We start from the raw sequence: 40,390 nt of genomic DNA, 5'->3' as shown, positions 1-40,390 counted from the left end.
GCACCACCCACTGGCTGCCACCCATCCGACAACACCGCAGACCGAGTCAGCACCACCGAACCTCCACCCACCGTGGACGACTACCCACACCCTGCGAGAACGGTGATCCGAACACAGCCAAACCAGCACCACCCACCGTCTGCCCACCACAGCCCGACAACGCGCTGAACGAGCCAGCACCGCGCAGCGACGACCAGCAAGCACCACCACCGGGGGCCTTCAGCGTGCCCGCTCCGCGACACCAGGCGCGAGCCCCCTCCCGGGACGGCGGTCCGAGCACAGGCCGAATCGGCGCCTTCAGGCCCCCTCAGCCTGCGCGGGCGGTGGTCAAGCGCAGCCGAACTGGCACCACCCACTGACTCACCCCGGCCCGACAAGGCCACAGATCAGGCCTGCGCCGCACGTCGACGTCCAGCACCTCATCGTGCCCGCCCCGCGGCACCAGGCCGTGAACGCAGCCGAATCGGCGACGCCCGCAGGCCGACCCGCACCAGCGGGTCAGGTTCCTGCGGGGACGAGACCACCAAAGCGGGTGACCGGCACCGGAGAGATGACCTCTGCCGGCCGCGAACACCCGGGAAACGCCGAACCGGCGCCAGTGCGGGGCACTGGCGCCGGTTCGGATTGTTTGTCTGGGGCTCGACTCAGCCGCGAACGACCTTGCCCGCCTTGAGGCAGGAAGTGCACACGTTCAGGCGCTTGCGCTGGGAGATGCCCAGCCTGGCGTGCACGGTCTGGATGTTCGGGTTCCACCGACGGTTGGTTCGGCGGTTCGAGTGCGAGACCGACTTGCCGAAGCCTGGCCCCTTGCCACAGACGTCGCACACGGCAGCCACGTCGAACTCCTTCAGGTTGCGGGTGCCCGACGGCCGTGAGGCCAGGCGGGCGCACGTACTAGAACCCAGGCGGGGCCCAGGCGTCTGCACAGAGTAGCCCGTGCCGGTCAGCCGCTCCAAACCGGGTGCCCCGGCTACCCTCGCTGGCACGGACGGACGGCTGGAGGCCCGGTTGCTGGAGGCACTCGACGCGGGGGCGGTGCGGCGCTGGGCGGCGGCGGGGGTGCGGGCGCTGGACGCCCACCGGGCCGACATCGACCGGATCAACGTCTACCCCGTCGCCGACGGGGACACCGGGTCCAACCTGCTCGGCACGGCGCGGGCCGCGCTGGAGGCGCTGCTGCGCGCGCCGTCGGCGGAGCGGGCCGACGCGGGCGGGGCGGTCGGGGCGTTGGCGGCCGGGGCGCTGACCGGGGCGCGCGGGAACTCCGGGGTGATCCTGTCGCAGTTCCTGCGCGGGTTCGCCGAGGCGGTGCGCGGCAGACCCGCCCTCGACGGGCCGCTGCTGGGGGCGGCCCTGCGCGGCGGCGCGGAGCGGGCCACGCGGGCCATGGCCGAGCCGGTGCCGGGGACGATGATCACCGTGGCGCGGGCGGCCGCCGACGCCGCGGCGGCGGGTGGGTCGCTGCGCGAGGTGGCCGCGGCGAGCGTGCGGGCGGCGGTGACGGCGCTGGAGCACACGCCGAGGCAGTTGCGGGTGCTGGCCGACGCCGGGGTGGTCGACGCGGGCGGGCGCGGGGTGGTGGTGCTGCTGGAGGCGCTGCTGGCCGTGGTCGAGGAGCGCGAGCCGGACCTGCGGCCGGAGCCGACCACCGCGCCCAGGCGGGCCAACCCGCACGTCGCCGACCGGGAGGCCGGGTCGGACCTGTTCGCCTACGAGGTGATGTACCTGCTCGACGGGGTCGAGGAGGCCGCGGCCACCCGGCTGCGCGACGTGCTGGTGGGGCTGGGCGACTCGGTGTCGGTCGTCGGGGACGGCGCCGGGCTGTGGACCGTGCACGTGCACTGCAACGACGTCGGCGCGGCCATCGAGGCCGGGGTCGAGGTCGGCGGTCCGCGGCGGATCAGGGTGGCCCGGTTCGCCGACGCCGCCCCGGACGGCGGCGAGCGGTTCACCAGGGGCCGGGCCGTGGTGGCCCCGGTGCGCGGCGACGGCCTGGCCGAGCTGCTCATCGCCGAGGGGGTGTCGGTGCTGCGGGTCGACGACGGGCATGAGCCGACCCCGTACGAGCTGTTGCAGGTGATCACCGGGACCGGGGCCGCGCACGTCACCGTGCTGCCCGGCCACGCGGTGCTGATGGAGCTGGCCGACGAGGCGGCGATCCGCGCGGTCGCGGGCGGGCAGGACGTGGTCGTGGTGCCGTGCGCGTCGCCGGTGCAGGCGCTGGCCGCGATCGCCGTGCACGACCCGCGCAGGCGCGCCGGGGACGACGTGGTGGCCATGACCGAGGCCGCGGCGGCGACCAGGCGCGGGGAGGTGCGGGTGGCGGTGGAGGACGCGATCACCTGGATCGGCCCGTGCCGCGCGGGCGACGTGCTCGGCCTGGCCGACGGCGAGGTGGTGCTGGTCGAGCCGGGTCCGCCGGGGCCGGGGACGGTCACCAGGGCGGCGTGCGGGGTGGCCGCGCGGATGCTGGCCGCGGGCGGGGAGCTGGTGACTGCGCTGCTCGGCCGCGACGCCCCGGACGATCTGGAGGAGGCGCTGGCCGCGCACCTGCGCGCCGAGCGGCCCGACGCCGGCCTGGTCGTCTACCGGGGCGGGCAGACCGACACGGCGCTGGTCCTCGGACTGGAGTGAGAGCGTGTCGGACGGGCTCGACATAATCGGCCGCGCACCGACACGGGTATGGGAGGCGACACGGCGATGACGGCCCTGGGCGAGCGGCTGGACCGGGTGGTGGGCAAGAAGTCGGCCGACGCGCTGGCCTCGGCGTTCAGCCTGGAGAGCGCCGGGGACCTGCTGCGCCACTACCCCCGCCGCTACGCCGAGCGCGGACAGCTCACCGACATCGCGGGCCTGGAGGTCGGCGAGCACGTGACGGTGATGGCCAAGGTGGTGTCGGTGAACCGGCGGCAGATGCGCACCAAGCGCGGCAGCATCGTCGAGATCAAGCTGACCGACGGCAAGCGCGAGCTGGAGTGCGCGTTCTTCAACCAGCCGTGGCACATGGACAAGCTCAAGCCGGGCACCAGCGCCCTGTTCGCGGGCAAGGTGACCGCGTTCCGGCAGAAGCTGCAACTGGCCAACCCGGACTACCAGCTCCTCGACGCCGACCCCGACGACCCGGCCGCCGCGCCGCCGGTCGAGGAGTTCGCGGGCGGGCTGATCCCGGTCTACCCGTCCTCGGCGAAGATCCAGTCCTGGCAGATCGCGCAGTGCGTGCAGCAGGCGCTGGCGATGCTCGACGAGATCGAGGACCCGTTCCCCGAGCCGCTGCGCAAGCGCTTGAACGTCACCGCGTACGACACCGCGGTGCGGTCGATCCACCGCCCGGCGGAGTGGGCCGACCTGGAGACCGCCCGCACCCGCCTCAAGTGGGACGAGGCGCTGTCGCTGCAGCTCACCCTGGCCAAGCGGCGGTCGGCGGCGGGCGCGCGGCCCGCGCCCGCCTGCCCGCCCAAGCCCGGCGGTCTGCTCGACGCGTTCGACCGGCGGCTGCCGTTCACCCTGACCGCGGGCCAGGTCGAGGTGGGCGAGGCCGTCGCCGCCGACCTGGCGGGCACGGTGCCGATGAACCGGCTGCTGCAGGGCGAGGTCGGCTCCGGCAAGACGATCGTGGCACTGCGGGCGATGCTGCAGGTGGTCGACTCCGGCAGGCAGGCCGCGCTGCTGGCCCCGACCGAGGTCCTGGCCGCCCAGCACGCCCGGTCGCTGGCGGAGATGCTGGGCGACCTGGCGGGCGGCGGGCAGCTCGGCGGCGCGGAGAACGCCACGGCGCTGACGCTGCTGACCGGCTCGCTGTCGACGGCGCAGCGCAGGCAGGCCATGTTGGACGCGGCCAGCGGCGCGGCGGGCATCGTCGTCGGCACGCACGCGCTGATCCAGGACAAGGTGGCCTTCGCCGACCTGGGGTTCGTCGTGGTCGACGAGCAGCACCGCTTCGGCGTCGAGCAGCGCGACGCCCTGCGCGCCAGGGCGGGCGAGCTGACCCCGCACGTGCTGGTGATGACCGCGACGCCGATCCCGCGCACGGTCGCGATGACCGTCTACGGCGACCTGGAGACCTCGGCGCTGCGCGAGCTGCCCGCCGGCCGGTCGCCGATCTCGACGACCGTGGTGCCGGTCGCGGAGAAGCCCGCGTGGCTGGGCCGGGTGTGGCAGCGGGTGCGCGAGGAGGTCGAGTCCGGGCACCAGGCCTACGTCGTCTGCCCGCGCATCGGCGACGAGGACACCCCGCCCTCGGACAACGGCTCCGACCGCCGCCCCCCGCTCGCGGTCGCCGACGTCGCCCCGGGCCTGGCCGCCGACGAGCTCAAGGGCCTGCGCGTCGACGTCCTGCACGGGCGGATGGCGCCGGAGGACAAGGACCGGGTGATGCGCGCGTTCGCCGCGGGCGAGGTCGACGTGCTGGTGGCCACCACGGTCGTCGAGGTCGGCGTGAACGTCCCCAACGCCACCGCCATGGTCATCCTCGACGCGGACCGCTTCGGCGTCAGCCAGCTCCACCAGCTCCGCGGCCGGGTGGGCCGGGGATCGGCGCCGGGCGTGTGCCTGCTGGTCACCGAGGTCCCCGGCGGCACCTCGACCAGAGAGCGGCTCGACGCCGTCTCCTCCACATTGGACGGTTTCGAGCTGGCCCGGCTCGACTTGGAACTGCGCCGCGAGGGCGACATCCTCGGCTCGTCGCAGTCCGGCGCCAAGTCCGGCCTGAAGATGCTGTCGCTGCTGCGCGACGAGGCGATCATCGCCGACGCGCGGGTGGTGGCCCAGGCGCTGATCGGCGAGGACCCGGACCTGGACGCCTACCCCGGCCTGGCGGGCATGGTCGCCCAGGTCGTCCGCGAGGACAAGGCCGAGTACCTGGAGAAGGCGTAGTGCCCCGCAACCGCAGGCCCCGCGACAGCGACGAGAAGCGCGGCGAGATCGTCACCGCCGCCCGCGCGCTGTTCGCGGCCCGCGGCTACGAGGCGGTGTCCATGCAGCGCATCGCCGCCGACTCCGGCGTCGCCGCCAACACGATCTACTGGTACTTCCCCGGCAAGGACGACCTGTTCATCGCCGTCTTGGACCAGGTCTTGGCCGAGGCGAGCACACGGGCCCTGAGCGAGGGTCAGAAGCCGCTTGCCGACCAGCTGCTGGACATCGTGTCGGAGCTGGACCAGGTCAACCGGTTGGTGGCCTCGGTGCACGCGAGGGTGGCGTACTCGGACCGCGTCCGCGAGTGGCACGACGGGTTCCACGCGGGCAGTGAGGCGTTGCTGCGCGCGCGGCTCGCCGAGCTCGGTGTGCCGGAGGAGCGGCTGGACCCAGTGGTGCGCATCGGGGTCTTCACGATCGAGGGGCTGCTGACGCACACCCCGGACGCGGAGCAGCGGCGGGGTGTGGTCGCTGCATACGTCCAGAGCGCGGAGAGTCTCGCGGGGGTCAGGCGAAGCTCTTAGCGAGGAACTCTGTCTGGTCGGCCACGGCCTGCTCGAACGCCTCGCCGATGTAGATGTCGAAGTGGTCCAGGTCGTAGCGCCGCACCTGGACGTGGGCGTGTCCCTCGGCGTAGCGGCGGGTGGCGGCGGCGGGAGCGGCGGAGTCGCGGTCGCACACGCTCAGGAGCACCGGAGCGGTGATCCGGCCGAGGTCGGCGCCGGGCCGGTAGAACGGCAGCCGCAGGACGAGCCGGGCGGCGAGGGCGTTGGCCGCGGCGAAGCTGCCCCCGGGACCGTTGAGGACGCCCCAGATCGAGTCGCGCCCGATCGGGGTGGCGGCGGGGTCGAACCCGTCGGCCCCGCTGAGCCGCATTCCCGGTGGCAGCGCGCGCCGCAGCGGCCCCAGCCTGCGAACGGCCGCACTGGTGCGTCGCGAGAGGACGGTTCCCTCCGGCACCAGCCGCGCGGCCCCCGCCATCGCCCCGCGCGCCACCAGGAACGCGGGCATCCACCACACCCCCGCCATGGGCATCAGCAGCGGACGCGCACCGAACCGCGCCCGCACGGCGTCAACGACGGCGGCCACCCCCAACCAGAGCGCGCTCACCGGGCCGCTGCGGATGCGGGAGAGCAGGGACGCCGGGCCGCTGGTGAACGGGCACTGCGCCACCACCGCCGCCACACCGTGGTCCTGGGCGGCGGTGGAGAGGGCGTGCCCGCCGCCGAAAGAGGTGCCCCAGACGGCGATCCGCGCGGAGTCGACCCCGGGCAGCGACCGCCCGAACGCCAACGCCGCCCGCCAGTCCGCGAGCTGCGCGCCGATGTCGAGCATCTGCCGAGGCTCGCCACCACTGGCGCCGAGGTAGCGGTAGTCGAAGACCAGAACAGCCCACCCCTGCTCCGCGAACCGCTCAGCGAACGCGTCGAGCCGCCACTCCCGCACCGCCCCCAGCCCGTGCGCCATGACCACCAGCGGCACCGGCCCCTCGACACCCACGGGCCGGTAGAGCCAAGCGGCGCACCGCGTCCCATCCGAGTCGAAGTCCACGTCCGCGCGGTCCCACGTGCCGCCCATAGCCGCCTCCACACTGTCTTGATCGCTGTTCAAGAAGAACGGTAGAGGGTTTCTTGAACGTCAGTCAAGAAGAGGTGAGGGGATCGCGTCCGCGACACGGCGGCTGGGTGGTCGTGTCAGCGAGATCGCTGTCACAACCGCCTCGAAGGTGTCGAAGGACTCGTGGTCGCAGCGCCCGGTGGAGAGCGCCGAACAAGCGCCGCGGGCCGCGCGGACCAATTCGTGGAACAGGTCGACGCGGGCGGGACCCTGCTGGGCGTCAGGGACGTCCAGCAGTGTTCCCACCGCGCCGGTCAGATCGGCCAGCAGGGCCGTGGCCAGGCGTAGTGCCTCGTGCTCGGAATGCATGCCGCGACGCCAGGAGTCGCAGGACCGCGCGCCTTGCCACGGCGGCAAGGTCACTCCGGTGGGTTAGCGGAGGCCCGCGCGGTGGGCCATTCCGCGCAGCTCACGGCCGACGGCGTCGTTGGGCGCCTTGGTGACCAGTTCGGCGAGGACGGCCCTGGTGAACGGGTGCCGGTGGACCCGCGCGGGGCTGATCCGCTCCGCTTCGCGGAGCGCGCGCACGGCGTCCGCGCGGCGGCCGCGGACGCGGGTGAGGGCTCGGCCCCGGTCGGCCCAGTAGGCGGCGCGGCGTTGCGGGGAGGGGATGGCGTTCGGGGACACGGTGTCGGACAGGCGCGCGGCGGCGGCGTGGTCGCCGAGTTCCAGCGCGACGGCCATCCGCCACACGGCGACGTTGCTGACCCCGAACCCGAAGTGCAGGGCATTGCCCTCGCCGACCCGCGCGGCCAGGTCGGCGGCCTCGTCGAGGGCGGCGTGCCCGTCTCCGGTGCGGGTCGCCGCGGCCAGCAGCGAGTCGGTGAACACGAGCATCCCGGTGGCCTGGACCTCGACGGGAGTGCGGGTCGGGCGCGGGGCGGCGGCCAGCGCGCCCGCGGCCAGGTCGAGTGCGCCGGCCGCGAGCAGGCCGTGCGCGACGCCGAACGCGGCGACCTGGGCGGTCACGGGGTCGTCGAGGGTGTCGGCCGCGCGCTGGGCCAGCACGGCCGCCTGCCACCCCAGGTCGAGCGGGGAACCCACGTCGCGCAGCCAGGCCTGCGTGCCCTGGACGTGCAGCAGGGCGAGCAGGCGCCGCACCCGCCGGGTGTCCCGCCCGGCGGCCTCGGTGGCGTGCGCGTCGCGGATGAGGGCGGGCAGCCCCGCGCCGACGACCTCGTGCCCGCACCGCTGCTGGGCGGTCAACACCCCGTCCACCCGCTCGGCGAGCACGTCGACGGGCAGCACCTGTCCGCCTGCCGCACCCACGCCCACCGCGAGCAGGGCGCGCCGCACGTCGTCCACCGCGGCCTCGGACCCGTCGGGGTCCGGTCCCGACGCCGCCTCGTCCGCCAACTCGGCGGGCGACACCTCGAGGGCGTTGGCGAGCGCGATGATCAGGGATCGCCGGTCGAGGGCGCGCTGGCCGCGCTCGAGCTTGGACAGGTGCCCCTCGCTGATCCCCGCCAGCCCAGCGACCACGGCGAGCGACTTGCCGCGCGCGTGCCGGATACCGCGGATGCCGCGGCCGATGTCGGACACGGGCACCTCCCCGTTCGGGCAGTGACGCGACATCCAGGCTACGCGTCGCCCGGGGGCGCGAGTGCTAGGGAAGCCGCCAGTCCACCGCCTCGCCGCCCTGTTCGATCAGCAGTTCGTTTGCCCGGCTGAAGGGCTTGGAGCCGAAGAAGCCCGCGTGCGCGGACAGCGGGCTGGGGTGGGCCGACTCGATGGCGGGGACGGTGCCGAGCATGGGCTTGAGGTTGCGGGCGTTGCGGCCCCACAGGATCGCCACCAGCGGGCCGCCGCGGGCGGCGAGGGCCTTGATGGCCTGTTCGGTGACCGGCTCCCAGCCCTTGTTCTGGTGGGAGTTGGCCTTGCCGGGCTGGACGGTCAGGGCCCTGTTGAGCAGGAGGACGCCGTGTTCGGCCCAGGGGGTCAGGTCGCCGTTGGCGGGCTTGGGGTGGCCCAGGTCCTCTTGGTACTCCTTGTAGATGTTGATCAGGCTCTTGGGGATCGGGCGGACGTCGGGGGCGACGGAGAAGGACAGGCCCACGGCGTGGCCGGGGGTGGGGTAGGGGTCCTGGCCGACGATGAGCACGCGGACGTCGGCGAAGGGCTGCTGGAAGGCGCGCAGGACGTTCTCCCCCGCGGGCAGGTAGCGGCGCCCCTCGGCGATCTCCGTGCGGAGGAACTCGCCCATGGTGGCGATCTGGTCTGCGACGGGGGCGAGGGCCTGGGCCCACCCCGCCTCGACGATCTCGGAAAGCGGTTTCGGCACGGCGGTGGAGCCTACCGGTGCGGGGGCCCGGCCTCGGCGGGGCCGGTCGCGGGCAGATTCTTGCCCAGGTAGACCGATTCGGGCTCGTCGGCGTAGTAGCCGAACGACTCGACCGGGACGTAGCCTGCGGACTCGTAGAGGGCGATGGCCTCGGGCTGCTTGGTGCCGGTCTCCAGCACCAGGGTGTGGCGCGCGGCGGCGGCCGCGGTGCGCTCCAGTTCGGCCAGCACGGCGCGCGCCAGGCCGCGGCCGCGCGCGGCCGGGCTGACGTACATGCGCTTGATCTCCGCCTCGTGCCCGCCGCGCGCCCGCCACCCGCCCGTGGCCACGGGCGCCCCGTCGAGGTAGGCGACGAGGAACAGGCCGCGCGGCGGGGCGAACTGGGCCGGGTCGACCGGGGTGAGGTCGACGCCGCCGTAGCGGACCACGTACTCCCGCCGCACCTCGGCGATCAGCCGGGCCGAGTCGGGGTGGTCGTAGGACAGGTGTTCCAAGCGGTGCACATCCCATTGTGGACCACGCGGCGCGCGCCTCAGCGCCAGTGCTGCCAGCCCACCGCGCCCTGGTAGGCCTTCCCGTCGACGGTGACGCCCTCGCCCCGGCCGACGGTGCCGATGGTGTGCCAGCCCTTGGGCACCGAGTGCGGGCCGGGGAACGTGGCGGCCAGCGCGTGGTCCTCGCCGCCGGTCAGCACCCAGTGCCTGGGGTCGCCGCCGAGCGCGGAGGCGACGTCGACCAGCCGCTGGTGCACCTGGACCAGGTCGGTGCGCACGTCGATGGCGACCGAGGAGGCGGCGCCGATGTGGCCGAGGTCGGCGAGCAGGCCGTCGGAGACGTCGATCATCGCGGTGGCCCCGGCCTCGGCCGCGTCGACGCCCGCGGCGTAGGGCGGCTCGGGGGCGCGGTGCGCGGCGACGACGTTGACCGGGGAGCGGAAACCGCGGCGCAGCACGGCGAGCCCGGCGGCGCTCCAGCCCAGGTTGCCCGCCACCGCGACGACGTCGCCGGGCATGGCCCCGCCCCGGAGCACCGGGGCCCGGCCGCCCAGGTCGCCCAGCGCGGTGATGGATATCACCACGGCAGGCCCGGAGGTGGTGTCGCCGCCGACGACCCCGGCACGGCCGCGGCCCGCCTCGGCGAAGATCCCGGCGAAGATGCCGTCGATGACCGGGACCTTCGTCGTCGGCGGGCAGGCCAGACCGACGAGCACGGCGGTGGGCGAGGCGCCCATCGCGGCGATGTCGGCGAGGTTGGCGGCGACGGCCTTGTGCCCCACGTGCACGGGGTCGGACCAGTCGAAGCGGAAGTGCACGCCCTCCACCAGCACGTCGGTGCACGCGACCACCCGGCCGTCGCCCGCGACCACCACCGCGGCGTCGTCGCCCGGCCCGAGCAGGGTGGTGGCGGGCTGGCGCCTGCCACCGACCACCCGCTCGATGAGCCCGAACTCGCCGAGTTCGGCGACCGTCTCCGGCTCAGGTCCCACCCGTTCCTCCGATCACCGACAGTTGGACAACCCACCAACGGATCCCCCACCGAGACGCGAGACTGGGGTACGTTGCTGGACACGTTCCTACCTCTTGGGGACACCTAGCCGCGAAGGGGCGCGCCGTGGTCCACGCATACATCCTGATCCAGACCGAGGTGGGCAAGGCCGCGGAGGTGGCGGGGGAGATCGCCGGGCTGCCCGGCGTGACGACCGCGGAGGATGTCACCGGGCCCTACGACGTGATCGTGCGCGCCGAGGCCGACAACGTCGACCTGCTCGGGCAGCTCGTCGTCGCCAACATCCAGAACGTCGACGGCATCACGCGCACCCTGACCTGCCCGGTGGTCCACCTCTGAGCCGTGGTCAACTGATCGGGTGACAGAGGACGCCACCACGACCGAGCCCGCCGCCGGACGCCAGCCGCCCCCGGGCCTGTCCACCCGGGCGATCGCCGTCGCCGCCGTCCTGGGCGTGCTCCTGGCCGTGGGCATCGTCGTGGCCGGGCAGCTCCTCGGCGGCGCGAGCGACACCCCCGCCCAGTCCCCAGCGCCGACCCCGCGCACCGGCCCGCTGGGCCTGGTCCCGGTCGACTCCCCCGACGCCGCCTCCGCCTCGTGCTCGGCGCTGGTCGGCGCCCTGCCCGAGGCCCTGCCCAACAACGGCGGGGCGCTCGACCGGCTCCCGCTGGCCGACCCGGCCCCGGTCGGCGCCGCCGCCTGGGGCGACCGGGTCGGTGAGCCGGTGGTGCTGCGGTGCGGGCTGGCCAAGCCCGCCGAGCTGACCCCGACGTCGCAGCTGCGGGTCGTGTCGGGCGTGCAGTGGCTGCCCGTCGAGGGAACGGGCGCGGCGACCTGGTTCGCGGTCGACCGACCGGTGTTCGTCGCGCTGACGCTGCCGGACGGCCTGGGGACCGGACCGCTGCAGAAGGTGTCCGAAGTGGTGGGTCAGGCCCTGCCCGCGCAGCCGGTCCGCCCCTAGGGCGTGCTCCTGGCGGTCAGCGCAGGCCGGTGCCCCGCGTCAGGGCCGTCTCGACCAGGGTGCTGAGCAGGGACGGGTAGTCGACGCCCGTCGTCGCCCACATCTTCGGGTAGGCGGAGGTGGGGGTGAAGCCGGGCATGGTGTTGACCTCGTTGACGGTCAACCCGCCGTCCTGGCCGACGAAGAAGTCGACCCGCGCGAGGCCCTGGCAGTCCAGGGCGCGGAAGGCTTCGACAGCCATCGCCCGCAACCGCTCGGTGACGTCGTCGTCGAGCTTGGCCGGGATGTCCAGCTCCGCCACGGCGTCGACGTACTTGGCGTCGAAGTCGTACCAGTCGACCGAGTCGTCGGTGAGGCGGACCTCGGCCGGGACCGAGGCCTCGACGCGGCCGTCGGGGAACTCCAGGACGCCGCACTCGACCTCGCGGCCGACGACGGCGGCCTCGATGAGGACCTTGGGGTCGATGGCGCGGGCGGCGGCGACGGCGGCGGGCAGGTCGTCCCAGGAGGTGACGCGGCTGATGCCGGTAGACGAGCCCGCGCGCGACGGCTTGACGAACACCGGCAGGCCCAGGTGGTCGCGCTCGGCGTCGGTGAGGGTCAGCGCGCCGCGGCGCAGCTCCACGAAGCGGCCGACGGGCAGGCCCGCCGCGGCCAGGAGCCGCTTGGTGAAGCCCTTGTCCATCGCCACCGCCGAGGCCAGCACGCCCGGTCCCACGTAGGCGACGCCGACCATCTCGAGCAGGCCCTGGATGGTGCCGTCCTCGCCGTAGGCGCCGTGCAGCAGCGGGAACACCACGTCCACGCCGCTGACGACCTCGCCCTCGCGGCCGGGCTCGAGCACCACCAGGCCGACCGAGGTCGGGTCGGCGGGCAGGGTCAGCGCGGTGCCCTCGGTGATCGTGGGCAGCGCGCGGTCGGTGATGCGCAGCGCCGAGGGGTCCTCCGGGCCCAGCACCCACGAGCCCTCGCGGGTGATGCCGACGGCCACGACCTCGTAGGCCGACGGGTCGAGGTTGGCCAGCACCCCGGCCGCCGACAGGCAGGAGACGGCGTGCTCGGTGCTGCGCCCGCCGAACACGACGGCGACGCGGATCTTCGGACTGGCCATGGCCGGGACACTACCGGGGGGCGGTGAGCAGCTCGGCCAGCACCGGCAGGGCCGCGGCGAGCTGCTCGCGCGAGCACGCGGCGTAGCCGAGCGCGATGCCCGACCAGACCTGCCTGCCCTGGTGGTGGCGGCCGAGACCGTCGAGCACCAGGCCCAGCGGCCGGGCCGCGTCGATCACCGCGCGCTCGGCGGCCGGGTCCGGCAGCGGGACGACGATGTGCGCGCCCGCGTCGTCGCCGAGCAGGTCCAGCCCGGCCCCGCGCAGCGCCTTGACGATCATGTCGCGGCGCTCGGAGAGCTCCCGGCGCAGCCTGCGCAGGTGCCTGCCCAGGTCGCCGTTGCGGGCCAGCTCGACCACGACGAGCTGACCCGCGGCGGCCGGGCTGGTGCCGGTCTCGTCGCGGTGCTCGAGCACCGAGGTGACCACCTGCGGCGGCGCGACCATCCACCCGGCGCCCAGGGTCGGGCTGAGGATCTTGCTGGTGGTGCCCAGGTGCACCACGACGTCCGGGGCGAGCGCGGCCAGCAGCGGCAGCGGCGCCACGTCGTAGCGCAGCTCGCCGTCGTAGTCGTCCTCGACGACCAGCCAGCCCGCGCGGCGGGCCCGCTCGACCAGCTCCACCCGCCGCCCCGCCGACATCCGCCTGCCCAGCGGGTACTGGTGCGCGGGCGAGCAGTAGACGGCGCGGGCGCCCGCGGGCACGGCGTCGGGCAGCGGCCCGTCGGCGTCGATGGGCAGGCTGACCACGCGCATCCCGGCGGCCCGGAACGCGGCGACGGCGCGCTGGTAGCCGGGGTCCTCCACCGCGACCGTGTCGCCGCGGCGCAGCACGGACGCGGCGATCTCGCCGACGGCGGCGGTGGTGCCGCCGGTGGCCAGCACCGACTCGCCGCGCCCGCCCTCGTCGAACTCGCCGCTGACCCGCAGACCGCGGTGGCGCAGCAGGTGCTCGGCCACGGCCGCCCGGTAGGCCGGGACGCCCGCGCGCTCGGGGCGGCTGAGCGGGGCCCGGTCCGCGGCCCCGCGCCAGGCCCGCCGCCACGCGGCCCGGTCGATCCCGCCGACCCAGGGCGCGCCCGGCCGCAGGTCGACGGCGGGACCGGTGACCGAGGCGGCGCGCGGCGGCCGGGGGCGGGCGCGCGGGGCGCCGGGCGGGGCGGTGGTGACGTAGGTGCCCGAGCCGTGCCTGCCCGCGATCCAGCCCTCGGCGTGCAACTGCTCGTAGGCGGCGGCGGTGACGGTGCGGCTGACCGCGAGCTGGGTGGCCAGCGCCCGGGTCGAGGGCAGCCGGTCGCCCGCGCGCAGCCTGCCGTCGGCGGCGAAGGCGCGCAGCTCCTCGGCGAGCTGCACCGCCAGCGGGGTGGCCGAACCGCGGTCCAGCTTCACCGGCAGGGCGGGGCTGTCTGCCACGAGTGGCCTCCTGAAATCACTTGGCTTTGGCTCTACAAGCATGCCACCTGACCCCGGAGACTGGACGGGTGAACACCCCACCCACCCCGCCGCTGTCCGCGACCGACCGCTCGACGATCCGCAGGGGCCGCAAGCGCGCCGTGACCGAGCGGGACGCGCTGTGGTCGGTGCTCGACGCGGGGCTCGTGTGCCACCTGTCCACGGTCGTCGACGGCGCGCCGCTGGTGCTGCCCACCGGGTACGGCCGCGCCGGGGACACGATGTTCGTCCACGGCTCCACCGGCGCGCTGAGCCTGCGCACGGCCGCGGCGGGGATCGAGGTGTGCGTCGCGGTGACCGTCCTCGACGGCCTGGTCTACGCCCGCTCCGTGTTCCACCACTCGATGAACTACCGCTCGGCGGTCGTGCACGGCACGGCCGTGGCGGTGACCGGCGCGGACGCCAAGGCCGAGGCCCTGCGGGTCATCACCGAGCACCTGACCCCGGGCTCCTGGGACCACGCCCGCCCGCCGAACGGGCGCGAGCTGGCGAAGACGGCCGTGCTCTCGATCGACCTGGCGGAGGCGGCGGTGAAGATCCGCGCGGGCGGGCCGGGCGACGACCCCGACGACGTCGCCGCCGACACCGCGTGGGCCGGGCACGTGCCGCTGGCGCTGACCCGCGGCACGCCCGTTCCCGCTGCCGACCTGCCGGGGACCTGGTCGGTCCCCGGCCACGTCGCCACCGGTCAGAGCGGCTCAGGTCCGGTCACGGGGTCCAGGCGGTAGCGGCCGAGCACGGGCCTCGACGACCGGTAGACGTGGATGCTGATGGCGGGGTCCGGGCCCGGGTTGTGCACGGTGTGGACGTACCCGGGGGCGAACACCCGGGACTGGCCCGCCACCAGGGTGTGCAGCGCCTGGCGGGGGTGGCCCCGGTGGGCCACCTGCTCGGCGAGGGTGCCGGACACGACGGTGAACGCGCCGGTGGTGTCGGAGTGGTCGTGCAGACCGGTGGTCTGGCCGGGGAGCCAGGCCATCAGCCAGACCTCCTGGTCGGCGGTGCGCTCGACCAGGGTCGCGTAGCGCTCTTCTGGGTCGTACCGCAGCTTCGAGCGCCAGCGGTCGCGGTCGGCGGCGACGGCCAGCGCGACCCGCACGGGGTGGCTGACGAGCGCGTCGAGCGCGGTGGTGGACGGGACGGTGTTCGCGGGAACGTCGAACATGGGGGGCCTACGCAACTTTCCTGTGAGGGTGGACGTCCGAGGGGGACCGGGTCACCGACAGGAACAGAGCGCGCGGCAGACCGGGCGGGCATCCCGCACAGGGGTCTCGACACGCGTGATCACGGGACTACCCAACCAGGAGCGCTCGGCGGTCGCCACCTGGTCCACTGGGTGGGAAACACCAGTTCGTGGTGCCACCCATCCGCGCGTGGCACCCGTTCCGAATGCGCTGTGGCGGGAGAACCGGACGAGAGCAGGGTGAAGATGGCCGAACGAGTGAGACGGATCGCCGAGGTCCCGGCGGTGGCGCCGTCCCCACCGGACGCCGCAGACTTGCTCCAGCAGGTGGCCCGCGGGGACGAGCACGCCTTCGAGGGCCTTTACGACCTGGTGTCGGGACCGGTGTACGGACTGGTGCGGCGCATCGTGCGCGACCCCGCGCAATCGGAGGAGGTGACCCAGGAAGTGATGTTGGAGCTCTGGCGCACCGCCGCCCGGTACGCCCCGGAGCGCGGCAGCGCGATGACCTGGGTGATGACCCTCGCCCACCGGCGGGCGGTCGACCGGGTCCGCTCCGCGCAGGCCGCCACCGACCGCGAGGACCGGGCGCACCGCAGGGAGACCACGCGGGAGTTCGACGAGGTGGCCGAGGTGGTGAGCACCCGGCTCGAGCACGAGCAGGTGCGCCGCTGCCTGTCGACCCTGACGGACTTGCAGCGGGAGTCGGTCGAACTGGCCTACTACCGCGGACTGACCTACCGGGAGGTGTCCGAACTGCTCGGCACCCCGCTCGGAACCATCAAGACCCGATTGCGCGACGGACTCATCCGCATGCGCGACTGCCTGGGGGTGGCCCGATGAACGCAGACATCCACGCGTTGACGGGGGCGTACGCGCTCAACGCCATACCCGAGTTCGAACGCGCCGAGTTCGAACGCCACCTCGTCGAGTGCGAGTCGTGCGCCCAGGAGGTGCGCGAGCTGCGGGCCACCGCGACCCGCTTGGGCGAGGCCGCGTCCGAGGCGCCCCCGCCGGAGCTCAAGGCCCGGGTGCTGGCCCGCATCGCCGAGGTCCGCCAGCTCCCACCGGTCGACGACCTCAGCGCTCGCCGGGAGCGGCGGTCGGGGGTCCCGCTGGCCACCAAGCTGTTCGGCGCGGCCGCTGCCGTCCTCATGGTCGTCTCGGTGTCGCTGGGCGTGCTGCTCGTGCGCAACGGCAACGAGCTCGACCAGTCGCGTGATCAGGCGGCGGCGATGTCCAACCTGCTGTCCGCTGGGGACGCCAAGGTTGTGTCCGGGACCGCCGCGGGCGGTCTCAGCGGCACGGTGCTGCTCTCCCGGGACCGCGGGCAGGTGATGCTGTTGGCGGGCAACGTGCCCGCTGCGCCGGACGGGAAGATCTACCAGGTCTGGCTGATGGGCGAGGGGGCGCCGAAGTCGATCGGGCTGATGGCGCCGAACGCGTCGGGGCAGGCTTCGCTGTTGAACACCGGAGGGATCGGGGGTGCGCAGAACATCGGTGTGACTGTGGAGCCGAGCGGTGGGTCTGCGACGCCTAGTCCGGATGTGGTGATGCAGATGGAGTTGCCTGTTTAGGGGTGTTCCGACGGCCGGGTCTCCTTGTGGGGCCCGGCTGTCGGTTTGGTGGGGCGCTTTGGTGGGGTGCTGGATCGGGTGATTCTGTGTGGCCGGGGACCCCTACGACGATCATGTGCGTGAGGGTCAAAAGTGAGGGGAAGGGCACCCTCACGCCCTACCGAGGCTTGCACATGATCGCCTCCCCCAACCACGCAGAACCACCCGATCCAGCCCTTCGGCAGGCCGGGCGCTGGGAGATTCTGGGTGGGGTGTGGTGTTCGGGATCAGAGGGCTTTGCGGATGTCCGCCACCAGGTCCTCGGGGTCCTCGCAGCCGCAGGACAGGCGGAGCAGGCCGGGGCTGACCGCGTCGCCCCAGCGGGCTCGGCGGTCGGCTGAGGTGTGGAGGCCGCCGAAGCTGGTGGCCGACGCTATGAGGGTGGAGCGGGACAGGAACGCCTCGACGGCGGGGGCGTTGTGGAGGGTGAAGGTGATGACGCCGCCGAAGCGGCGCATCTGGCGGGCGGCGATGGGGTGGGCGGGGTCCGCTGCCGCGCCCGGCCAGCGCAGGCCGGTGACGGCCGGGTGTTCGCGCAGGGCTCGGTAGACGGCGGCGGCGTTCTCCGCCTGGCGGGACAGGCGCAGGTCCAGGGTGCCCAGGCCGCGGTGGGCGAGCCAGGCCTCGAAGGGGCCGGGCACGGCGCCGGAGGCGGTGCGCTCGGCGCGCAGGCGGGCGGCCCAGTCGGCGTCGGCGGCGGTGATGTGGCCCAGGACGACGTCGCTGTGGCCCGCCACGGCTTTGGTGTCGCTGGCCACGGTGAAGTCGGCGCCCAGTTCGATCGGGACCTGGCCGAGGGGGGTGGCGGTGGTGTTGTCCACGGCCACCAGCGCGCCCTCGGCGTGCGCCCACTCGGTGATCTCGGCGATGTCGCAGACGTCCAGCCCCGGGTTGGACGGGGTCTCCAGCAGCACCAGCCTCGCCCCGCGCACCAGGTCCGGCGACCACGGCCCGGCCGTGGGGACCTCGCGGACGTCCAGGCCCAGGGCGGACATGTGCTCGCGGACGTAGGAGCGGGCCAGGTAGTAGCCGTCCGAGGGCAGCACGACCGTGTCCCCCGCGCCCAGGACGGTGCGCAGCAGCGAGGAGATCGCCGCCATGCCCGAGGAGTAGGCCACGCTCTCGCCGCCGTCGAGGGAGCCGAGAGCGGACTCCAGGGCCCGCCAGGTCGGGTTGGACGCCCGGCCGTAGAAGTCGGAGCCGTCGGCGTAGTGCGCCAGGTGGTACGGGGCGGCCAGCACCGGTTGCGGGCCGAGCGGGACGCCGGGGACGGCGGGGGCCGAGCCCGCGTGCACGCACCGGGTCCCGTCACCGCGCTGGGGGTTGCTCATCGCTCGCGCTCCGGTTTGGTCTTGCGCCCGATCAGCGCGCCCGCCATCTCTCGGGGGTCGAAGCCGTCGTGGCAGACCCGGTGCACCACCTCGGTGATCGGCATCTCGACGCCGTGGCGCATCGCCAGCTCCCGGATCGACGAGCACGACTTGACCCCCTCGGCGACCTGCCCGTGCGCCGCGGACTGCGCTTGCGCCATGGACTCGCCGCGGCCGAGCCGGGCGCCGAAGGTGCGGTTGCGCGACAGCGGCGAGGAGCAGCTCGCCACCAGGTCGCCGAGCCCGGCCAGGCCCGCGAAGGTCATCGGGTCGGCGCCGAGCGCGGCGCCCAGCCGCGAGGTCTCGGCCAGGCCGCGGGTCATCAGCGTGGCGAGGGTGTTGGCGCCGAAGCCGAGCCCGTCGGCCATCCCGCAGGACAGCGCGATGACGTTCTTGCACGCCCCGCCCAGCTCGCAGCCGACCACGTCGGTGATCGTGTACGGGCGGAAGTAACCGGTGGTGCACGCCTCCTGCAGGGCCACCGCCCGGTCGTGGTCGCGGCAGGCGATCACGGTCGCGGTCGGCTGCTCCTCGGCGATCTCCTTGGCCAGGTTCGGCCCGGACACCACCGCGATCCGGTCCTCCCCCGCGCCGGTGACGTCGGCGATGACCTCGCTCATCCGCTTGAGGGTGCCCAGCTCCACGCCCTTGGCCAGGCTGACCAGGGTGGCGTCGCCGTCGATCAGGCCCGCCCACGCGGTCAGGTTGTGCCGCATGGTCTGGCTCGGCACGCCCAGCACCACCGTGTGCGCGCCGTCGAGCGCCCGGCGCGGGTCCGATGTGGAGGTCAGCCGGTCCGGCAGGGCGATGCCGGGCAGGTAGTCGGCGTTCTCCCGCTTGTCGGTGATCGCCTCGGCCAGGTCGCGCCGCCGCGCCCACAGCACCACGTCGCGGCCCGCGTCGGCCATGACCTTGGCGAACGCCGTGCCCCACGAGCCCGCCCCGAGGACGGCGATGTGCCCAGCCATGGCTCAGCTCCCACTCTCTGCGCTGTCGGTCCGCTCGCGCGCGGCCTGCGTGAAGAACTCCTGCGGCGCCTGCTCCTCGCGCACCTCGGCCAGCAGGTCCCGGACCTGGCCCATCATCAGGTCGGTGACCTCGCGCAGCAGCGCGGCGGTCAGCGGCCTGCCGCGGTGCCCGGACAGGTCGATGGGCGCGCCGAGGGCGGTGACGACCCGCCTGCGCGGGAGGGGGCGGAACCGCTTGCCGTAGCCGTCCCAGATGAGGTTGGTGCCCCAGCGGGCCGCCGGGATGACCGGGACGTCGTTCTCCAGTGCCAGCCGCGCCACGCCCGTGCGGGCGCGCATCGGCCAGCCCGCCGGGTCCCTGGTGATGGTGCCCTCCGGGTAGATCAGCACCAGCTTGCCCTCGCGCAGCGCCGCGTGCGCGGCGCGCAGGCTGTCGGCGGCCATCGCCGAGCCGCGGTAGACCGGGATGCCGCCGCACCCGGCGAGCATCCGGCCGAACAGCGGGACGGAGAACAGCTTGTCCTTGGCCATGAACCGGGGCACCCGCCTGTTGCGGTGCACGAACACGGCGTCGTTGGGTGGGTCGAGGTGCGAGACGTGGTTCATCACCAGCACGGCGCCGCCTGTCGCCGGGAGGTGCTCCACGCCCCGGTACTCCCGCTTGCCCAGCCAGGAGATCGGGTAGAACAGCGCCGCGGCGGCGTTGACCCAGAACCCACTCCGCTCCCGCGTGGCCAACCAGTCCTCCTCACTCGCGATCCGATCCGAAGAGTGTCCATGGCGCGCACCCGCGTGGTCGAGACGGGGTCGGCGTACCGCGCCGGCACTATCGGTGGGGTGCAGTGGCGAGCTGATCTCGTGGTGCCGGTCAAACACCTGGACCGGGCCAAGTCCAGGCTGCGCGGCGCGGCCGAGGGGGGTGTGGCCGGACACCGGGAGCTGGTGCTGGCCATCGTGGGCGACACCGTCGCCGCCGCGCTGGCCAGCCCGGCGGTGCGGCGGCTGCTGGTGGTGTGCGAGGACGAGCGGGTGGTGGCCGCGCTGCGCGGCACCGGCGCCGAGTGCGTCGACGAGCGCGGCCTGCCCGACCTCAACGCGGCGCTGGCCTTCGGCGGCGGGCTGCTGCGCGCCGCCGACCCCGGTTGCGTGGTGGGCGCGCTGCAGGCCGACCTGCCCGCCCTGGCCCCCGGGCAGTTGTCCTCGGCCATCCGGCAGGCGGCGGGCGCGCGCGCGTTCGTGCCCGACCGGGAGGGCACGGGCACCGTCTTGCTGCTCTCGGCGGCGGGTGGTCCGCTGCTGCCCCGGTTCGGGCCGGGATCGGCCGCGGCGCACGGCCGCGACGGGGTCGCGGTCGGGCACGGCAGCGCCGCGCTGCGCTGCGACGTGGACACCGCGGCGGACCTGGCCGACGCCGTCGCGCTGGGCGCCGGACCGCGCACCGCGGCGCTGCGCGCGGCTCGCCCGGCGGGGTGACCGGGGGACTCGCGCAGAATTCACCGGTCGTTCGTCACCAGACGGGCCATCTCGCCGTTCTTGCTGGACAATGAGGTCCCGTGAGCACCAACAGCACCCAGGCCCAGGAGTCCGAGACCGCGCAGGCACCCGACGCGCAGGAGCCCAGGGGTGTGCCGTCGGCCCCGCCCGCGGTCACCCTGCCCGCCGCCGCGGCGACCGACCTGCCCGACGACCGGTACTTCAACCGGGAGCTGTCCTGGTTGGACTTCAACGCCAGGGTGCTGGCGCTGGCCGAGGACTCCTCGCAGCCGCTGCTGGAGCGCGCCAAGTTCCTGGCGATCTACGCCTCGAACCTGGACGAGTTCTACATGGTGCGCGTCGCCGGGCTCAAGCGGCGCAACGAGACGGGTCTGTCGGTGCGCAGCGCGGACGGCCTCACCCCGCGCGAGCAGCTCGCGCAGATCTCCAGCCGCAACCGGGAGCTGGTGGCCCAGCACTCCAAGACGTTCCAGGAGCGGGTGCGCCCGGAGCTGGCCGAGCGCGGCATCCGCATCTCCACCTGGAGCGAGCTGACCGACGCCGAGCGCGAGCGCCTGTCGAAGTACTTCCGCGACCAGGTCTTCCCGGTGCTGACCCCGCTGGCGGTCGACCCGGCGCACCCGTTCCCCTACATCTCCGGCCTGTCGCTGAACCTGGCCGTGACGGTGCGCGACCCGGAGGGCGGCACCGAGCGGTTCGCCAGGGTCAAGGTCCCCGACAACGTGCCGCGCCTGGTGCCCATCGACCGCTCGGCCGACGAGCAGGTGGCGATCTTCCTGCCGCTGGAGGAGCTGATCGCCGCCCACCTCGGCTCGCTGTTCACCGGTATGGAGGTCTCGGAGGTGCACGCCTTCCGGGTCACCCGCAACGCCGACCTGGAGGTCGAGGAGGACCGCGACGAGGACCTGCTGCAGGCGCTGGAGCGGGAACTGGCGCAGCGCCGGTTCGGCCCGTCGGTGCGCCTCGAGGTCTCCGACGACATGAGCGAGCACATGCTCGAGCTGCTGCTGCGCGAGCTCGAGGTGCACCCGAACGACGTCGTGGTGGTGCAGGGCCTGCTGGACCTGACGTTCCTGTGGCAGGTCTACGGCGTGGACCGCAAGGAGCTCAAGGACCCGCCGTTCGTGCCCGCGACGCACCCGGCGTTCGGCGAGCGGGAGACGCCCAAGAGCGTGTTCTCGACCCTGCGCGACGGCGACGTGCTGGTGCACCACCCGTACGACTCGTTCTCCACCAGCGTGCAGCGGTTCATCGAGCAGGCGGCCAGCGACCCGCACGTGCTGGCCATCAAGCAGACCCTCTACCGCACCTCCGGCGACTCCCCCATCATCGACGCGCTGATCGACGCCGCCGAGGCGGGCAAGCAGGTGGTGGCGCTGGTCGAGCTCAAGGCGCGCTTCGACGAGCAGGCCAACATCAAGTGGGCGCGCGCGCTGGAGAAGGCGGGCGTGCACGTGGTCTACGGCCTGGTCGGGCTCAAGACGCACTGCAAGACCGCGCTCGTGGTCCGGCAGGAGGGCTCCACGATCCGCCGCTACTGCCACATCGGCACCGGCAACTACAACCCGAAGACCGCCCGGCTCTACGAGGACGTCGGCCTGCTCACCGCCGACCCGGCGGTCTGCGCCGACCTGACCGACCTGTTCAACGTGCTCACCGGCTACGCCCGCCAGGACGAGTACCGGTCGCTGCTGGTGGCGCCCTACGGGGTGCGGCGCGGCATCGTCGAGCGCATCGAGAACGAGATCGAGCACAAGCGGGCCGGGCGCGCCGCGCACGTGCTCATCAAGGTCAACTCCCTGGTGGACGAGCAGGTCATCGACGCGCTGTACCGGGCCTCGCAGGCCGGGGTCGCGGTGGACGTGGTGGTGCGCGGCATCTGCGCGCTCAAGCCGGGCCTGCCCGGTCTGAGCGAGAACATCCGGGTGCGCTCGATCCTGGGCCGGTTCCTCGAGCACTCGCGGGTGTTCGTCTTCCGCGGCGCGGGCGAGCACTGGATCGGCAGCGCGGACATGATGCACCGCAACCTCGACCGCCGCGTCGAGGTGCAGGTGCGGGTGGCCGACCCGAAGCTGACCAGGCAGCTCGACGACATGTTCGACTCCGCGCTGGACCCGGCCACCCGGTGCTGGGTGCTGACGGCCAAGGGCGACTGGGAGCCCTCGCCCGCCGGTGAGGCGACCGGGTCGCCGGTGCGCGACCACCAGGCCGAGATGCTGCTGCGGCACCGAGCGCTTGGCTGAATCGGTGACCATCCGCGCGGCGGGGGCCGTGCTGTGGCGGGACAGGCAGGAGAGCGGGGCGGGCGGCAGGGCAGGCGGCGTTGAGGTCGCCGTGGTCCACCGCCCCCGCTACGACGACTGGAGCCTGCCCAAGGGCAAGCTGGACAAGGGCGAGACGGCGATCGCCGCGGCGCACCGGGAGGTGGCCGAGGAGACCGGGTTCAGGTCGGTGCTGGGCGGGTTCCTGGCGCGGGTGCGCTACGCCGTCCCGGACGGCGACAAGGTCGTGGACTACTTCACCGCCCGTGCCGGGAGCGGCTCGTTCGCCGAGAACGACGAAGTGGACCGGTTGCGCTGGCTGCCCGTCGCCGAGGCCGCAGGCCTGCTCACCTACCCGCACGACCGCGACGTCCTCGCCCGGTTCGCGGAGCTGGGCGTCGACACGGTGACGGTGCTGCTCGTCCGGCACGCGCACGCGGGCAAGAAGGAGCTGTGGAGCGGGCCGGACGACGAGCGCCCGTTGTCGGCGACGGGCAAGCGCCAGCGCACCGCCCTCAACCGGCTCCTGCCGCTGTTCGGACCCGACCGGGTGCACTCAGTCCCGAAGGAGCGCTGCACGGCCACAGTGGCGCCGCTGGCGGGGCTGCTGGGGGTCCCGGTGACCACGGAGCCGGACCTGTCGGAGCCGACCCACCGCCGGGACGCGGCGGCGGCCGGTGTCCGGCTGCGCGCCATAGCCGCCGCGGGCGGCACGCCGGTGGTCTGCTCGCAGGGCGGTGTCATCCCGGACGTGGTGGCGGAACTGGGCCGGGAGGGCGGCGTCGAGACCGACTCGCGCTGCCGCAAGGGCAGCCTGTGGCTGTTGTCCTTCTCCGACGGCCGATTGGTCTCCGCGCACTACACCGCCCCCTGATCGCCCCCGCGCTGAGCGCATCTCACCATTGCCGCACAGAGCGCTGTCATCGGTTGCCAATTCGCGCGGGTGCGGCCGGGGTGGAAAACTCCCGCGCCTGATCGGCCCGCCCCCGATCGGCCGCGCGGATCAGCCGTTCGAGTCGGCGGCGAACACCGCCGGGCATTCCCCCGGGGCTCGTCGCCCTTTCCCGGGAAGCGCCCGGAACGCGCGAGAGCCCCGCACGGGGGAAGCGTGCGGGGCTCTCGCGGGGTGTCCGTGTCGGACTACCAGCCGCGTTACTTCTTGCGGGTGGTGGTGGTCTTGCGCGCCGCCGAAGTGGTCTTGCGGGCGGCGGAGGTGGTCTTCGCCGCGGTCTTCGGAGCGGCCTTGGCCGCGGTGGTGCGCTTGGCGGCGGTGGTCTTGGCCGCCGGGGTGGCCTTCTTGGCCGCGGTGGTCTTCGCCGCCGTGGTCTTGGCCGTGGTCTTGGCCGGGGTCGCCTTGGCGGTGGTCGCCTTGGCGGTAGTGGCCTTGGCCGCGGTGGTCTTCGCCGCCGTGGTCTTGGCCGGGGTCGCCTTGGCGGCGGTGGCCTTCGGCTTCGCCGTGGTGGCGCGCGTGGTGCGCGTCGTGGTCGCCTTCGTGGCCGCGGGCTTCGCGGCGGCGGCGCGCGACCGCGTCGTGGTCGCCCGGGTGGTGGCCGCGGGCTTCGCGGCGGCGGCACGGGTGCGCGTGGTCGTGGTGGCGCGCGCGGTGGCGGTCCCGGCGGCGGCACGGGTGGCCGTGGTCCGGGCGCCCGCCTTGGCGGCCGTGACCTTCGGCAGCTTCTTGGTGCCGCTCACGACCTCCTTGAAGTGCGTGCCCGCGCGGAAGGCGGGGACGTTGGTCTTCTTCACCTTCACCGTCTCACCGGTGCGCGGGTTGCGCGCGGTGCGGGCGGCGCGGGCGCGCTTCTCGAACACGCCGAAGCCGGTGATGTTGACCTTCTCGCCCTTGTTCACGGTCCGGACGATCACGTCGACGAGTCCGTCGACCGCAGCGCCTGCGGCCTTCTTGTCGCCCAGGCGCTCGGTAAGTGCCTCGATGAGTTGGGCCTTGTTCACCCTTCAGTCCTCCGTAAGAAGCCACACTGCGTTTACGACCCAATCGAGCCGACTTCTCGCCAAGATAGGCCCAAATGCGCGCGATTTCCACGCGACGCGCCCGTTTTTTTCGTTAGCGCTCCCGATCCGTGTCCCGCAGGGGGTGCGAATCGGGGTATTCGGGGGCGTCGCGCGGGGGTGTTCGCTGTGCGGTTGTGGGACTGGGGAAGGGCGCGGGAGGGGCCGGGGACCCGCTGTCGCGCAGCGGATTCCGGCCCCCTTCTCAGGCGCTGGCGAGCGGGGTCGTCACCGGCTTCCAATTGGGCCTGGCCTGCTCGAACGCGTCGATGTCGGCCGCGTGGCGCAGGGTCAGGGAGATGTCGTCGAGGCCTTCGAGCAGCCGCCAGCGGGTGTAGTCGTCCACCAGGAACCGGGCGGTGAAGTCCTTGGCGCTGACGGTCTTCGACTCGAGGTCGACCGTGACCTGCGTCCCAGGCTCGGTTTCGAGCAACTTCCAGAGCTGTTCGACGTCGGACTGCTCGCACTCGGCGGCCAGCAGGCCCTGCTTGCCGGAGTTGCCGCGGAAGATGTCGGCGAACCGGGAGGAGATCACCACCCGGAAGCCGTAGTCGCCGAGCGCCCAGACGGCGTGCTCGCGGGAGGAGCCGGTGCCGAAGTCGGGGCCCGCGACGAGCACGCTGCCCGCCCGGTAGGGCTCCTGGTTGAGCACGAACTGCTCGTCGCCGCGCCAGGCGGCGAACAGGCCGTCCTCGAAGCCGGTCCGGCTCACGCGCTTGAGGTAGACGGCGGGGATGATCTGATCGGTGTCCACGTTGGACCGGCGCAGGGGCACCCCGACGCCGGTGTGGGTGGTGAACGGCTTCATGGTGGGGTACCTCAGTTCAGGGTTCGGGCCTGCTCGGCCAGGTCGGCGGGGGACGACAGCGTGCCGCGTACGGCCGTGGCCGCCGCGACCAGCGGCGACACCAGGTGGGTGCGCCCGCCCTTGCCCTGGCGGCCCTCGAAGTTGCGGTTCGATGTGGACGCGCTGCGCTCGCCGGGGGCCAACTGGTCGGGGTTCATGCCCAGGCACATGGAGCAGCCCGCCTGCCGCCACTCGGCTCCGGCGTCGAGGAAGACCGCGTCCAGCCCCTCCCGCTCGGCCTGCGCGCGCACCCGCATCGAGCCGGGCACCACGAGCATCCGCACGCCCTCGGCGACCCTGCGGCCCTTGATGACCTCGGCGGCGGCCCGCAGGTCCTCGATGCGGCCGTTGGTGCAGGAGCCGAGGAACACGGTGTCGACGCTGATGTCGCGCAGCGGGGTGCCGGGGGTCAGGTCCATGTACGACAGGGCCTTCTCGGCGGCGAAGCGCTCGTTCTCGTCGGCGATCAGCTCCGGGTCGGGCACCGCGGCCGACAGCGGCAGGCCCTGGCCGGGGTTGGTTCCCCAGGTGACGAACGGGGTCAGCGCCTCGGCGTCGATGACGACCTCGGCGTCGAAGACCGCGTCGTCGTCGGTGCGCAGCTCGCGCCACGCCTCGACCGCGGCGTCCCACTCGGCGCCCTCCGGCGCGTGCGGGCGGCCCTTGAGGTAGTCGAACGTGGTGTCGTCGGGGGCGATCATCCCGGCGCGCGCGCCCGCCTCGATGGACATGTTGCAGACCGTCATGCGGGCCTCCATCGAGAGTTTCTCGATGGCCGGGCCGCGGTACTCCAGGACGTAGCCCTGCCCGCCGCCGGTGCCGATCTTGGCGATGACGGCGAGGATGACGTCCTTGGCGGTGACCCCGGGGGCGAGGTCGCCGGTGACGGTGACCGCCATGGTCTTGAATGGGCGCAGCGGCAGCGTCTGCGTGGCGAGCACGTGCTCGACCTCGCTGGTGCCGATGCCGAACGCCAGCGCGCCGAACGCGCCGTGCGTGGAGGTGTGGCTGTCGCCGCACACCACGGTCGTGCCGGGCTGCGTGAGGCCCAACTGCGGCCCCACCACGTGCACGATGCCCTGTTCGACGTCGCCCATCGAGTGCAGCCGCACGCCGAACTCGACGCAGTTCTTGCGGAGGGTCTCGACCTGGGTGCGCGAGACCGGGTCGGCGATCGGGAGGTCGATCCCGATCGTCGGGACGTTGTGGTCCTCGGTCGCTATCGTCAGGTCGGGCCGCCGCACGGGTCGACCGGCCAGCCGGAGGCCGTCGAAGGCCTGCGGGCTCGTCACCTCGTGCACGAGGTGCAGGTCGATGTAGAGCAGGTCGGGTTCGGCGCCGTCGCCGCGCCGCACCACGTGCTGTTCCCAGACCTTCTCAGCGAGCGTTTTGCCCATCGCTCATCACCATCAGCTTCCCACGGACTGGACTTCCCATATAACGGGAAAGTAGTATCGAGACGTGGGACAGCATAGCGGCATCGGAGTTCTGGACAAGGCAATGGCCGTCTTGCAGGCGGTGGCCAAGGAACCCTGCGGCCTGGCCGAGTTGTGCGCCAAGACCGGCCTGCCCCGGGCGACGGCGCACCGCCTGGCGGTGGGCTTGGAGGTGCACCGGCTCCTGCGCAGGGGCACCGACGGCAGGTGGCGGCCCGGCGCCGCCCTCGCGGAGCTGGCGGGCGGGGCGACCGACCCCCTCCTGGACGCGGCGACGGCGGTCCTCCCCCGCCTGCGCGACCGCACAGGCGAGAGCATCCAGCTCTACCGCCGAGACGGCCTGCACCGCATCTGCGTCTGCTCCGCCGAACCCCCCAGCGGCCTGCGCGACACCGTCCCGGTAGGCGCACGACTCCCCATGACCGCGGGCTCCGGCGCCAAGGTCCTCGCCGCCTGGGCCGACCCCGCCACCCAGCGCAGCCTCCTGGCCGACGCCGTCTTCGGCGAACGAGCCCTCCTGGAAGTCAGGCGAAGGGGCTGGGCCCAATCCGTCGCCGAACGCGAACCAGGCGTAGCCAGCGTCAGCGCCCCCGTACGAGACGCCCAGGGCCAAGTAGTGGCCGCCGTCTCCGTCTCCGGCCCCATAGACCGCATGGGCCGCCGCCCCGGCGCCCGCTGGGCCGCCGACCTCCTAGCCGCCGCCGACGCCCTCCAAAACCGCCTCTAGCCCCCCACCCCAAAGCCGGATGATTTGCTTAGGCAGCTCGTTGGGGTGAATCACCTTGCCCGGGGCCCCTACGACGATCATGCGCAGCGGGAGGGAAAAGGTCGGGCTGAAAAGACGCCCTCCCGCGCAAGGCAGCTCGGCACATGATCGCCTCCCCCAGACAAGCCAATCCACCCCAACGAGCACACACGTTGCCGACCGGCGGTTTGGTGGGTGGTGACGCTGCCTCAAGGGCAAAAGCAGGGGCGGATGCCGGTTGTGAGGATGGGCACGCCGCCACCCACCCACCCCAATCCCGCTATCCCTAAACCTGGGCTCCGCCCCCGCCACCCGCAGCCAACCGCACCGTGGGGGTCTGGGGGGTCGCCCCCCAGATACAACGCGGAAGAGGCCCCTACCTGCGCTTTTTGCAGGTAGGGGCCTCCAGCCTCTGTAGCCCCGACGGGATTCGAACCCGCGCTACCGCCTTGAGAGGGCGGCGTCCTAGGCCGCTAGACGACGGGGCCCTAGAACAAGTGAGAACTTCTGGTTTGTTCTCTGTGTTGCTGGGAGAGACTCTAGCAGGTGGGCTAGAGGGCTCTTCCGCTGGGGTACCAGGACTCGAACCTAGACTAACTGAACCAGAATCAGTCGTGCTGCCAATTACACCATACCCCAATGGTTTCGCGTTCTTGGCCGCTGGATCTCTCCGGTTGGCCTGTCCCGCTTACCGGAGAAGATGTTAGACCACGGGGCCCGGGGAAGTGAAATCGGGGGGTCTACCTCGGTCCGGGGAGTGTTCCACCGCTGGTCAGGCTGGGGGTGCGGTAGTCGGTGACCAGCAGGGCGGGCAGGTCGGCCAGGGAGTCGAGGACGGGGACGCCCGCGGCCCGGGGGCCCTCGCCGGTGCGGTCGAGCCAGACGCCGTGCAGGCCCGCGTCGCGGGCGGCGTGGGCGTCGAGGTCGAGGCGGTCGCCGATGTGGAGGGTGCTGGCCGGGGGGACGCCGAGTTGGTCGCAGGCGGCGTGGAAGATCACCGGGTCCGGTTTGGCCGCGCCGGTGGCCGCGGGGCTGACGACGGCGTCGAAGAAGCGGCCGAGGCCGAGGTCGGCCAGGCGGGCGCGCTGGTGCGGACTGGTGGCGTTGGTGACCGCGCCGATGCGCAGGCCCGCGGCGCGCAGCCAGTCCAGGCACGGGATGGTGTCGGAGAACAGCCGCCAGGCGCCGCGCATCTGGGCCAGGCGGCGGTCCTCGAGCACCGCGACGGCCTCGTCGTCGACGAGGGCGCCGAGGTCGGCGAGGAAGGCCTTGGTGCGCAGGCGGCGCATGGTGTCGTAGTCGTACTCCCCGGCCACGGCGCGGGCGTGATGCTCGTCGGTGACCCGCTGCCAGGCGGTCCACATGTCGTCGCGGTCGATGAGCCTGCGCACGGCGGCGCGGGCGGAGCCGGTGAAGTCGATCAGGGTGTCGTCGATGTCCAGGCAGACGGCGGCGATCAGCGGCGGGGCGCTGGCGAGTGGGGCCGGGCGGGGCGCTCGCGCCTCCCGTTCGGGGACGGCGCGGGCCATCCGGGACAGGGGGATGGGCGCGAGCGGTGATCTCATTACGCGAGGCTAGAACCGGCGGTGGGGCCGCCGATTCGTCTGCCCGGGTGGAGTTGGCCGTTCTGACACGGTCAAGCGCGAGCGCCCCGCGACAGACGGGGAGGTCTATCGCGGGGCGTTCGACTCGCGTTACTGGTTCACTAGATTGTGTTGCTAGGGAAGCGCTTTGCGCAACCGTCCCAACGAGCTCTCGCGGCCCAGCAGCTCCATGGACTCGTACAGGGGCGGTGACACGGTGCGACCGGTGACCGCCACTCGAACGGGTCCGAACGCCTTGCGGGGCTTGAGTCCCAGACCGTCGACGAGAGCGCCCTTGAGCGCTTCCTCAATGGCGGCGGTGGTCCACTCCGGCAACGCCTCGAGCGCGGCGACGCTCGCCTCGAGGACGGGTTTGGCGTCCGGTCCCAGGTTCTTGGCCGCGGCGTCGGCCTCCGGTGCGAAGTCCTCGCCCGCGAACAGGAACGCGACCATGCCCACGGCGTCGGAGAGCACCACGAGGCGCTCCTGCACCAGCGGCGCGATGGCGTCCACAGTGGCCCGCTGCGCGGCGGTGGGCGCCTCGGGGAGGACTCCCCCCGCGCTCAGGTGCGGCAGCACGCGCTCGACGAACTCCCCGACCGGCAGGCGGCGCAAGTGGTCGGCGTTGATCGCCTCGGCCTTCTTGAGGTCGAAGCGGGCCGGGTTCTGGCTGACCTTGCCGATGTCGAAGGCCGCGACCATCTCGGCCATGCTGAACACGTCGCGGTCCTCGGCGATCGACCAGCCCAGCAGCGCCAGGTAGTTGAGCATGCCCTCGGGCACGAAGCCGCGGTCGCGGTAGGCGAACAGGTTGGACTGCGGGTCGCGCTTGGACAGCTTCTTGTTGCCCTCGCCGCGCACCAGGGGCATGTGCCCGAAGTGCGGCGTGAACTCCGACACGCCCACCCGCTGCAGCGCCTCGTGCAGGGCGATCTGGCGCGGGGTCGAGGGCAGCAGGTCCTCGCCGCGCAGCACGTGCGTGATCTTCATCAACGCGTCGTCGACCGGGTTCACCAGCGTGTAGAGCGGCTGGCCGTTGGCGCGCACCAGGACCGGGTCGGGCACGCTGCCCGCCGGGAAGGTGATCTCGCCGCGGACCAGGTCGGTGAAGGCGATGGGGCGGTCGGGCATGCGCAGCCGCAGCACCGGCTCGCGGCCCTCGGCGCGGTGGGCGGCGCGCTGGTCCTCGGTGAGGGCGCGGTCGAAGTTGTCGTAGCCCAGCTTGGGGTCCTGGCCCGCCGCCCTGCGCCGCGCCTCGACCTCCTCGTTGGTCGTGTACGACTCGTAGAGCTCGCCCGCGGCTGTCAGCTTGGCGACCACGTCCGCGTAGAGGTCCGACCGCTGGCTCTGGCGGTAGGGGCCGTGGTCGCCGCCGACCTCGACCCCCTCGTCCCAGTCGAGGCCCAGCCAGCGCAGGCCCTCGATGATCGCGGCGTAGCTCTCCTCGGAGTCGCGCGCGGCGTCGGTGTCCTCGATGCGGAAGACGAGTTGGCCGCCCGCGTGCCGGGCGAAGGCCCAGTTGAACAGCGCGGTGCGGATGAGCCCGACGTGCGGGGTGCCCGTCGGCGACGGGCAGAAGCGGGCTCGGACTGGGGTGGTGGCGTCTGGAGTGCTCATGGCCCGGTCAGCGTATCCCTGCCGGTCCGCCTTGACCCCGCCGGAGGCCGGGTGCACCATGAAGTTATTCAACGAGCGTTGAATAACCAGCCGAGGAGGGGACATGACCGACACCGACGTCGTGGTCGCGGGCGGCGGGCCCGCGGGTGTGGTGGCCGGGCTGCTGCTGGCCAGGGCGGGCATCCGGGTGACCGTGCTGGAGAAGCACGCCGACTTCCTGCGCGACTTCCGCGGCGACACCGTGCACCCGCCGACCCTCGACCTGATCGACGCGCTGGGCCTGGGCGAGCGGTTCCGCCGCATCCCGCAGAGCCGCATCGACAGCGTGCGGGTGCCCGTCCCCGGCGGGTCGGTGCGCACGGCCGACCTGAGCGCGCTGCCCGGCCCCAACAACTTCATCGCGATGGTCCCGCAGTGGGACCTGCTGAACCTGCTCGCCGAGGCCGCGGCCGAGGAGCCCACCTTCGCGCTGCGGATGGACACCGAGGCGACGGGCCTGCTGCGGGCCGGGAGCCGGGTCACCGGCGTCGCCTACCGCACCACCGGGGGCGAGACCGGCGAGCTGACCGCCGCGCTGACCCTGGCCTGCGACGGCCGCACGTCGGTCCTGCGCGCCGACGCCGCCCTGCCCACCCGCGGCTACCCCGTGCCGATGGACGTCTGGTGGTTCCGCGTCCCCCGGCACGACAGCGACCCCAGCGGCGTGGTCCCGGTCATCAGCGGCGCCCGCCAGGTCATCCTGATCGACCGCGGCGACTACTGGCAGGCGGCGTGCCTGATCGCCAAGGGCAGCGACGCCCCGGCCCGCGCAGGCGACGTCGGCGCCATCATGCGCGACGTGGCCGCCTCGGCCCCGTGGCTGGCCGACCGGGTGGACGCGCTGGCGTCGTGGGACGAGGTGAAGGTGCTCGACGTCAAGCTGGACCGCCTCACCCGCTGGCACCGCGACGGCCTGCTGTGCCTCGGCGACGCCGCGCACGCGATGTCACCGGTCGGCGGGGTGGGCATCAACCTGGCCGTGCAGGACGCCATCGCCGCCGCCCGGCTGCTCGCGGGCCCGCTGGCCAGGGGCGAGCTGACCGAGCGCGACCTGGCCAGGGTCCAGCGCCGCAGGCTGCTGCCGACGCTGGCGGTCCAGGGCTTGCAACGGGTCCTGCACCGCAAGGTCGTCGCGCCCACCGTGGCGGGCGAGGTCGACGTCGTCGGCGGGGCCGAGCCGCCCGCGGTCCTGCGGCTGTTCGCCCGGTTCCCGGCGCTGAGCCGGATCCCCGCGCAGGTGGTCGGCCGGGGGCTGCGCAACGAGCCGGTGCCGGGGTTCGCGCGGCGCTGACGCGCCGGAGGGGCTGTCCCGGGTGGGAACAGCCCCTCGTCCGAGGAGTCGGGTCAGCGCTTGGCGACGGTGTTGGTCAGCGTGCCGATGCCGGAGATCGACACCGACACGCTCTGCCCGGCGGTCATCGGGCCGACGCCCGCGGGGGTCCCGGTGAGGATGACGTCGCCGGGCAGCAGGGTCATCACGCTCGAGACCCACTCGACGATCTCGGGGATGCTGTGCAGCAGGAACGCCGTGGAGGAGTCCTGCTGCACCACACCGTCCAGAGTGGTCTTGATGTCCAGGTCGCCCGGGTCGATCCCGGTCTGGATCCACGGGCCGAGCGGGCAGAACGAGTCGTGCGACTTGGCCCTGGTCCACTGCCCGTCGTGCGCCTGCTGGTCGCGGGCGGTCACGTCGTTGGCGATGGTGTAGCCCAGGATCGCGCGGTGGGCGTTGGCCGCGGTCACCCCGCGCGGGCTCGGGTTCATCACCAGCGCCAGCTCGCCCTCGAAGTCCACCCTGGTGGAGTCGGCGGGCAGCCGGATGACCTCGTTGTGCCCGATGACCGAGGTCGAGGGCTTCATGAAGATGACCGGGTCGGCGGGCGCCTGCCCGCCCATCTCCGCGGCGTGGTCGGCGTAGTTCTTGCCGATGCAGACGACCTTGCTGGGCAGCGTCGGCGCCAGCAGCCTGCAGTCGGCCAGCGGCCAGGACCGGCCGGTGAAGACCGGGGTGCCGAACGGGTGGTCGGCGATCTCGCGGGCGACCTGGTCGGCGCCCTCGCCCTCCAGGGACACGAACGCGAGGCCGCCTTGCGGATGGGCAATTCGAGCGATACGCACGGGGAAACCCTAACGCTCGATCGGTGTCAGGCTGTCCTTGGCCAGCAGGTAGCCGGGGAGCGCCTTGGCGTAGGCGTCCGGGGAGCCGGCGTCGACCGAGACCACCAGGGTGCGCAGCGGGGTGGCGACGGCGAAGGCGCGGCCGCGCGCGCCCTCGCCCGCCTTGGCGAAGGTGAGTTCCACGCCCGAGCCCTCGCCCACGGTGGACTCGCGGTAGGCCGGGTCGGAGATGGAGCCCTCGCCCTGGATGAAGCGCTCCAGCGCGCCGCGCGGGGAGCTGCCGGGTTCGGAGCCCACCCAGACCCTGAGCACGCCGTGCGGCGAGGTGACCGCGCACTCGGCGGCGAGGCCGTCGCGGGCCTCGCCGTTGCCCGAGTTCGCGGACCAGCCCTCGGCGACGGTGAAGGTGAACGGCAGCGGGCAGGTGCCGGGGGTGTCGACCTCCGCCGAGCCCTCGGCCGGTTTCACCTGATCGAGCCACACGTCGGACTCGTCGGCGACGGCGCTGGGCGCCGGGGGTGGCGCCGAGGCCTCCTGCGCCTGTCCCCCGCACCCGGCCAGCGCCGCGCTTGCGAACAGCACACCTGCGAGTCGCGCCTTCATCCCCGACTGCCTCCTCCTCGAAGGGGCGGCCTACCCGCGCAGGCCGCCCGCGCCGACCCCGGACCGCACCCGCAGCGCCTTGTGCGCCAGCGCGTCGCAGAGGGCCAGCCAACTGGCCTCCACGATGTTGCCGTGGACACCGACGGTGGTCCACTCGAGCTCGCGGTCCGAGGACTGGACCAACACCCTGGTGACGGCGTCGGTGCCGTGTTGGGTTGCACGGGGTCCCCCGGTGAGGATGCGCACCTTGTAGTCGGTCAGTTCCAGGTCGTGCACCCACGGCAGGTGCGGGGCCAGCGCCTGGCGCAGCGCGGCGTCGAGGGCGTGCACCGGGCCGTTGCCCTCGGCGGTGGCGATGACCCGGTGGCCCGCGACGTGCACCTTCACCGTGGCCTCGGAGACGACCTCGCCGCCGATGTGGTGGTCGAGGATGACCCGGTAGGACTCCAGCTCGAAGGGCAGCGCGGTGCCGGGCGCGCTCGGGTCGAGCACCGCGATCTCGCCGCGCAGCAGCAGTTCCAGCGACGCGTCGGCGGCCTCGAACGACCAGCCGCGCGCCTCCAGGTCCTTGACCTTGCGCAGCGCGCTGTCGACGGCCTCGGGCCGGTCGGACAGGTCGACGCCGAGCTCGTGGCCCTTGAGCTCGAGGCTGGCCCGGCCCGCCATCTCGGTGACCAGCACGCGCATGTCGTTGCCGACGACCTGCGGGTCGATGTGGTTGTAGAGCAGCGGGTCGACCTTGATGGCGCTGGCGTGCAGGCCCGCCTTGTGCGCGAACGCCGACTGCCCGACGTAGGCCTGGTGGGTGTCCGGGGAGATGTTGGCCAGCTCCGCCAGCGCGTGCGAGACCCGCGACATCGCGGCGAGGCCGCCCGCGGGCAGCACGTCCATGCCGAGCTTGACGGCCAGGTTTCCCAGGACGGGGAACAGGTCGGCGTTGCCCGCCCGCTCGCCGTACCCGTTGGCGGTGCACTGCACGTGCGTCGCCCCGGCCTGCACGGCGGCGATGGTGTTGGCCACGGCGCACGCGGTGTCGTCCTGGCAGTGGATGCCCACCCGGAAGCCGGTGCGCGCGATGACCTCGCCCACCGTGTCGGCCAGCCCCAGCGGCAACTGCCCGCCGTTGGTGTCGCACAGGACCACCACGTCGGCGCCCGCCTCGACCCCGGCGCCGAGCACCCGCAGCGAGGTGTCCGGGTCGAAGGCGTACCCGTCGAAGAAGTGCTCGGCGTCGAGGAACACCCGCCGCCCCTCGGCCACCAGCACCCGGACGGTGTCCGCGACCATCGCCACGGCCTCGTCGACGTCGGTGCGCAGCGCCCGCTCGATGTGCCGCCGGTCCGATTTGGCCACCAGCGTCACCACGGGCGCCTGGGCGGCCAGCAGCGCCTGCACCTGCGGGTCCTTGGCCGCGTTCGAGTTCGCCCGCCGGGTGGACCCGAACGCCACCAGGACCGCGTGCCGCAGGTCCAGCTCCCCCGCGGCGGCGCGGGCGAAGAACTCGGTGTCCTTGGGCATCGCCCCCGGCCACCCGCCCTCGATGTAGCCCACCCCCAGGTCGTCGAGCAGCCGGGCGGCGGACAGCTTGTCGGTCACCGAGTAGGAGATCCCCTCCCGCTGCGCCCCGTCGCGCAGGGTGGTGTCGTAGACGTGGAAGGAGTCGCCGAGCGGTGTACCGGCCGGGGTCGTGCGGGTCACGGAAAGCTCCTGGGATCTGGGTTCTGGCGCGGTGGGCGGACTTCTGGGCAAACAAAAAGACCCCCCGCTGGGATGCGAGAGGTCTGCGCGTCGGGGCGTCCCGGGTGGGGAGTCAGCCGACGCGCTCATCGATAATGGTGTTCAGGGCAGTGTGAGCCACGTTGCGACTATGGCACGCCACGAGCGCCGGTACCAGTCCCGGGCCCGATATCCCACCTTCTGGGCAACGCCGCGCACGGCTGAGGCCCGCCCCCAGTGTTCGGGGACGGGCCTCAGCCGGTGGAGATGTCGCTCAGGTGCGCACGTTGGACGACACCAGGGCGGCGAGCCGGTCGCCGATGGCGAAGGTGCCGCCGGGCGAGTTGTGGTCGCGGGTGGCCAGGTCGAAGGCCACCGACGCCTCGATCCGGCGGGCGGGCTCGGACTCGCCGAGGTGGTCGAGCAGGAGCGCGACCGACAGCACCGCGGCGGTCGGGTCGGCGATGCCCTGGCCCGCGATGTCCGGGGCGGAGCCGTGCACCGGCTCGAACATCGACGGGTTGCGGCGGGTGATGTCGAGGTTGCCGCTGGCCGCGAGGCCGATGCCGCCGGTCACCGCGGCCGCGAGGTCGGTCAGGATGTCGCCGAAGAGGTTGTCGGTGACGATGACGTCGAAGCGGCTGGGGTCGGTGACCATGTGGATCGTGGTCGCGTCCACGTGCTGGTAGGCCACGGAGACGTCCGGGTGCTGCAGGGACACCTCCTCCACCACGCGCGACCACAACGACCCGGCGTGGGTGAGCACATTGGTCTTGTGGACCAGGGTCAGGTGCTTGCGCGGACGGGCGGCGGCCCGGGAGAACGCGTCCCGGACGACCCGCTCGACGCCGAAGGAGGTGTTGACGCTGACCTCGGTGGCGATCTCGTGCGGGGTGTCCTTGCGCAGCAGGCCGCCGTTGCCCGCGTACAGGCCCTCGGTGCCCTCCCGGACGACCAGCATGTCGATCTCGCCCGGGTCGACCACCGGGCTCTTCACCCCCGGGTAGAGCCGCGCCGGGCGCAGGTTCACGTGGTGGTCGAGCTCGAAGCGCAGCCGCAGCAGCAGTCCGCGCTCGAGGATGCCACTGGGCACCGACGGGTCGCCGACCGCGCCGAGGAGGATGGCGTCGTGGTCGCGCAGCTCGCCGAGCACGGACTCCGGCAGCAGCTCCCCCGTCGCGTGCCACCTCGCCGCGCCCAGGTCGTAGCGGGTGATCTCGGCGGTCGGTATGACCTCGCCCAGCACCTTCAGTGCCTCGGCGATCACTTCCGGCCCGATCCCGTCACCTGGGATCACCGCGAGCCGCATGCACACACCTCCCGGGGTATCGGCCCGAACTGTCAGGCCCTGGTAGTCGAACGAAGGCTACCGGCAAGCCGCCCGGTCGCCGCACCTCGCCACCTGTTCAGGTGGTTTCGAGACGTGTTCGGGACCGTCTCAGGACACGAACGGTGCCCGGATCGCGTGTCAACTCACCGATCCGGGCACCGTCATCGTGCGTGTCCGCATCCCAACGACTGGGAAGCACGAGCGGTCCCGGCAGGCGTCAGCCCAAGTCGATCGCGCGCACGATGGTGGCGCCGACGGCCGCGCCGATGGAGTCCACCACCGCCGCGTCGACCGCGCGGTCCACGCGCAGCAGCATGACCGCGTCGGTGCCCTCGGTGGTCTGGCTGATCTGCGCGGCGTCGATGTTCACGCCCGCCTCGCCGAGCAGGGTGCCGACGGTGCCCATCACGCCGGGGCGCTCCGAGTACTCCAGCAGCAGCACGTTGCCCTGCGCGCGCAGGTCGAACGCGCGGCCGTGCACCTCGATGAGCTTCTCGGACTGGTCCCAGCCCGACAGCGTGCCGCCCACGGTGAGCGTCGAGCCGTCGGCGTAGACGCCCTGCAGGGTCACGGCGCTGCGGTGGTTGGGGCTCTCGGTCTCGGTGACGACCTCGACGGCCACCCCGCGCGTCTCGGCGATGCGCAGCGCGTTGACGAAGGTCACCTGCTCGTCGACGATGCCCGCGAACACCCCGCGCAGCGCGGGCAGCGACAGCACCGACACGTCCTCGGACGACAGCTCGCCGCGCACCCGCACGGTGATCGAGGTCGGGGCCTTGGCGCCCAGCGCGGTCAGCACGGTGCCCAGCTTCTGGGTCAGCGGCAGGTACGGGCGCACCTCCTCGCCGACGGCGCCGCCCGCGACGTTGACCGCGTCCGGCACGAAGTCGCCGCGCAGCGCGGCCTTGACCGAGTGCGCCACGTCGGTGCCCGCGCGGTCCTGCGCCTCGGCGGTCGAGGCGCCCAGGTGCGGGGTGACCACGACGCCGGGCACGCCGAACAGCGGGCTCTCGGTGGTCGGCTCGGTGCTGTAGACGTCGATGCCCGCGCCGCCGACCTGGCCTGAGCGCACCGCGTCGGCCAGCGCCTGCTCGTCGATCAGCCCGCCGCGCGCGGCGTTGACGACGATGACGCCCTTCTTGGTCAGCGCCAGCTTCTCCGCGCTGATCAGGCCCTTGGTCTCCGGCGTCTTGGGCAGGTGCACGGAGATGAAGTCGGCGCGGCCCAGCAGGTCGTCGAGCTCCACGAGCTCGATGCCCAGCTGCGCGGCCCGCGCCGGGGAGGCGTAGGGGTCGTAGGCGACGATCGTCGTGCCGAAGGCGGCCAGGCGCTGCGCGAAGAGCTGCCCGATCTTGCCCAGGCCGACGACGCCGACGGTCTTGCCCGACACCTCGACCCCGGAGAACGAGCTGCGCTTCCACTGACCCTCCTGCAGGGTCTGGTGCGCGGCCGGGATCTGCCGGGCGGCGGCGAGCAGCAGCGCCACGGCGTGCTCGGCGGCGGAGACGATGTTCGACGTCGGCGCGTTGACCACGAGCACCCCGCGGTCGGTGGCGGCCCGCACGTCGACGTTGTCCAGGCCGACCCCGGCGCGCGCGACCACCTTGAGGGTCTCGGTCGCCTTGAGCACCTCGGCGTCCACCTGGGTCGCCGACCGCACCAGCAGCGCGTCGGCGGAGGCGACCGCCTCCAGCAGCGCGGGCCGGTCGGTCCCGTCGACGTGGCGGACGTCGAACTCGTCGCCGAACACGTCGAGCACGGACGGCGCGAGCTTTTCGGCGAGGAGGACGACGGGGCGGCTCGTAGTTGTCACGCGAAGCTCCTGTGCTGACAGCAAGTTTGGGTTCGGTTACCACTCTGTAACCGTGCAGAGTCTAGGCCGGTCACTGAACCGTTCCACCGCAGGGTGACCCGCCCCACCCTCACTCCCCGATCACAGGTGGCGCGGTGAAGTCCGCGTTGCCGAACACCTCGTCGTCCTCTCCCCGCACCAGGAAGGTCGGCCGCTTCTTGGGTTCTTCCTTGGGGAACGCGGAATCGTCGGGCGGCTCGGGGCGCAGGTGCGCGGGCGAGATGCCGGTGGCCCCGACCCCTGAGCCGACGGGGCCGAAGCTCGCGGGGGTGAAGGAGGCGGGTGGGGGCGGGGGGAGGGTGGAGATGACCGCGGGTGGGGGGAGGTCGCGCGGGGGCGGGGCGGGGCGGTGGCGTGGGGGGTTCTGGACGCCGGTCCGGTGCTGCTCCTGGGGCGGGGCGGTCTGCGGGCGGGCCGGGCCGCTGTTGGTCCGCTGTGGCTGTTCAGGCCGGGAGCGGCTGAGGTTGCCGCCGGTCTGCGGGCGGGCCGGGCCGTTGCTGCCGCGCTGCTGGCCTGCTTGAGACGAGCCGTGGCCGCCGTCAGCATGTGGCAGGGGGTGGGGGCCAGTCCGCGGCTGGCCGTGACCGCCGTCGGGGTGCTGGCTCGGGGGTGGGGGCGAGCCAACCGGGGGGCGGGCAGGCCTCCCGTTGCCACGCTGCTCGGGGCCGAGGCTGCCACCGGCATGTTGCTGAGGTTGGGAACCGGTCCGCGATGGACCGCGGCTGTTGTCGGCGTGCTGGCTCGGGAGCGGGGTCGAGCCAACCGGAGGCCGGGCAGAGCCGCCCTCGCCCCGCTGCTCGGGACGGAAACCAGTCCGCGGCGGGGCAAGGCGGCCCTCGGCGTGCCGCTGGGGCTGGGAACCGACCTGGGACGAGCCGTGGCGGCCGTCCACATGCCGCTGCGGGTTGGGCGGCGAGCCAAGGCGGCCATCGACGTGCTGCTGGGGCTGGGCACCAGCCTGTGCCGTGCCGTGGCGGCCTTCCGCGTGTCGCTGGGGGCGAGAGCCGGTCCGTGCCTGGCCATGGCCACCATCGGCGGGCTGGTTCGGGAGCGGGGTCGAGCCCACCGAAGGGCGGGCAGAGCGCCCGTCGCCATGCTGCTCGGGGCGGGGACCGGTTCGCGACTGGGCATGGCCGCTGTTGGCGGGCTGGTCCAGGAACGGGGTCGAGCCGCTGTCGCCACGCTGTTCGAGGCGGGAATCGGTCCCCGACTGGGCATGGCTGCCATCGGCGTGCTGGTTCAGGGACGGAGTCGAGCCCACCGAAGGGCGGGCAGAGCCGCCGTCGCCACGCTGCTCAGGGCGGGGGCCGGTCCACGACGGACGGTGGCCGCCATCAGCGGGCTGGATCACGAGCGGGATCGAGCCCGCCGAAGGGCGGGCAGGGCCGCCGTCGCCGCCCTGCTCAAGGCGGGGACCGGGCCGCGACTGGGAGTTGCCGTCATCAGCGTGCTGGATCACGAGCGGGACAGAGCCCGCCGAAGGGCGGGCAGAACCGCCATCGCCACGCTGCTCAAGGCGAAAATCGGGCCGCGACTGGCCATGGCCGCCATCAGCGGGCTGGATCGGGAGCGGGGCAGAGCCCACCGAAGTGCGGACAGAGCCGCCGTCACCACGCTGCTCAGGGCGGGGACCGGTCCGAGGCGAACCGTGGCCGCCATCGGCGGGCTGGGTCAGGGGCGGGGTCGAGCCCCCCGAAGAGCGGGCAGAACCGCCATCGCCACGCTGCTCAAGGCGAAAATCGGGCCGCGACTGGCCATGGCC

37 protein-coding genes and 2 tRNA genes are annotated in these 40,390 nt (G+C 73.3%); 14 read left to right on the top strand and 25 right to left on the bottom strand.

Going from position 1 to position 40,390, the window contains the following annotated elements:
- Nucleotides 1-644: 644 nt before the first annotated feature.
- The gene (rpmB, locus tag GCL84_RS04850; RefSeq protein ID WP_018682090.1) at nt 645-836 is read right to left on the bottom strand and encodes a 50S ribosomal protein L28; all 192 of its coding nucleotides are present in this window, start codon (nt 834-836) and stop codon (nt 645-647) included.
- 175 nt (nt 837-1,011) lie between these two features.
- On the opposite strand from rpmB, the gene GCL84_RS04845 reads away from it, so the two are divergent.
- The 3 genes from GCL84_RS04845 to GCL84_RS04835 all read left to right on the top strand — a co-directional run bounded on the left by GCL84_RS04845 (nt 1,012) and on the right by GCL84_RS04835 (nt 5,438).
- Nucleotides 1,012-2,634, top strand: a complete 1,623-nt coding sequence (locus GCL84_RS04845; RefSeq protein ID WP_156754134.1) for a DAK2 domain-containing protein — start codon at nt 1,012-1,014, stop codon at nt 2,632-2,634.
- 66 nt (nt 2,635-2,700) lie between these two features.
- On the top strand, nt 2,701-4,872 hold the full coding sequence (gene recG / locus GCL84_RS04840; protein WP_156754133.1) for an ATP-dependent DNA helicase RecG: 2,172 nt from the start codon (nt 2,701-2,703) through the stop codon (nt 4,870-4,872).
- The gene (locus GCL84_RS04835; RefSeq protein WP_156754128.1) at nt 4,872-5,438 is read left to right on the top strand and encodes a TetR/AcrR family transcriptional regulator; all 567 of its coding nucleotides are present in this window, start codon (nt 4,872-4,874) and stop codon (nt 5,436-5,438) included. Before recG ends, GCL84_RS04835 begins: the two co-directional genes overlap by 1 nt.
- Here GCL84_RS04835 and GCL84_RS04830 read toward each other — a convergent pair.
- The 6 genes from GCL84_RS04830 to GCL84_RS04805 form a co-directional block, all read right to left on the bottom strand.
- Nucleotides 5,422-6,492, bottom strand: coding sequence for an alpha/beta hydrolase (locus tag GCL84_RS04830; RefSeq protein WP_156754127.1), 1,071 nt, complete (start codon nt 6,490-6,492; stop codon nt 5,422-5,424). The two genes, GCL84_RS04835 and GCL84_RS04830, sit on opposite strands and share 17 nt — an antisense overlap.
- Nucleotides 6,493-6,552: 60 nt before the next feature.
- Entirely contained in the window at nt 6,553-6,840 is a 288-nt protein-coding gene (locus tag GCL84_RS04825) for a hypothetical protein (protein ID WP_156754126.1), read from the bottom strand.
- A gap of 63 nt (nt 6,841-6,903) precedes the next feature.
- Entirely contained in the window at nt 6,904-8,073 is a 1,170-nt protein-coding gene (locus tag GCL84_RS04820; protein ID WP_235925997.1) for a helix-turn-helix domain-containing protein, read from the bottom strand.
- A gap of 64 nt (nt 8,074-8,137) precedes the next feature.
- Complete coding sequence (locus GCL84_RS04815) at nt 8,138-8,812, bottom strand: uracil-DNA glycosylase (RefSeq protein ID WP_156754124.1); 675 nt, start codon at nt 8,810-8,812, stop codon at nt 8,138-8,140.
- A gap of 11 nt (nt 8,813-8,823) precedes the next feature.
- Nucleotides 8,824-9,315 carry a GNAT family N-acetyltransferase gene (locus GCL84_RS04810; RefSeq protein ID WP_156754123.1) on the bottom strand — a complete coding sequence of 164 codons (492 nt, stop codon included), beginning with the start codon at nt 9,313-9,315 and terminating at the stop codon, nt 8,824-8,826.
- Between the two features lie 29 nt (nt 9,316-9,344).
- Nucleotides 9,345-10,298 (bottom strand): thiamine-phosphate kinase, encoded by a 954-nt coding sequence (locus tag GCL84_RS04805; protein WP_156754122.1) that lies wholly within the window; start codon nt 10,296-10,298, stop codon nt 9,345-9,347.
- A gap of 125 nt (nt 10,299-10,423) precedes the next feature.
- Between GCL84_RS04805 and GCL84_RS04800 the strand changes: the two genes are divergently transcribed.
- Both GCL84_RS04800 and GCL84_RS04795 read left to right on the top strand, forming a co-directional pair.
- Nucleotides 10,424-10,657, top strand: a complete 234-nt coding sequence (locus GCL84_RS04800) for an Lrp/AsnC ligand binding domain-containing protein (RefSeq protein WP_156754121.1) — start codon at nt 10,424-10,426, stop codon at nt 10,655-10,657.
- A 19-nt stretch (nt 10,658-10,676) separates the two neighbouring features.
- Entirely contained in the window at nt 10,677-11,279 is a 603-nt protein-coding gene (locus GCL84_RS04795) for a DUF3515 domain-containing protein (RefSeq protein WP_407924365.1), read from the top strand.
- A 16-nt stretch (nt 11,280-11,295) separates the two neighbouring features.
- On the opposite strand, the gene GCL84_RS04790 is transcribed toward GCL84_RS04795, so the two are convergent.
- Nucleotides 11,296-12,390, bottom strand: coding sequence for a D-alanine--D-alanine ligase family protein (locus tag GCL84_RS04790; RefSeq protein WP_156754120.1), 1,095 nt, complete (start codon nt 12,388-12,390; stop codon nt 11,296-11,298).
- A 10-nt stretch (nt 12,391-12,400) separates the two neighbouring features.
- On the bottom strand, nt 12,401-13,843 hold the full coding sequence (pdxR, locus tag GCL84_RS04785) for a MocR-like pyridoxine biosynthesis transcription factor PdxR (RefSeq protein WP_156754119.1): 1,443 nt from the start codon (nt 13,841-13,843) through the stop codon (nt 12,401-12,403).
- Between the two features lie 26 nt (nt 13,844-13,869).
- On the opposite strand from pdxR, the gene GCL84_RS04780 reads away from it, so the two are divergent.
- A complete protein-coding gene (locus GCL84_RS04780; protein ID WP_197523024.1) occupies nt 13,870-14,568 on the top strand; it encodes a pyridoxamine 5'-phosphate oxidase family protein in 699 nt (232 codons plus the stop codon).
- On the opposite strand, the gene GCL84_RS04775 is transcribed toward GCL84_RS04780, so the two are convergent.
- On the bottom strand, nt 14,529-15,005 hold the full coding sequence (locus GCL84_RS04775; RefSeq protein WP_156754118.1) for a cysteine dioxygenase: 477 nt from the start codon (nt 15,003-15,005) through the stop codon (nt 14,529-14,531). The two genes, GCL84_RS04780 and GCL84_RS04775, sit on opposite strands and share 40 nt — an antisense overlap.
- Before the next feature lie 264 nt (nt 15,006-15,269).
- On the opposite strand from GCL84_RS04775, the gene GCL84_RS04770 reads away from it, so the two are divergent.
- Together GCL84_RS04770 and GCL84_RS04765 are read left to right on the top strand one after the other, a co-directional pair.
- Entirely contained in the window at nt 15,270-15,866 is a 597-nt protein-coding gene (locus tag GCL84_RS04770; RefSeq protein WP_156754117.1) for a sigma-70 family RNA polymerase sigma factor, read from the top strand.
- Complete coding sequence (locus GCL84_RS04765) at nt 15,863-16,600, top strand: anti-sigma factor (RefSeq protein ID WP_156754116.1); 738 nt, start codon at nt 15,863-15,865, stop codon at nt 16,598-16,600. The genes GCL84_RS04770 and GCL84_RS04765 overlap by 4 nt, the downstream gene beginning before the upstream one ends.
- 266 nt (nt 16,601-16,866) lie before the next feature.
- On the opposite strand, the gene GCL84_RS04760 is transcribed toward GCL84_RS04765, so the two are convergent.
- From GCL84_RS04760 to GCL84_RS04750, 3 genes are read right to left on the bottom strand one after another with little or no spacing between them, the layout of a single operon-like run.
- Nucleotides 16,867-17,970, bottom strand: a complete 1,104-nt coding sequence (locus GCL84_RS04760; RefSeq protein ID WP_156754115.1) for a cystathionine gamma-lyase — start codon at nt 17,968-17,970, stop codon at nt 16,867-16,869.
- Nucleotides 17,967-18,977 carry an NAD(P)H-dependent glycerol-3-phosphate dehydrogenase gene (locus tag GCL84_RS04755; RefSeq protein WP_156754114.1) on the bottom strand — a complete coding sequence of 337 codons (1,011 nt, stop codon included), beginning with the start codon at nt 18,975-18,977 and terminating at the stop codon, nt 17,967-17,969. The genes GCL84_RS04760 and GCL84_RS04755 overlap by 4 nt, the downstream gene beginning before the upstream one ends.
- Nucleotides 18,978-18,980: 3 nt before the next feature.
- On the bottom strand, nt 18,981-19,715 hold the full coding sequence (locus tag GCL84_RS04750) for a lysophospholipid acyltransferase family protein (protein WP_156754113.1): 735 nt from the start codon (nt 19,713-19,715) through the stop codon (nt 18,981-18,983).
- A gap of 99 nt (nt 19,716-19,814) precedes the next feature.
- On the opposite strand from GCL84_RS04750, the gene cofC reads away from it, so the two are divergent.
- From cofC to GCL84_RS04735, 3 genes are all read left to right on the top strand, one after another.
- Nucleotides 19,815-20,450, top strand: coding sequence for a 2-phospho-L-lactate guanylyltransferase (gene cofC, locus GCL84_RS04745; RefSeq protein ID WP_235925996.1), 636 nt, complete (start codon nt 19,815-19,817; stop codon nt 20,448-20,450).
- Nucleotides 20,451-20,530: 80 nt separating this feature from the next.
- A complete protein-coding gene (locus GCL84_RS04740; RefSeq protein WP_156754111.1) occupies nt 20,531-22,714 on the top strand; it encodes an RNA degradosome polyphosphate kinase in 2,184 nt (727 codons plus the stop codon).
- 4 nt (nt 22,715-22,718) lie between these two features.
- Nucleotides 22,719-23,606, top strand: coding sequence for an NUDIX hydrolase (locus GCL84_RS04735; protein ID WP_156754110.1), 888 nt, complete (start codon nt 22,719-22,721; stop codon nt 23,604-23,606).
- Between the two features lie 278 nt (nt 23,607-23,884).
- Here the strand turns inward: GCL84_RS04735 and GCL84_RS04730 are convergent, their stop codons facing one another.
- The 3 genes from GCL84_RS04730 to leuC all read right to left on the bottom strand — a co-directional run bounded on the left by GCL84_RS04730 (nt 23,885) and on the right by leuC (nt 26,986).
- Nucleotides 23,885-24,685 carry an HU family DNA-binding protein gene (locus tag GCL84_RS04730; protein ID WP_156754109.1) on the bottom strand — a complete coding sequence of 267 codons (801 nt, stop codon included), beginning with the start codon at nt 24,683-24,685 and terminating at the stop codon, nt 23,885-23,887.
- 262 nt (nt 24,686-24,947) lie between these two features.
- Entirely contained in the window at nt 24,948-25,550 is a 603-nt protein-coding gene (gene leuD, locus GCL84_RS04725; protein ID WP_156754108.1) for a 3-isopropylmalate dehydratase small subunit, read from the bottom strand.
- Between the two features lie 11 nt (nt 25,551-25,561).
- Nucleotides 25,562-26,986: a 3-isopropylmalate dehydratase large subunit gene (gene leuC, locus GCL84_RS04720; RefSeq protein ID WP_156754107.1), complete on the bottom strand. Its 1,425-nt coding sequence runs from the start codon at nt 26,984-26,986 to the stop codon at nt 25,562-25,564.
- A gap of 64 nt (nt 26,987-27,050) precedes the next feature.
- Here leuC and GCL84_RS04715 point away from each other — a divergent pair, with 64 nt between their 5' ends.
- Nucleotides 27,051-27,752, top strand: coding sequence for an IclR family transcriptional regulator (locus GCL84_RS04715; RefSeq protein WP_197523022.1), 702 nt, complete (start codon nt 27,051-27,053; stop codon nt 27,750-27,752).
- A 433-nt stretch (nt 27,753-28,185) separates the two neighbouring features.
- Here GCL84_RS04715 and GCL84_RS04710 read toward each other — a convergent pair.
- The 4 genes from GCL84_RS04710 to gltX all read right to left on the bottom strand — a co-directional run bounded on the left by GCL84_RS04710 (nt 28,186) and on the right by gltX (nt 30,970).
- Nucleotides 28,186-28,258 (bottom strand) — tRNA-Glu (locus GCL84_RS04710).
- Nucleotides 28,259-28,337: 79 nt separating this feature from the next.
- Nucleotides 28,338-28,409: transfer RNA gene (locus GCL84_RS04705), tRNA-Gln, on the bottom strand.
- Between the two features lie 101 nt (nt 28,410-28,510).
- Nucleotides 28,511-29,335 (bottom strand): HAD family hydrolase, encoded by an 825-nt coding sequence (locus GCL84_RS04700; protein ID WP_235925995.1) that lies wholly within the window; start codon nt 29,333-29,335, stop codon nt 28,511-28,513.
- Between the two features lie 153 nt (nt 29,336-29,488).
- Complete coding sequence (gltX, locus tag GCL84_RS04695) at nt 29,489-30,970, bottom strand: glutamate--tRNA ligase (protein ID WP_156754106.1); 1,482 nt, start codon at nt 30,968-30,970, stop codon at nt 29,489-29,491.
- A 103-nt stretch (nt 30,971-31,073) separates the two neighbouring features.
- Between gltX and GCL84_RS04690 the strand changes: the two genes are divergently transcribed.
- Entirely contained in the window at nt 31,074-32,300 is a 1,227-nt protein-coding gene (locus GCL84_RS04690; protein ID WP_156754105.1) for an FAD-dependent oxidoreductase, read from the top strand.
- A 53-nt stretch (nt 32,301-32,353) separates the two neighbouring features.
- On the opposite strand, the gene GCL84_RS04685 is transcribed toward GCL84_RS04690, so the two are convergent.
- The 5 genes from GCL84_RS04685 to serA form a co-directional block, all read right to left on the bottom strand.
- Entirely contained in the window at nt 32,354-33,127 is a 774-nt protein-coding gene (locus tag GCL84_RS04685) for a fumarylacetoacetate hydrolase family protein (protein WP_156754104.1), read from the bottom strand.
- A 9-nt stretch (nt 33,128-33,136) separates the two neighbouring features.
- Nucleotides 33,137-33,730, bottom strand: coding sequence for a lipoprotein (locus GCL84_RS04680; RefSeq protein ID WP_156754103.1), 594 nt, complete (start codon nt 33,728-33,730; stop codon nt 33,137-33,139).
- Nucleotides 33,731-33,760: 30 nt separating this feature from the next.
- Nucleotides 33,761-35,428, bottom strand: a complete 1,668-nt coding sequence (cimA, locus tag GCL84_RS04675) for a citramalate synthase (RefSeq protein WP_156754102.1) — start codon at nt 35,426-35,428, stop codon at nt 33,761-33,763.
- A gap of 292 nt (nt 35,429-35,720) precedes the next feature.
- Nucleotides 35,721-36,755, bottom strand: a complete 1,035-nt coding sequence (locus tag GCL84_RS04670; protein ID WP_156754101.1) for a 3-isopropylmalate dehydrogenase — start codon at nt 36,753-36,755, stop codon at nt 35,721-35,723.
- A gap of 238 nt (nt 36,756-36,993) precedes the next feature.
- Nucleotides 36,994-38,589, bottom strand: a complete 1,596-nt coding sequence (gene serA, locus GCL84_RS04665; protein WP_156754100.1) for a phosphoglycerate dehydrogenase — start codon at nt 38,587-38,589, stop codon at nt 36,994-36,996.
- Between the two features lie 916 nt (nt 38,590-39,505).
- Here serA and GCL84_RS29605 point away from each other — a divergent pair.
- The coding region (locus GCL84_RS29605) for a hypothetical protein (protein ID WP_207710086.1) at nt 39,506-40,390 on the top strand (885 nt) is incomplete at its 3' end.

The organism is Actinokineospora pegani, from assembly GCF_009745975.1.
Lineage (GTDB): Bacteria > Actinomycetota > Actinomycetes > Mycobacteriales > Pseudonocardiaceae > Actinokineospora > Actinokineospora pegani.
This window is presented reverse-complemented; position numbering and strand designations above follow the sequence as displayed.

Coding starts and splice junctions, on each gene's coding strand:
- recG (WP_156754133.1), top strand. CDS start 2,701: ATGACGGCCCTGGGCGAGCGGCTGGACCGGGTGGTGGGCAAGAAGTCG.
- GCL84_RS04830 (WP_156754127.1), bottom strand. CDS start 6,492: ATGGGCGGCACGTGGGACCGCGCGGACGTGGACTTCGACTCGGATGGG.
- GCL84_RS04825 (WP_156754126.1), bottom strand. CDS start 6,840: ATGCATTCCGAGCACGAGGCACTACGCCTGGCCACGGCCCTGCTGGCC.
- GCL84_RS04790 (WP_156754120.1), bottom strand. CDS start 12,390: ATGGCCAGTCCGAAGATCCGCGTCGCCGTCGTGTTCGGCGGGCGCAGC.
- pdxR (WP_156754119.1), bottom strand. CDS start 13,843: ATGCTTGTAGAGCCAAAGCCAAGTGATTTCAGGAGGCCACTCGTGGCA.
- GCL84_RS04775 (WP_156754118.1), bottom strand. CDS start 15,005: ATGTTCGACGTTCCCGCGAACACCGTCCCGTCCACCACCGCGCTCGAC.
- GCL84_RS04770 (WP_156754117.1), top strand. CDS start 15,270: ATGGCCGAACGAGTGAGACGGATCGCCGAGGTCCCGGCGGTGGCGCCG.
- GCL84_RS04765 (WP_156754116.1), top strand. CDS start 15,863: ATGAACGCAGACATCCACGCGTTGACGGGGGCGTACGCGCTCAACGCC.
- GCL84_RS04760 (WP_156754115.1), bottom strand. CDS start 17,970: ATGAGCAACCCCCAGCGCGGTGACGGGACCCGGTGCGTGCACGCGGGC.
- GCL84_RS04755 (WP_156754114.1), bottom strand. CDS start 18,977: ATGGCTGGGCACATCGCCGTCCTCGGGGCGGGCTCGTGGGGCACGGCG.
- leuD (WP_156754108.1), bottom strand. CDS start 25,550: ATGAAGCCGTTCACCACCCACACCGGCGTCGGGGTGCCCCTGCGCCGG.
- leuC (WP_156754107.1), bottom strand. CDS start 26,986: ATGGGCAAAACGCTCGCTGAGAAGGTCTGGGAACAGCACGTGGTGCGG.
- GCL84_RS04700 (WP_235925995.1), bottom strand. CDS start 29,335: ATGAGATCACCGCTCGCGCCCATCCCCCTGTCCCGGATGGCCCGCGCC.
- gltX (WP_156754106.1), bottom strand. CDS start 30,970: ATGAGCACTCCAGACGCCACCACCCCAGTCCGAGCCCGCTTCTGCCCG.
- GCL84_RS04690 (WP_156754105.1), top strand. CDS start 31,074: ATGACCGACACCGACGTCGTGGTCGCGGGCGGCGGGCCCGCGGGTGTG.
- GCL84_RS04680 (WP_156754103.1), bottom strand. CDS start 33,730: ATGAAGGCGCGACTCGCAGGTGTGCTGTTCGCAAGCGCGGCGCTGGCC.
- GCL84_RS04670 (WP_156754101.1), bottom strand. CDS start 36,755: ATGCGGCTCGCGGTGATCCCAGGTGACGGGATCGGGCCGGAAGTGATC.